At 70.0% G+C, this 54830-nt stretch carries 58 protein-coding genes and 1 pseudogene (2 of these 59 running past the window's edge); 31 read left to right on the top strand and 28 right to left on the bottom strand.

Features of this window, described 5'->3' with window-relative positions; translation table 11 throughout:
* From EIZ45_RS22860 to EIZ45_RS22835, 6 genes are all read left to right on the top strand, one after another.
* Positions 1-1264 carry the 3' end of a hypothetical protein gene (locus tag EIZ45_RS22860; protein WP_134663136.1) on the top strand. The gene continues 1277 nt to the left of window position 1, outside the view, so only the last 1264 of its 2541 coding nucleotides appear in the window; the start codon falls outside the window, past its left edge; its stop codon occupies positions 1262-1264.
* An 834-nt stretch (positions 1265-2098) separates the two neighbouring features.
* Positions 2099-7081, top strand: coding sequence for an NAD-glutamate dehydrogenase (locus EIZ45_RS22855; RefSeq protein ID WP_134663135.1), 4983 nt, complete (start codon positions 2099-2101; stop codon positions 7079-7081).
* Positions 7078-7500: a thioesterase family protein gene (locus EIZ45_RS22850; protein WP_037814068.1), complete on the top strand. Its 423-nt coding sequence runs from the start codon at positions 7078-7080 to the stop codon at positions 7498-7500. The genes EIZ45_RS22855 and EIZ45_RS22850 overlap by 4 nt, the downstream gene beginning before the upstream one ends.
* On the top strand, positions 7493-8128 hold the full coding sequence (locus EIZ45_RS22845) for a hypothetical protein (RefSeq protein WP_134663134.1): 636 nt from the start codon (positions 7493-7495) through the stop codon (positions 8126-8128). Before EIZ45_RS22850 ends, EIZ45_RS22845 begins: the two co-directional genes overlap by 8 nt.
* A 45-nt stretch (positions 8129-8173) precedes the next feature.
* Positions 8174-8431, top strand: a complete 258-nt coding sequence (locus EIZ45_RS22840) for a hypothetical protein (protein WP_037814249.1) — start codon at positions 8174-8176, stop codon at positions 8429-8431.
* A gap of 273 nt (positions 8432-8704) precedes the next feature.
* Positions 8705-9151 carry a DUF6292 family protein gene (locus tag EIZ45_RS22835; protein ID WP_199817689.1) on the top strand — a complete coding sequence of 149 codons (447 nt, stop codon included), beginning with the start codon at positions 8705-8707 and terminating at the stop codon, positions 9149-9151.
* A gap of 85 nt (positions 9152-9236) precedes the next feature.
* On the opposite strand, the gene EIZ45_RS22830 is transcribed toward EIZ45_RS22835, so the two are convergent.
* Together EIZ45_RS22830 and EIZ45_RS22825 are read right to left on the bottom strand one after the other, a co-directional pair.
* Positions 9237-10133 (bottom strand): fatty acid desaturase, encoded by an 897-nt coding sequence (locus EIZ45_RS22830; RefSeq protein WP_043829466.1) that lies wholly within the window; start codon positions 10131-10133, stop codon positions 9237-9239.
* Positions 10134-10523: 390 nt separating this feature from the next.
* Entirely contained in the window at positions 10524-10727 is a 204-nt protein-coding gene (locus EIZ45_RS22825; protein WP_037814060.1) for a cold-shock protein, read from the bottom strand.
* Positions 10728-11114: 387 nt separating this feature from the next.
* On the opposite strand from EIZ45_RS22825, the gene EIZ45_RS22820 reads away from it, so the two are divergent.
* Complete coding sequence (locus EIZ45_RS22820; RefSeq protein WP_009081303.1) at positions 11115-11303, top strand: hypothetical protein; 189 nt, start codon at positions 11115-11117, stop codon at positions 11301-11303.
* A 28-nt stretch (positions 11304-11331) separates the two neighbouring features.
* Here the strand turns inward: EIZ45_RS22820 and EIZ45_RS46175 are convergent, their stop codons facing one another.
* The 5 genes and pseudogenes from EIZ45_RS46175 to EIZ45_RS22805 all read right to left on the bottom strand — a co-directional run bounded on the left by EIZ45_RS46175 (position 11332) and on the right by EIZ45_RS22805 (position 14842).
* Complete coding sequence (locus EIZ45_RS46175) at positions 11332-11508, bottom strand: hypothetical protein (protein ID WP_167756528.1); 177 nt, start codon at positions 11506-11508, stop codon at positions 11332-11334.
* Positions 11509-11582: 74 nt separating this feature from the next.
* Positions 11583-11696 (bottom strand): annotated as a pseudogene (locus EIZ45_RS47640) (alpha-glucosidase); the annotation flags it as partial.
* Positions 11697-11833: 137 nt separating this feature from the next.
* Positions 11834-13423, bottom strand: coding sequence for a glycoside hydrolase family 13 protein (locus tag EIZ45_RS22815; RefSeq protein ID WP_051729015.1), 1590 nt, complete (start codon positions 13421-13423; stop codon positions 11834-11836).
* The gene (locus EIZ45_RS22810; protein WP_369806064.1) at positions 13423-13812 is read right to left on the bottom strand and encodes a globin; all 390 of its coding nucleotides are present in this window, start codon (positions 13810-13812) and stop codon (positions 13423-13425) included. The genes EIZ45_RS22815 and EIZ45_RS22810 overlap by 1 nt, the downstream gene beginning before the upstream one ends.
* Positions 13813-13840: 28 nt before the next feature.
* Positions 13841-14842: a mechanosensitive ion channel family protein gene (locus tag EIZ45_RS22805; RefSeq protein ID WP_051729014.1), complete on the bottom strand. Its 1002-nt coding sequence runs from the start codon at positions 14840-14842 to the stop codon at positions 13841-13843.
* A gap of 410 nt (positions 14843-15252) precedes the next feature.
* Here EIZ45_RS22805 and EIZ45_RS47635 point away from each other — a divergent pair, with 410 nt between their 5' ends.
* Entirely contained in the window at positions 15253-15705 is a 453-nt protein-coding gene (locus EIZ45_RS47635) for an HNH endonuclease (protein WP_050788293.1), read from the top strand.
* 100 nt (positions 15706-15805) lie between these two features.
* Here the strand turns inward: EIZ45_RS47635 and EIZ45_RS46885 are convergent, their stop codons facing one another.
* Entirely contained in the window at positions 15806-16051 is a 246-nt protein-coding gene (locus EIZ45_RS46885) for a hypothetical protein (protein WP_235146639.1), read from the bottom strand.
* A gap of 55 nt (positions 16052-16106) precedes the next feature.
* Here EIZ45_RS46885 and EIZ45_RS46880 point away from each other — a divergent pair, with 55 nt between their 5' ends.
* The 3 genes from EIZ45_RS46880 to EIZ45_RS22785 all read left to right on the top strand — a co-directional run bounded on the left by EIZ45_RS46880 (position 16107) and on the right by EIZ45_RS22785 (position 17313).
* Positions 16107-16280, top strand: coding sequence for a hypothetical protein (locus EIZ45_RS46880; RefSeq protein ID WP_235146640.1), 174 nt, complete (start codon positions 16107-16109; stop codon positions 16278-16280).
* Between the two features lie 309 nt (positions 16281-16589).
* Positions 16590-16844 carry a hypothetical protein gene (locus EIZ45_RS22790; protein WP_037814055.1) on the top strand — a complete coding sequence of 85 codons (255 nt, stop codon included), beginning with the start codon at positions 16590-16592 and terminating at the stop codon, positions 16842-16844.
* A complete protein-coding gene (locus EIZ45_RS22785) occupies positions 16831-17313 on the top strand; it encodes a DUF5130 family protein (RefSeq protein ID WP_043829473.1) in 483 nt (160 codons plus the stop codon). Before EIZ45_RS22790 ends, EIZ45_RS22785 begins: the two co-directional genes overlap by 14 nt.
* A gap of 716 nt (positions 17314-18029) precedes the next feature.
* Here EIZ45_RS22785 and pepN read toward each other — a convergent pair.
* Positions 18030-20597, bottom strand: coding sequence for an aminopeptidase N (pepN, locus tag EIZ45_RS22775; RefSeq protein ID WP_134663132.1), 2568 nt, complete (start codon positions 20595-20597; stop codon positions 18030-18032).
* Between the two features lie 176 nt (positions 20598-20773).
* Here pepN and EIZ45_RS22770 point away from each other — a divergent pair, with 176 nt between their 5' ends.
* Positions 20774-21394 carry a DsbA family protein gene (locus EIZ45_RS22770; RefSeq protein ID WP_043827917.1) on the top strand — a complete coding sequence of 207 codons (621 nt, stop codon included), beginning with the start codon at positions 20774-20776 and terminating at the stop codon, positions 21392-21394.
* Positions 21395-21432: 38 nt separating this feature from the next.
* Here EIZ45_RS22770 and EIZ45_RS22765 read toward each other — a convergent pair whose 3' ends face one another.
* Both EIZ45_RS22765 and EIZ45_RS22760 read right to left on the bottom strand, forming a co-directional pair.
* Positions 21433-22221: an MBL fold metallo-hydrolase gene (locus tag EIZ45_RS22765; protein WP_134663131.1), complete on the bottom strand. Its 789-nt coding sequence runs from the start codon at positions 22219-22221 to the stop codon at positions 21433-21435.
* Positions 22218-22955, bottom strand: a complete 738-nt coding sequence (locus tag EIZ45_RS22760; protein WP_134663130.1) for a 2-phosphosulfolactate phosphatase — start codon at positions 22953-22955, stop codon at positions 22218-22220. Before EIZ45_RS22760 ends, EIZ45_RS22765 begins: the two co-directional genes overlap by 4 nt.
* A 44-nt stretch (positions 22956-22999) precedes the next feature.
* Here EIZ45_RS22760 and EIZ45_RS22755 point away from each other — a divergent pair, with 44 nt between their 5' ends.
* Both EIZ45_RS22755 and EIZ45_RS22750 read left to right on the top strand, forming a co-directional pair.
* The gene (locus EIZ45_RS22755; RefSeq protein ID WP_134663129.1) at positions 23000-23473 is read left to right on the top strand and encodes a ribose-5-phosphate isomerase; all 474 of its coding nucleotides are present in this window, start codon (positions 23000-23002) and stop codon (positions 23471-23473) included.
* Positions 23473-24282: an Fpg/Nei family DNA glycosylase gene (locus EIZ45_RS22750; RefSeq protein ID WP_134663128.1), complete on the top strand. Its 810-nt coding sequence runs from the start codon at positions 23473-23475 to the stop codon at positions 24280-24282. Before EIZ45_RS22755 ends, EIZ45_RS22750 begins: the two co-directional genes overlap by 1 nt.
* A 54-nt stretch (positions 24283-24336) precedes the next feature.
* Here EIZ45_RS22750 and EIZ45_RS22745 read toward each other — a convergent pair whose 3' ends face one another.
* Positions 24337-24573: a hypothetical protein gene (locus tag EIZ45_RS22745; protein ID WP_051729013.1), complete on the bottom strand. Its 237-nt coding sequence runs from the start codon at positions 24571-24573 to the stop codon at positions 24337-24339.
* Positions 24574-24650: 77 nt separating this feature from the next.
* The gene (locus tag EIZ45_RS22740) at positions 24651-25463 is read right to left on the bottom strand and encodes a hypothetical protein (RefSeq protein WP_037814038.1); all 813 of its coding nucleotides are present in this window, start codon (positions 25461-25463) and stop codon (positions 24651-24653) included.
* Between the two features lie 142 nt (positions 25464-25605).
* Here EIZ45_RS22740 and EIZ45_RS22735 point away from each other — a divergent pair, with 142 nt between their 5' ends.
* Entirely contained in the window at positions 25606-26481 is an 876-nt protein-coding gene (locus tag EIZ45_RS22735; RefSeq protein ID WP_037814036.1) for a TIGR03619 family F420-dependent LLM class oxidoreductase, read from the top strand.
* Position 26482: 1 nt separating this feature from the next.
* Positions 26483-26923, top strand: a complete 441-nt coding sequence (locus EIZ45_RS22730; RefSeq protein WP_037814033.1) for a nuclear transport factor 2 family protein — start codon at positions 26483-26485, stop codon at positions 26921-26923.
* Between the two features lie 2 nt (positions 26924-26925).
* Here the strand turns inward: EIZ45_RS22730 and EIZ45_RS22725 are convergent, their stop codons facing one another.
* Both EIZ45_RS22725 and EIZ45_RS22720 read right to left on the bottom strand, forming a co-directional pair.
* A complete protein-coding gene (locus tag EIZ45_RS22725) occupies positions 26926-27786 on the bottom strand; it encodes an alpha/beta fold hydrolase (RefSeq protein WP_134663127.1) in 861 nt (286 codons plus the stop codon).
* Positions 27787-27841: 55 nt separating this feature from the next.
* Positions 27842-28309, bottom strand: coding sequence for a MarR family winged helix-turn-helix transcriptional regulator (locus EIZ45_RS22720; protein ID WP_037814027.1), 468 nt, complete (start codon positions 28307-28309; stop codon positions 27842-27844).
* 73 nt (positions 28310-28382) lie between these two features.
* Here EIZ45_RS22720 and EIZ45_RS22715 point away from each other — a divergent pair, with 73 nt between their 5' ends.
* Positions 28383-29390 carry a 4,5-dihydroxyphthalate decarboxylase gene (locus EIZ45_RS22715; RefSeq protein WP_037814025.1) on the top strand — a complete coding sequence of 336 codons (1008 nt, stop codon included), beginning with the start codon at positions 28383-28385 and terminating at the stop codon, positions 29388-29390.
* Between the two features lie 25 nt (positions 29391-29415).
* The gene (locus EIZ45_RS22710; RefSeq protein WP_134663126.1) at positions 29416-29976 is read left to right on the top strand and encodes a hypothetical protein; all 561 of its coding nucleotides are present in this window, start codon (positions 29416-29418) and stop codon (positions 29974-29976) included.
* A gap of 411 nt (positions 29977-30387) precedes the next feature.
* Here EIZ45_RS22710 and EIZ45_RS22700 read toward each other — a convergent pair whose 3' ends face one another.
* The 3 genes from EIZ45_RS22700 to EIZ45_RS22690 are packed head-to-tail and all read right to left on the bottom strand — an operon-like array spanning position 30388 to position 32945.
* Entirely contained in the window at positions 30388-31266 is an 879-nt protein-coding gene (locus tag EIZ45_RS22700) for a phosphotransferase (protein WP_134663125.1), read from the bottom strand.
* A 45-nt stretch (positions 31267-31311) separates the two neighbouring features.
* The gene (locus EIZ45_RS22695; RefSeq protein WP_037814020.1) at positions 31312-31974 is read right to left on the bottom strand and encodes an MSMEG_1061 family FMN-dependent PPOX-type flavoprotein; all 663 of its coding nucleotides are present in this window, start codon (positions 31972-31974) and stop codon (positions 31312-31314) included.
* Between the two features lie 11 nt (positions 31975-31985).
* Positions 31986-32945, bottom strand: coding sequence for a PDR/VanB family oxidoreductase (locus tag EIZ45_RS22690; protein ID WP_134663124.1), 960 nt, complete (start codon positions 32943-32945; stop codon positions 31986-31988).
* Positions 32946-33012: 67 nt separating this feature from the next.
* Between EIZ45_RS22690 and EIZ45_RS22685 the strand changes: the two genes are divergently transcribed.
* Positions 33013-33654: a TetR/AcrR family transcriptional regulator C-terminal domain-containing protein gene (locus EIZ45_RS22685; protein WP_134663123.1), complete on the top strand. Its 642-nt coding sequence runs from the start codon at positions 33013-33015 to the stop codon at positions 33652-33654.
* Here the strand turns inward: EIZ45_RS22685 and EIZ45_RS22680 are convergent, their stop codons facing one another.
* Positions 33655-34221, bottom strand: coding sequence for a TetR/AcrR family transcriptional regulator (locus tag EIZ45_RS22680; RefSeq protein WP_134663122.1), 567 nt, complete (start codon positions 34219-34221; stop codon positions 33655-33657). It lies immediately after the preceding gene.
* Positions 34222-34336: 115 nt separating this feature from the next.
* Here EIZ45_RS22680 and EIZ45_RS22675 point away from each other — a divergent pair, with 115 nt between their 5' ends.
* Positions 34337-35200, top strand: a complete 864-nt coding sequence (locus tag EIZ45_RS22675) for an NAD(P)H-binding protein (protein ID WP_134663121.1) — start codon at positions 34337-34339, stop codon at positions 35198-35200.
* Here the strand turns inward: EIZ45_RS22675 and EIZ45_RS22670 are convergent.
* Positions 35175-35744 carry a TetR/AcrR family transcriptional regulator gene (locus EIZ45_RS22670; RefSeq protein WP_037814012.1) on the bottom strand — a complete coding sequence of 190 codons (570 nt, stop codon included), beginning with the start codon at positions 35742-35744 and terminating at the stop codon, positions 35175-35177. The two genes, EIZ45_RS22675 and EIZ45_RS22670, sit on opposite strands and share 26 nt — an antisense overlap.
* 95 nt (positions 35745-35839) lie before the next feature.
* Here EIZ45_RS22670 and EIZ45_RS22665 point away from each other — a divergent pair, with 95 nt between their 5' ends.
* The gene (locus tag EIZ45_RS22665) at positions 35840-36742 is read left to right on the top strand and encodes an NmrA/HSCARG family protein (protein ID WP_134663120.1); all 903 of its coding nucleotides are present in this window, start codon (positions 35840-35842) and stop codon (positions 36740-36742) included.
* Positions 36743-36880: 138 nt separating this feature from the next.
* Positions 36881-39556 carry a hypothetical protein gene (locus EIZ45_RS22660; RefSeq protein ID WP_240690634.1) on the top strand — a complete coding sequence of 892 codons (2676 nt, stop codon included), beginning with the start codon at positions 36881-36883 and terminating at the stop codon, positions 39554-39556.
* Positions 39557-39571: 15 nt separating this feature from the next.
* Here EIZ45_RS22660 and EIZ45_RS22655 read toward each other — a convergent pair whose 3' ends face one another.
* From EIZ45_RS22655 to EIZ45_RS22645, 4 genes are all read right to left on the bottom strand, one after another.
* The gene (locus EIZ45_RS22655; protein WP_134663119.1) at positions 39572-40000 is read right to left on the bottom strand and encodes an N-acetyltransferase; all 429 of its coding nucleotides are present in this window, start codon (positions 39998-40000) and stop codon (positions 39572-39574) included.
* Positions 39997-40158 (bottom strand): hypothetical protein, encoded by a 162-nt coding sequence (locus EIZ45_RS46165; RefSeq protein ID WP_158691359.1) that lies wholly within the window; start codon positions 40156-40158, stop codon positions 39997-39999. The genes EIZ45_RS22655 and EIZ45_RS46165 overlap by 4 nt, the downstream gene beginning before the upstream one ends.
* 28 nt (positions 40159-40186) lie before the next feature.
* Entirely contained in the window at positions 40187-41284 is a 1098-nt protein-coding gene (locus EIZ45_RS22650) for a glycosyltransferase family 2 protein (protein WP_134663118.1), read from the bottom strand.
* 180 nt (positions 41285-41464) lie between these two features.
* Positions 41465-42733 (bottom strand): cation:proton antiporter, encoded by a 1269-nt coding sequence (locus EIZ45_RS22645; RefSeq protein WP_134663117.1) that lies wholly within the window; start codon positions 42731-42733, stop codon positions 41465-41467.
* Between the two features lie 213 nt (positions 42734-42946).
* Here EIZ45_RS22645 and EIZ45_RS22640 point away from each other — a divergent pair, with 213 nt between their 5' ends.
* Genes EIZ45_RS22640 through EIZ45_RS22630 form a run of 3 tightly spaced genes read left to right on the top strand, consistent with a single transcriptional unit; the run spans position 42947 to position 45228 of the window.
* Complete coding sequence (locus EIZ45_RS22640; protein WP_134663116.1) at positions 42947-43474, top strand: DUF1453 domain-containing protein; 528 nt, start codon at positions 42947-42949, stop codon at positions 43472-43474.
* A gap of 39 nt (positions 43475-43513) precedes the next feature.
* A complete protein-coding gene (locus EIZ45_RS22635) occupies positions 43514-44596 on the top strand; it encodes a sensor histidine kinase (RefSeq protein ID WP_134663115.1) in 1083 nt (360 codons plus the stop codon).
* Positions 44593-45228, top strand: coding sequence for a response regulator transcription factor (locus EIZ45_RS22630; RefSeq protein WP_167756527.1), 636 nt, complete (start codon positions 44593-44595; stop codon positions 45226-45228). The genes EIZ45_RS22635 and EIZ45_RS22630 overlap by 4 nt, the downstream gene beginning before the upstream one ends.
* A 24-nt stretch (positions 45229-45252) precedes the next feature.
* On the opposite strand, the gene EIZ45_RS22625 is transcribed toward EIZ45_RS22630, so the two are convergent.
* The 4 genes from EIZ45_RS22625 to EIZ45_RS22610 form a co-directional block, all read right to left on the bottom strand.
* Entirely contained in the window at positions 45253-45861 is a 609-nt protein-coding gene (locus EIZ45_RS22625; RefSeq protein WP_134663114.1) for a hypothetical protein, read from the bottom strand.
* 17 nt (positions 45862-45878) lie between these two features.
* Positions 45879-46454 carry a dihydrofolate reductase family protein gene (locus tag EIZ45_RS22620; protein ID WP_134663113.1) on the bottom strand — a complete coding sequence of 192 codons (576 nt, stop codon included), beginning with the start codon at positions 46452-46454 and terminating at the stop codon, positions 45879-45881.
* Between the two features lie 68 nt (positions 46455-46522).
* Entirely contained in the window at positions 46523-47425 is a 903-nt protein-coding gene (locus EIZ45_RS22615) for an RNA polymerase subunit sigma-70 (RefSeq protein WP_240690633.1), read from the bottom strand.
* A 7-nt stretch (positions 47426-47432) separates the two neighbouring features.
* A complete protein-coding gene (locus EIZ45_RS22610) occupies positions 47433-48311 on the bottom strand; it encodes a LysR family transcriptional regulator (protein ID WP_043828316.1) in 879 nt (292 codons plus the stop codon).
* Positions 48312-48423: 112 nt separating this feature from the next.
* Between EIZ45_RS22610 and EIZ45_RS22605 the strand changes: the two genes are divergently transcribed.
* The 6 genes in view from EIZ45_RS22605 to EIZ45_RS22580 are tightly spaced (each overlapping or abutting the next) and all read left to right on the top strand, a layout consistent with a single transcriptional unit that may run on beyond the window.
* Positions 48424-49884, top strand: a complete 1461-nt coding sequence (locus EIZ45_RS22605) for an aldehyde dehydrogenase family protein (protein WP_205669916.1) — start codon at positions 48424-48426, stop codon at positions 49882-49884.
* Positions 49881-51533 carry a hypothetical protein gene (locus EIZ45_RS22600; RefSeq protein WP_134663110.1) on the top strand — a complete coding sequence of 551 codons (1653 nt, stop codon included), beginning with the start codon at positions 49881-49883 and terminating at the stop codon, positions 51531-51533. The genes EIZ45_RS22605 and EIZ45_RS22600 overlap by 4 nt, the downstream gene beginning before the upstream one ends.
* Complete coding sequence (locus EIZ45_RS22595; RefSeq protein WP_037813984.1) at positions 51534-52523, top strand: membrane dipeptidase; 990 nt, start codon at positions 51534-51536, stop codon at positions 52521-52523. It begins immediately after the preceding gene.
* Positions 52520-53212, top strand: a complete 693-nt coding sequence (locus tag EIZ45_RS22590; RefSeq protein WP_134663109.1) for a hypothetical protein — start codon at positions 52520-52522, stop codon at positions 53210-53212. The genes EIZ45_RS22595 and EIZ45_RS22590 overlap by 4 nt, the downstream gene beginning before the upstream one ends.
* Positions 53209-53610 (top strand): RidA family protein, encoded by a 402-nt coding sequence (locus EIZ45_RS22585; protein ID WP_134663108.1) that lies wholly within the window; start codon positions 53209-53211, stop codon positions 53608-53610. Before EIZ45_RS22590 ends, EIZ45_RS22585 begins: the two co-directional genes overlap by 4 nt.
* Positions 53600-54830: the 5' portion of an MFS transporter gene (locus EIZ45_RS22580; protein WP_037813975.1), read on the top strand. The gene runs 110 nt beyond the window's last position; the window shows 1231 of its 1341 coding nt (coding positions 1-1231); the start codon lies at positions 53600-53602; the stop codon falls past the right edge of the window. The genes EIZ45_RS22585 and EIZ45_RS22580 overlap by 11 nt, the downstream gene beginning before the upstream one ends.

Raw genomic sequence — 54830 nt, 5'->3', positions numbered from 1 at the left:
GGTCGTTCCGGCGCAGGTCGAGGTGCCCGCGGCACCGGTTTCGGCGTCGGCGTGGGTCGAGGCGGCGGAGAAGAAGCCGGCGTGGTCGTTCCGGCGGGCCGCGGCGGAGACGGAGGTCGAGCAGACCTCGGTGCTCCCGGCGATCCGGGAAGAGGCCGAGGAGGCTCCGCGGACCGGCGGACGGCGGCGGGCCGAGGACCGCAAGTCGCCGGTGCTGCCGGGATGGGCGCGGCCGTTCGGGCGGAAGAGCGCCGACGCGCCCGCGCCGCGGAAGCGGGCGGCTGCGGAGCCGGTCAGCCGGACGGAGGCTTCGCGAGCGGCGTCGGGACGTCCGGCGCAGGTCGCCGAGAGCGCGGCGGAGAGCGCTGGGGCACGGGCTGCCGAGGTCGCTGAGGCCGCGCCGGGTCGTCGCCGGGCGGAGACGGCGCAGCCTGCCGAGGAAACGGCGGTGCGCTGGCCGGAGAAGCCGCCTGCCGCGCGTCGGTCGGCGGAGGACGCGCCCGCTCGTCGGGAAGAGAAGACGAAGTCCGAGGAGCCGGTGCGCGCGGCTGCTGAAACGCGGCCCGAGACTCCTCGTCGCGTGGCGGAAGCGCAGGCTCCGGCCGAGGAGGCACCGCGGTTCTCGCTGCGGATGCCGGATCTGTCGGACATCCTGCCGGAGCTACCGCTCGCCCCGGCTCCCGCGGACGAGCCGGCCGCGCCGTTGTGGGAAAGCGCCGAGTGGGCCAAGGAGGAAGCGGCCCGCCGCGACACCCGCGGCCGCAAGACCCGGCACGACGCCGAACACGGCTCGGTCGCCGCGAAGTCCGTGCTGGACCGGCTGGGCATCACCGCGAGCGGCGGAGGCGGCGGACGGCGCCGGGCCGACGAGCCCGGACGTCCCGAATCGGCCGCGGCGGAACCGGACACCGCGGCGAAGGACAAGCCGGAGCTGGCCCCCGCGCCGCGCCCGGAGGAGCCGGAGCCTGCCGAGGAGCCCTGGCTGCCGCGGCTGCGGATGCCGCCGGCGCTGGACCCGCTGTCCGACATCGACGCGTGGACGCCGTCGGAGCAGCCGTTCCCGGAGGGCTACGCGCGAGCCATCGCGGAGGACGAACCGCCGCCGGACGCCGGACTCGCCGAACTGCTCGCCCGCGCCCTCGCCGAACACCAGGCGGGCACCGCGAGCGCGGCCGCGCTGGTGAAACGCCTCGGCCCGAACGACGAGCCGAAGCCGATCAACGGCCGCGCGACCGCGGACCGCCACCGCAACAACGGCGACTGACGCGCGCCGAAAGTTCTTGCGCCGCAGGGAAATGCTGGTCCGGCCGGGCAGATTCCGCAGCGGGACAACGATTCACGCTGACGCGACCTCGAGTGGTCCGTGAAGGACTCCTTGAGGGAATCAGATTCCCCCCAAGGAGTCCTTCACGGACCGCTGTGGGGAGGGCGGCCTGCTGGCGGAAAACTTCGCCGACGCGGAGAATCCCGCGGCTTCGGCATCGAGNCGCGGAGAATCCCGCGGCTTCGGCATCGAGAGGTACGTGAGGGGAACCCTGAGGGAATCAGATTCCCTCAGGGTTCCCCTCACGTACCTCTGCGGGAGCGCACCGCGCCGGAGCGGAAGATCGTCCCGTTTTCCGCGCTGCGCCAAGCGGTTTTCCCACTCACTGGTTGAACGCGCCGCGATGATGCAGCACAAGCCGCCCCGTCCGCCGATCTGCGGACACCTCGCGGGCGCCCCATCCTGAAACCCCGGCTCCCTCTGCGGCAACGGAAGAATTAGCCCGTACGGGTGGGAATTCTCGCAGGGGAGGGACGCAACCTTTTCCGTTCCCGCCGCGGGCGATACGGGCACTGAACCGATCCCGAAGCGGCCGCCGCGCCCGCGAAACCGGCGCTCCGGCCTCGTGCCAAGCCTTTTGCCGGAAACCGCCCGTGCCGAACCCGCCGGTAGCTGAACCGATCCCGCGCGAGCGCGGCGCCGGGGACCCCTGAAACGAACCTTAAGTCTTTCCCTGCCGCGCACAGGGGCGTCTCCGGGCGGATTAGGGTGAGGGATGTCCGGCACGTTGTGGTGACGGACGCATCTCGGTCTCGCATACTGGAGAGTTGCTCAATGAGCTCGACGGGAGTTTCGTCCCCGCCCGATGTCGGCACCGAAGCCGGCGCCGCCCGCCGCACGACAGCCAGCCCGGAGCAGATCCGGGACGAGCTGATCGACACCGCCGCGGCGCAGGCGCCGGAGATCGCGGACCTGATCCGCTTGTACTACCGGCACATCCCGGCCGACGAGATCGTCGGCGACGATCCGGTAGCGCTCGTCGGCGCGGTGCGCTCGCACCTGCAGCTGGCGAAGCAGCGCATGCCCGGGCGCCCGGCGGTCCGGCTGCTGAACCCGACCACCGCCGAGGACGGCTGGACGCGCGACGCGACCGTCGTGCAGGTCGTCACCGACGACATGCCCTACCTCGTGGACAGCGTCACCGCGGAGTTCGCCCGCGACGGCGTACAGGTGCAGCGCATCGTGCACCCGATCGTCGTGGTGAGCCGCGGCCTGACCGGCGAGCTGGAGGGCCTGCACCTCGACGCCGACCCGGCCGATCCGCCGGCTGGCGCGTCCGCGGAATCGTGGATGCTGGTGGAGATCGACCTCGTCACCGACCCGCAGCGGGCGCGCGAGCTGGACAACCGGCTGACGTCGGTGCTCGGCGACGTGCGCGAGGTCGTCGAGGACGCCGAGAAGATGGCGCAGACGGCCTGCTCGCTCGCGGAAACGCTGGAGCAGCACCCGCCGAAGCTGCCCAGCGACGACGAGGTCACCGAGGGCGCGCGCCTGCTGCGCTGGCTCGCCGACGGCCACTTCACCTTCCTCGGCTACCGCAAGTACGAGCTGGTCGACAGCCCGCAGCCGGACAGCGACGAGCCCGCCCTGCGCGCGGTTCTCGCGTCCGGGCTGGGCGTGCTGCGCCAGGACAGCCTCGCCGCGCGCAGCCTCACCGCGGGCCCGGACAGCTCGGTCGACGCGCTCGCGCCGTCGCTGCTCGTGCTCACCCAGGCCAGCGCGCCGAGCACGGTGCATCGTCCGGTTTATCCGTATTACGTCGGCGTGAAGACGTTCGACGAGCACGGCAAGGTCACCGGCGAGCACCGGTTCCTCGGCATGTTCACCACGACCGCGCTGCACGAGAACGTGCTCGACATCCCGGTGGTCGGCCAGCGCGTGCGCGAGGTGATCCACCGCGCCGGGTTCCCGATGGAGTCGTTCTCCGGCCAGCGGATGCTGGAGGTCCTGCAGAACTGGCCGCGCGCGGACCTGTTCTCCGCGGACACCGATTCGCTCTTCTACACCACCACCGGCGCGATCACGCTGTCCGACCGCCGCCGGCTGCGGCTGTTCCTGCGCCGCGACCCGTACGGCCGCTTCTACTCCTGCCTCGTCTACCTCCCGCGCGACCGCTACACCACGCGCTCGCGGCTGGCGATGCAGGAAGTGCTGCTGGAAGAACTCGAAGGCACGCAGCTGGAGTACAGCGCGCGCGTCGGCGAAACGCTGCTGGCGCAGGTGCACTTCATGGTGCACACCGACCCGTCGAACGCCCTCGAGCCGGACACGCTGCGGATCCAGGAACGCCTGAACACCGTCGTCCGCAGCTGGGACGACCGGCTGGTCGAGGCGATCATCGCCGAACGCCGCGAGCGCGTCGGCGACGGTGGCCCGATCGGGATGATGGGCGAGGAGTCCGCGGTCGACCGGGGCCAGCGCTTCGGCGCGGTGTTCCCCGAGGCGTACAAGGAAGACTTCACTGCCGAGGACGCGCTGGCCGACCTGGCCAAGCTCGACACCCTCGCGGACGAGGGCGACCTCGCGCTGTCGTTCTACCTGCCCGCCGACGCCGAACCCGGCGAGCGGCGGTTCAAGCTCTACCTGCGCGGCGAGGGCGTCACCCTGTCCAAGGTGCTGCCGGTGCTGCAGGCGATGGGCGTCGAGGTGGTGGACGAGCGGCCGTACGAGCTGTTCCGCGAGGACGGCGGGGCCAGCTGGATCTACGACTTCGGCCTGCGCGTCGACAAGAAGGGCCTCGAAGAAGCCGACGAGGCGGCGGCGGTCGAGGTGCGCGAGCGGTTCCAGGACGCGTTCCACGCGGCGTGGCGCGGCGACGCCGAGGTCGACGGCCTCAACGGGCTCGTCCTGCGCGCCGGGCTCACCTGGCGCCAGGCCGCGGTGCTGCGGGCGTACTCGCGTTACCTGCAGCAGGCGCGCAGCCCGTTCTCCCAGTCCTACATCCAGAACACGGTCGTCAAGCACACCGAGGTCGCGACGAAACTGGTGCGGCTCTTCGAAACCCGCTGCGACCCGCAACTGTCCGATGTGGACCGGAAGACGCACGAGGAATCGCTGACCGCCGAGATCTCCTCGATGGTCGACGAGGTCACGAGTCTCGACGAGGACCGGATCCTGCGCCGGATGCTCGCGGTCATCAACGCGACCCTGCGCACGAACTACCACGTGCGCGACGCCGACGGGAACCCGCGGCCGTACCTGGCGCTCAAGCTCGACCCGAGCGGCGTGCCGGAGCTGCCCGAGCCGCACCCGAAGTACGAGATCTTCGTGTACTCGCCGCGCGTCGAGGGCGTGCACCTGCGGTTCGGCGAGGTCGCCCGCGGCGGCCTGCGCTGGTCGGACCGGCAGGAGGACTTCCGCACCGAGATCCTGGGCCTGGTGAAGGCGCAGGCGGTGAAGAACGCGGTGATCGTGCCGGTCGGCGCGAAGGGCGGCTTCGTGGTGAAGCGGCCGCCGCGGCCCACCGGCGACGCCGGGGTCGACCGCGACGCCCAGCTCGCCGAGGGCATCTCCTGCTACCGGATGTTCATCTCCGGCCTGCTGGACCTCACCGACAACCGCGTCGAGGGCGAGACTGTGCCGGCGCCGGACGTAGTGCGCCACGACGCCGACGACAGCTACCTGGTCGTCGCGGCGGACAAGGGCACCGCGAAGTTCTCCGACATCGCCAACGAAGTCTCGGCGCAGTACGGCTTCTGGCTGGGCGACGCGTTCGCCTCCGGCGGTTCGGTCGGTTACGACCACAAGGCCATGGGCATCACCGCCAAGGGCGCGTGGGAGAGCGTGAAGCGGCACTTCCGCGAGCTGGGCAAGGACACCCAGACCGAGGACTTCACCGTCGTCGGCATCGGCGACATGATGGGCGACGTCTTCGGCAACGGGATGCTGCTGTCCGAGCACATCCGGCTGGTCGCGGCGTTCAACCACATGCACGTCTTCCTCGACCCGAACCCGGACGCCGCGTCGTCGTACGCGGAGCGGCGGCGGCTGTTCGACCTGCCGCGCAGTTCGTGGGACGACTACGACCGTTCGCTGATCAGCGAGGGCGGCGGGATCTACCCGCGGTCGGCCAAGACCATCCCGATCACCCCGCAGGTCCGCGAGGCGCTCGGCCTCGACGAGGGCGTCACGAAGCTCGCGCCGATGGACCTGATCCAGGCGATCCTGCTGGCCCCGGTCGAACTGCTGTGGAACGGCGGCATCGGCACCTACGTCAAGGCCGAGAGCGAAAGCCAGGCCGCGGCGGGCGACAAGGCCAACGACGCGATCCGCGTCAACGGCAACCAGCTGCGCGTGAAGGTCGTCGGCGAGGGCGGCAACCTGGGCCTGACCCAGCTCGGCCGCATCGAATTCGCCCGCACCGGCGGCAAGATCAACACCGACGCGCTCGACAACTCGGCCGGCGTCGACTGCTCCGACCACGAAGTCAACATCAAGATCCTGCTGGACCACCTGGTGGCGGGCGGCGAGCTGGAGCACGCGCGGCGCAACGAGCTGCTCGGCGAGATGACCGACGAGGTCGGCTCGCTCGTGCTCGCGGACAACTACCGGCAGAACGCGGTGCTCGGCGTCAGCCGGGCGCACGCCGGGCCGATGGTGTCGGTGCACGCGCGGCAGGTGTCCGCGCTGGTCGCGAAGGGCGCGTTCGACCGCAAGCTGGAGGCGCTGCCGACCCCGTCGCAGTTCCGCGCGCTGGAGAAGGCGGGCGAGGGCCTGACCTCGCCGGAACTGGCGACGCTGCTCGCGCACGTGAAGCTCGACCTCAAGGACGAGCTGCTCGCCTCCGACCTGCCCGAGTCCGAGGTGTTCACTCGCAGGCTGCCGGAGTACTTCCCGGCCCCGCTGCGGGAGCGGTTCGCCGCGGCGATCGCGCAGCACCCGCTGCGCCGCCAGATCATCACCACGCTCATCACCAACGAGCTGGTCGACGGCGGCGGCATCTCGTTCGTCTACCGCCTGATGGAGGAGATGAACGCGACCGCCACCGACGCGGTGCGCGCGTACGCGGTGGTCACGCACGTCTACGACCTGCCGAAGCTGTGGGCCGAGATCGACGCGCTGGACAACGTGGTGCCGACCGAAGTCGCGGACGGGATGGTGCTGGAGACGCGGCGGCTGCTCGACCGGGCCGCGCGCTGGTTCCTCACCAACCGCCCGCAGCCGCTCGCGCCGCTGGCCGAGATCAACCGGTTCGGCCCGGTGCTCGCGGAACTCGGCCCGAAGCTGGGCGAGCTGCTGCGCGGGCGCGAGCTGGAGTCGGTGGAGCAGGACGCGGCCGCGCTGGTCGACCAGGGCGTGCCCGCCGATCTCGCCCGCCGGGTGGCGCTGCTGCTGCACAGCTACGGCCTGCTCGACGTGGTCGAGGTGGCGGAGCTGGCCGAGCAGCAGGTCGGGCTCGACGCGACGCACACCCCGGCGGACACCGCCGAGCTGTACTACGCGCTGTCGGACCACCTGGACATCGACAAGATGCTCACCGAGATCAGCGCGCTGGAACGCGGCAACCGCTGGCACGCCCTCGCCCGGCTCTCGCTGCGCGACGACGTGTACGGTTCCCTGCGCGCGATCGCGCTCGACGCACTGCGGCACAGCGACCAGGACCTGTCCGTCGACGAGCAGATCGAGCAATGGGAGAAGGCCAACGCGTCGCGGCTTTCGCGGGCGCGCGTGGCGCTGGACGAGATCACCCGTTCCGGGCGGCTCGACCTCGCGACGCTGTCCGTGGCCGCGCGCCAGATCCGGAGCACGGTGCGGTGACATTCGTTTCCCACGTCCAGCCGCGATGGTCGGACATGGACGTGTACGGGCACGTCAACCACGCGAACGTGGTGACGCTGCTCGAAGAGGCCCGGGTGCCCGTGCTGTTCGGCGAAGCCGAGCGCGCGGGGCTCACCGAACTGCCGAAGGGCGTCGTGGTCGTGAAGCTCGGGGTGCATTACCGCGCGCCGATCGTCGCGGCGCCCGGCCGCTCGGTGCGCGTGGAGATCACGCTCACCGAGCTGAAGGCCTCGACGGTGACGCTCGGGTACGTCGTGCGGACCGGTCCGGACGCGACCGATCCGGTCGCGGTCACCGCCGAGACCGTGCTGGCCCCGTACGACACGGCCAACCTCCGGCCGCGCCGGCTCAGCGACGAGGAATCCGAATTCCTCAAGCGGGTGCTGGCCGATGCCTGAGCTGCGGATTCCCGATCCGGGCGACCGGGAGACGCTCAGCGCGTTCGTGGCCCGCGCGGTGCGGCTGGACGGCACGACCGCCGTCCGGCTGCGCCGCCGGGGCGACGACGTCGTCGAGGCGTGGACGGCCACGCCGTTCGAGGTCCTCGCGACCCGCGCGGTGGCGGGGACGGTGACGCCCGCGGACGTCACGGTGTCCGGCAACGAACTGCTCGCGGCGCTCGCCGTCGCGGGCGGCGAGGTGATGGACCCGGGCCCGGCGCGCGACCTGCTGTGGCACGCGGAACTGCCGGTGTCCGACCGGTGGCAGAAGGTCGACGAGCTGCCGGTCGGCGTGGTGTCGGACCTGGCCGACCGCGGCGTCGCGCTCGCCCGCGACAACGCCGGGCCGCACGGCACGCCGCCCGCCTCGCTGATGGACCAGGCGGTGCTGACCGTCACCGGGGGAGACCTCGAGGTCAAGGTCCAGATGCGGTGCCTGTTCGCGCTGTCCGGGATGGGGTTGTTCGATTCGTCGATCGACGGCGACGTGGTCCGGGTGACCGCGACTGATTCGTGGCTGCGCCTCGACGCCCGTTACGGTGCGGTGCTGAAGCGGCGCCAAGCGTTGCTGCCGCTGCTGTTCTGACGATTCTGCTGGCGGGAGCCGTCCGGCGATGTCATCGTGAACCGCATGACCGAACCGGACGGCGACCCGACCGCGGACTTCCTCGCCGAGGTCCGGCCCGAGGAGACGCCGTGGCGCACCGACCGGCCCGCGGACGCCGATCCCGCGCCGGAAGCCGAACCCGCGCCAGGGCGTGCGCGGTCGGTGGTGCGCGCGGTCGGCGAGGCCGCGCCGTACGTCCAGGCGGGGTTGTTCGCCGCGTGGGTGGCGACGTCGATCGCGGAGTCGGCCGACGGCGGCGATTTCGGCGGCCAATCGGGCTGAACCCGGCTGTCCTCAGTGGACAGTGTGCCGGGCGGATCGCCACGTCGAGCAAGGATTTCGCCTGCGGACGCGGCCGATCGAGCGATTTCCGCGGCGGCCAGACGGGTTGATCTCGGCTGCGGGCTTGTCCCAGCGGGTAGAGTCGGAGTCCGGTCCAGCTGCCGGATGCCCGATCCGGTGCGACCCCGATCATCGCGACCGCCGGCCTTCGCGCGAGGCGAAACCCGGTTCGCTTGCTGCGCGAAGCGGAAGCGGCGGCGGAAGAGGAGACCCATGCTCCTGTCCGGTCCGGAACGCCCGATGTCCCTGCCCACCGCCGACGATCCGCAGGTCCTGCGGCAGGCGCTGGCCGCGTACGTGCGCGAGGTCGCCGCCGCGGTCGGAGTGTCGGTGGAGTGCACGTCGTGCGAGGTCACCGACACGATCACCGCGTACGTCGCGCTGAGCGGCCGGTCCCCGCGTTTCCCCGGCCGGGATCTGATGCTGTTGTGGACCATGCGGCAGGGCTGGTCGGTGGCGGTGGAGACGACGCCCGCCGAATCCCCGCAGCCGGTGGCCCAGCTGGGCGGCGACGTCACGCCCGCGCCGGAACGGGTGCGGCGGTTCGTCGCGGAGGTCGTGAGCTCGGCCGAAACGGCCGGGAAGCCGGGACCGGTGCTGGCGGTGTCCAGCCACGGCGACCTGCGGACCCGGCTCGAAGAGCGAGTCCGCAGGTCCTGACTGGCCCGCGACGCGAAGATCAGCGGTCCGTGAGGGAACCAGATTCCGTCCGGGTTCCCCTCACGGACCACAAGAGACCGGACGCTCAGGCGGCCTTGAGCTTGCGGGCGAGGCGTTCGGGCCGGGGCCAGCGCACGTGCGAGGCCCAGCGGAACTTCTCGAACATCCAGATCAGCCGCGCGGAGATGTCGAGCTGGCCGCGGCCGACGCCGTGCCGGGCCCCGGTCGGGTCGGCGTGGTGGGAGTTGTGCCAGGACTCGCCGAAGGACGCGATCGCCAGCGGCCAGAAGTTCGCCGACCGGTCGCGCGCCTCGAACGGGCGCTCGCCGATCAGGTGGCACAGCGAGTTGACCGACCAGGTCACGTGGTGCAGCGCGGCGACCCGGACCAGCCCGGCCCAGAAGAACGCCGTCAGCGCGCCCCACCAGGTCATCGTGATGAGCCCGCCCAGCAGCGCGGGACCCAGCAGCGTCGCGACGGTCAGCACCGGGAAGAGCCGGTCGATCCGCTTCAGGTCGGCGTCGTCGAGCAGGTCGGGGGCGAAGCGGCGCGGGTTGGTCCGGTCGCGGCCGAACAGCCAGCCCATGTGCGCGTGCCAGAAGCCCTTGGCGAGCGCGGCGGGCGACGTGCCGAAGCGCCACGGCGAATGCGGGTCGCCGTCGCGGTCGGAGTAGGCGTGGTGGCGGCGGTGGTCGGCGACCCAGTCGATCACCGGTCCCTGCATGGCCATGCTGCCCGCGACGGCGAGCGCGATCCGCAGCCCGCGGCGGGCGCGGAACGCGCCGTGGGTGAAGTACCGGTGGAAGCCGACGGTGATGCCGAGGCCGCTGACGCAGTAGAACGCGGCGGCGAGGCCGACGTCGAGCCAGCTCAGCCCCCAGCCCCAGGCGAGCGGGACCGCGACGGCGACGGCGAGAAGGGGGACGACCGCGAAGAGCTTCACCAGGAAGGCCTCGGTGCCGGTCTTGTGGCCGGCGAGCATGGGCTGCGGCGATTTCGGGGGACGCTGGACGGTGCTCTGGGTGTCGATGGGTAACGCTCCTACTCGAGCTGGTCCGGCCGCCGCGCTCTGCGGGGCCGAGGCCGATGCCGCGGCGCCGACCAGGCGGAAGGGGGCCGCCTCGGGGGTGCGCCGTGCGTTGCGTACTGGCCAGGCAGGGGAGGGCCTCGAGGCCAGTCGCGACCTGCCCTGGTCAACGGGTGATCTCGCGTCCGGGTTCCCGGAACGCGGAAGACCTTGTGCGGCCGGGAAAACTCACCGGGCCGCACCGGGGTGCCGAGCTGTTTCGGCTGCCGTGGGCGGAAAAGTCCGCTTCGGCGCGGGTCCCCTGGTGCGGAAAGCCTTCCGCACCAGGGGAAACACCGGGGAAACTCAGATGGCGCGAACGCCAGTGGCCTGCGGGCCCTTCTGGCCCTGGCCGACCTCGAACTCCACGCGCGCGTTCTCCTCAAGGCTGCGGAACCCGTTGCCCTGGATCTCGGAGTAGTGCACGAAGACGTCGGCGCTGCCGTCGTCCGGGCTGATGAACCCGAAGCCCTTTTCGGCGTTGAACCACTTCACGGTGCCTTGCGTCATAAAAACGATCTCCATCGGACTCACAACAGATGCCACCTCGGCATCCGGGCCTGGCAACCGACGGTGTGCCTTCCGAAAAGAGAAACACCACGCCCGCTACATCTTGCGAGCGTGGCTGCGGGACGTACCCACCGCACGAACACAAAACACGACCGTCTTCAGTAAAGCACGCCCGGGCCGGTCCCACCAGGGCCGTCGCCCGAAGGGTCCACTGTGGACGTCGCGACGCGCGCGGCGGGGACGGCTCGCGGGCAGGTCGGAGGCGGGGAGTAGCGTCAGCACCGTCGAGAAGTCTCATCGTGCGCCGGCGTTCGAGCCGGCGTCGTCCCCGGCGGGCCCGCCCCCGCGGTGCCGCCGGTGGCCCCTTCCACCTCGACGAGGAGCGACATGCGCTCGGAACGACGTCCGCTGTCCGCCGAAACCAGTGAATTCGCCCGTGCCCGGGTGTCCGCCGAACAGGACCTGCGCGTCCAGCAGGAGCACGCCGCCCGCACCGTCGCGGGGCACGCGCACGATGTCGATGACCTGCGGGGATTGCTCGCGATGCTCGGTCTGGAGGCGGGTGCTCGCGTCTGACCTGACCGGGGCGGCCGCCGGGCTCGGGCTACCCGAGCCAGGCGGCTGAATCCGGTGCGAGTCTGCCGTCGATCAGCGGGCTGCTGGTGAGCAGCACCTCTCCCGGCGGCAGGGCGATCGAGCTGGCCGAGGTGTTCAGCGCGCCGACCAGCCCGCCCCGCCTGAACAGGATCTGGGCGTCTAGCAGAAGAGTGTTGCCGAGCATGCGCACAATGCCGATGACCTGTGGGGATTTGCTCGACTTGCTCGGGCTGGAGGCGGGTGCGCGTCTGACCTGGGCTACCCGAGCCAGGCGGCTGAATCCGGTGCGAGTCTGCCGTCGATCAGCGGGCTGCTGGTGAGCAGCACCTCTCCCGGCGGCAGGGCGATCGAGCTGGCCGAGGTGTTCAGCGCGCCGACCAGCCCGCCCCGCCTGAACAGGATCTGGGCGTCTAGCAGAAGAGTGTTGCCGAGCATGCGCACAATGCCGATGACCTGTGGGGATTTGCTCGACTTGCTCGGGCTGGAGGCGGGTGCGCGTCTGACCTGGGCTACCCGAGCCAGGCGGCTGAATCCGGTGCGAGTCTGCCGTCGATCAGCGGGCTGCTGGTGAGCAGCACCTCTCCCGGCGGCAGGGCGATGGAACTGGCCGAGGTGTTCAGCGCGCAGATCAGCCCGCCCCGCCCGCGGCGGAAGGCGAAGCAGCCCGCGGGCGCGCCGAACCACTGCAGTTCGTCGCCGCCGCGGAACGCCGGGTGGTGTTTCCGCAGCTCCACCGCGCGCCGGTACAGCGACAGCGTCGATTCCGGATCCTCGAGCTGCCGTTCCACGGTCAGCGACGCCCAGTCCGCGGGCATCGGCAGCCAGGTTTGTGCGGTGCGCGAAAACCCGTACGGCGGGAGCGTGCCCTCCCAAGGCAGCGGCACGCGTTCGCCGTCGCGGCTGAATTCCGGGCCCTGTGAGCGGGCGCGCGGGTCGGTCATCGCTTCCAGCGGCAGGTCGGCGTTCGGCAGGCCCAGCTCTTCTCCCTGGTACAGGTAGACCGCGCCGGGCAGGGCGAGTTCTACCAGCGCCATCGCGCGCGCCCGGCGGACCCCGGCCGCGCCGCCGCCGTAACGGCTGGCCGCGCGCCAGACGTCGTGGTTGGACAGCGTCCAGGTCGCCGGTGCGCCCGCCGAACGCGGCACCGCCAGCGACCGCTCGATCGACGTGCGCACGGCGTCCGCGTCGAAGTGGGTGAGCACCAGGCGGAAGTTGAACGCCAGGTGAAGTTCGTCCGGCCGCAGGTAGCGGGCCAGCCGCTCCTCGTCCTGCACCCAGATCTCGCCGACCGCCATCGCGTCCGGGTACTCGTCGAGCACCTTGCGGATCAGCTGGTGCACCTCGTGCACGCCGTCGTCGTCGAAGCGCGGATCGCCCAGCACGCCGCCGCCGTGCGCGGGCGTGTCCGGGTCCATGTCGGGCAGCCCGGCGGGTTTGGCCATCCCGTGCGCGACGTCGATCCGGAAGCCGTCCACGCCCCGGTCGAGCCAGAACCGCAGGGTGCGCTCCAGATCGGCGCGGACGTCCGGATTGGCCCAGTTCAGGTCCGGCTGCTGCGGCGCGAACAGGTGCAGGTACCACTGCCCGTCCGGCACCCGCGTCCACGCCGGGCCGCCGAACACGCTGATCCAGTTGTTGGGCGGCTCCGCGCCGCCGGGACCGCGGCCGTCGCGGAAGTGGTAGCGCTCCCGCTCCGGGCTGCCCGGCCCGGCGGCCAGCGCGGACTTGAACCAGGCGTGCCGGTTGCTCGTGTGGTTCGGCACGACGTCCACGGTGACCCGGATGCCGCGCCGGTGCGCCTCGGTGAGCAGCACGTCGAAGTCGCCGAGGGTGCCGAACATCGGGTCGACGCCGCGCGGATCCGCGACGTCGTAGCCGTGGTCGGCCATCGGCGAGGGGTAGAACGGCGTCAGCCACAGCGCGTCGACGCCCAGCAGCTCCAGGTAGCCGAGCTTGCTGCGGATGCCCTCGAGGTCGCCGATGCCGTCCTCGCCCGAATCGGCGAACGACCGCACGTAGATCTCGTAGAACACCGCGTCCGACCACCACGACGGCCGCGGAAGGCGGTCCGGCCGCCGTCCCGCGACCTTGCGTCTCATCAGACGAAGCTGTTCATCATGCTGTGCGCGGCCATTTCCAGGTACGCCCACAGCTGGCTGAGGTACGGCTCGGGCAGGTTCTCCTCGTCGATCGCGATCCGGATGCAGCGCAGCCACGCGTCGCGCTCGATCGGGCCGATCTTGAACGGCGCGTGCCGCATCCGCAGCCGCGGGTGGCCGCGCTGGTCGGAGTAGGTGTGCGGACCGCCCCAGTACTGGATGAGGAACAGCCGGAACCGCTCCTCCGCCGGGCCGAGGTCCTCCTCCGGGTAGAGCGGGCGCAGCACCTCGTCGCGGGCCACTTCCTCGTAGAACCGCTTGATGATCCGGCGGAAGGTCGGTTCGCCGCCCACCGCCTCGTACAGGTTCGCCGGTTCCGGCTCGCTCACAGTCGACACACCTCCATCTTGCCCTGCCTCAGCTGCGCGGCGCGCCCGACTGCTTGTCCTGCATGGACGACAGCAACCGGCCGAGCGGCGGTTCGAAACCAGCCTCCTCCAGCGCGCCGAGCAACTGCCCGCGCAGCTTCCGCTGCACCGCCCACTGCTTGCCCGGTCGCACCTTGACCGTCAGGCGCAACACGATTCCCTCGGGCGTGACCTGTTCGACGCCGAGCATCTCCGGCGGCTCGAGCACGTTCGCCGAGAGCGCGTCGGATTCGACCGCCTTCGTGGCGGCGCCGCTGAGCACCTCGGTGGCCTTGTCGACGTCCGCGGAGTAGCTCAGCGGGACGTCCACCACGGCGTAGGCGAAGCCCTGGCTCGAGTTGCCGACGCGCAGCACCTCGCCGTTGCGGACGTACCAGACGGTGCCCTTCAGGTCGCGCAGCGTGGTGATGCGCAGGCCGACCGCCTCGACGGTCCCGGTCGCCTCGCCGATGTCCACGACGTCGCCGACGCCGTACTGGTCCTCGATCATCATGAACATCCCGGAAAGGAAGTCCTTGACCAGGTTCTGCGCGCCGAACCCGAGCGCGACGCCGACGATGCCGGCCGAGGCGATGATCGGGGCCAGGTCGATGCCCAGTTCGCCCAGCACGAGGATGAACGCGAGGCCGTAGATCAGGAACGTCGCCATCGACTTCAGCACCGAGCCGATGGTCTTGGCGCGCTGCCTGCGGCGTTCCACCACGGCGGTGCCGAGCATCTCCGGCGCCCGTTCGCGCAGCGGTCTCAACAGCGACGGGATCTTGCCGTTGCTGCCCGAGGCCGGGAGCGTGGTGACCCGTTCGATCAGCCGCTTGGTGAGATAGCGCACCACGAACGCGATGACGAGGATCATGATGATCTTCAGCGGCTTGGTGACGAGCCAGCCCGCCGACGCGGCGAGCCACTCGTTGTGCGTGACCGAATAGACCTGGGCGCACCACGACCCGGTCTCGGAGATGCAGCTGGGCGGAGCGCTGAGCACGGCATTCACTGGCTGAGCTAGTCCTTTCTCGTTGCTTGTCCCGGCGGCGCACAGGCGGCCGGCGAGTGGCCGCCGGGTCGCGGGTATGTGACACGTCACAGAACACGCGTGCGCCGGGGCCCTGATGTGTGGTCGACTATGCCTGCACCGGTGGAGGTGGTCGAGTGCCAGACCGACAACCCGTCCCCCTCGGCGGCGCCGGCCAAGCCATGGCCGAGCTGCCGCCGGAGGCGATCCTGCGTGCCTGCCCGGGAGGATCCGCATCCGGCGGCTCCGTCCCGTCCGGGCCGGGGACCCGTCCAGGGGGAGCATCCCGTCCGCCCGGACAGCGTAGAGCCCGCGATCCGGTCGCCCCGGCGTGGGGGCGGCGCCGGGTCCTCCTGCTCAACGCCACTTTCGAGCCGCTGACCGCGGTGCCCATGCGGCGCGCGGTGGTGCTCGTCATGTGCGGCAAGGCGGAGGTCGTCCACGGCGATCCGGGCGGCGTCGAACTGCACGCCGCGACGGTGTCGCTGCCCGTTCCCTCGGTGATCCGGCTCAGCACGTACGTGCGGGTGCCGTATCGGGCGCAGGTGCCGCTCACCCGGGCCGGGCTGATGCACCGCGACCGGCACCGCTGCGCCTACTGCGGCGGCCGCGCGGAGACTATCGACCACGTCGTCCCGCGCAGCAAGGGAGGTCCGCACAGCTGGACCAACTGCGTCGCCTGCTGCGCGAAGTGCAACCACCGCAAGGCCGACCGGCTCCTGTCGGAGATCGGCTGGCGGCTGCGCGTGGTGCCGCGCGCCCCGCACGGCCCGCACTGGCGGCTGCTGGCGCATTCCAAAGAGGCCGATCCGCTGTGGCGGCCGTATCTCGGGTCGGCGGCCTAGCCGCCCGTTCCCGGACACGCCGGCGCCCCGGCTGCCTGTGCGGCGGCCGGGGCGAGCCGATGGACCGTGCTCGACGTCCCTGTTCCGGTGCTGGCGGTGCTCAGGCGGCGAGGCTGTAGTCGGCCTGGCAGGTGACGCGCGTGCCCATCGTGACCCGGGTGCCGCGCGTGACGCGAGTGCCGCGGGTGACCCGCGTGCCCATGGTGACGCGGGTTCCGGCGGTGACCCGGGTGCCGCGGGTGACGCGCGTGCCCATCGTGACGCGCGTGCCGCAGGTGACGCGGGTGCCCGCCGTGACGCGAGTGCCCCGGGTGACGCGGGTCCCGCGCGTGACGCGGGTGCCCATCGTGACGCGAGTTCCGGCCGTGACTCGGGTCCCGCGCGTAACGCGGGTGCCCCTGGTGACTCGAGTTCCCATGGTGACCCGGGTACCCATTGTCACGCGAGTGCCCGCGGTGACCCGGGTTCCGCGGGTGACCCGAGTGCCGCGCGTAACCCTGGTGCCGGACGTGACCCGCGTTCCGGGCACGAATCCGGTCTCGCTGGGTGACGAAATGGTCTCGGTGATCGCCTGAGCGGGGGGCTGGACGCTCTGCATGAGGTGTCCTCCTGGGACCGGTGCGTGACGGGCTGGGGCTGGGGAGGCGGGCACAAGGCCCGTACAGGTGAAAAAGCTACGAGGATTTCAAGGTTCGGACAAGCCGCTATCGCCCGGTACGGCCGCCTGTACGGCGAGTTGCCATCTTTCGGCCCGCAGCCCTTCGCCCCAACGTTCCAGCGGACGCGGGCCAAGCGGCGGACGGCGCCTCGGCGGCGACGAACGGTCGCCCCCGGTCGCCGGTGTCGCGCGGTGGCTGCCGGAGGCATCCGATACGCTCACCGGCGTGAACGTTGTCGAGACGATCCTGGTCTACGCGGTCATCCCCGGGGCCATTTACTTCGTGGTCGGCGCCGCGACCTTGCGGAAGAAGTTCTCGGGGACGCCGCGGTACCGGCCGGGGCAGCCGTGGGAGTACCCCGCTATGTGGTGGACCGCCAACCCGGACGGCGTAGGAGCCGGCCACGGCCCGGCGGTTGACGTGAATGCGGCGCCCGCGGGCGCTTCGACGGCCGCAGGAGGCGCTCGTGGCAAGTGGTGAAGTGACCCAGACCGCGGTCGCGGAGAAGGACCTGGCCTTCGGCGAGGTCATCACCAACAGCGGCAGGCTGTCCGCGGCGAAAATGTACGAGCCCGCGGCCCCGACGAGCCCGTTCACGGTGCAGCAGCTCGCCCGCCTGGACGAGGCCCTCACCTTCGCGACGCGCGAAACGGGCCTCGACTTCAGCATCTACCTGGGAGACCTGGGCGAAGACACCCGGGCCGGCGCGGAAAAGCTGCACGCCGCCACCGACGACCCGACGAACGCGGTGCTGCTCGGCGTTTCCCCCGCCCAGCGCGCGATCGAAATCGTCACCGGCGAGCGCGCCCACTCCCGCCTGCCCGACCGAGGCGCGAACCTGGCCGTGGCGAGCATGGTGGCCTCCTTCAAGGAAGGCGACCTGACCGGCGGTCTGGTCAATGCCCTGCGCATGCTGAGCGACCAAGCTGGCCCCGCGCCGAAGCACTGATACATCCCACGCCAGAGCCGTCCCGCACTCAGCGGGACGGCTCTTTTACGTTCTGCCCCCGCCGCTGCCCGTTTCGTGAGGGCCACCCTCATTGACTCTGATTCCCTCAGGGTTCCCCTCACGACCCGCCCCCGTGTGTGAGGGGCTCCTTCACGGACTTGGATTCCCTCAAGGAGCCCTTCACGGCCCGCTCGCCCGCCTCGCAGCTGCCGGATGCCGCCCCAATGCGGCATTGGGTGCATGGGACGCAACGAACGCCACATTGGGTGCGTCAGACGCACCCAACGCCACTTTGGGGCGCAAGCCCCAATCCCCACCAGCTCAATCGCACCTGCCGCCGGAACGCACCCAACGCCACATTGGGCGCATCCCACGCACCGAACGCCACTTTGGGTGCATCTCACGCACCCAATGCCACATTGGGGCGCTAGCCGCACACCCCAAACCCCACCGCCACTAGCCCCAAACCGCGAACCCCAGCCGCACCGGTGCACCCAACCATCGACGCACCCAGCCCCTCTACCGCAGCCGATGCACCCAACGAGCGAGGCACCCAGCCCCTCCCGCGCACCCCGATACGAAGCCCATCTGCGGTTCGGGGGTGCTTGTCAAGGCATCTTTCCCGCCTTGACAAGCACCCCCGAACCGTCAGCACAATCAAGCTTCGGGGTGCCCCGCGCAACCAAAAGCCGATGTCGCCGCCAGGCGACGAGAAGTTAGACCTGACTGTCAAAATCCCGAGCAGCCAACGCCCGGACAATCCCAGCCCGCCCCTCGGAAACAAGCCGCCGCAACGCCGCCGGATGATCCCCTGCAAGCCACTCATCCGAAGCATTCACCGTCGCAGGCTCAACCGCCCAAGACGGATACAACCCAATCGCGGTCGGCTGAGCCCGCTCACTAGACCGCCGAGCCCAGACATCGTCAATAACCTCGAAATACCGCTCAATATAATCCCCGAGCAAATGCTTCTGCCCAGGATGCGAGAACCCGGAAATCAACGCGTCAGAAACCGCATTAGGAATCTCGTCGTCGTAAATAGCCCGCTGCCAAGTATCCGCCTTCGCCTCAGCAGTAGGCTGCAACGCCCGAGACCGCTCAGCATGCCGCCGCCCAGCCGCAGTGTCGTCCCGCGCCTGCTCGGCATTGATCTCGTCCGCACCAGCCTTGCCGTGCGCCACCAGCGCCTGCAGCAACCGCCACCGCAAATCGGTGTCGACAGTGAGACCCGGCAACGGCGCGGACCCGTCCAGCCACCCGGCGATCTCCGTCAGCATGTCCTCGCTCAACACCCCGCCGGCCAGCGAGTTCACAAACGCCAGCTGATGGTCCGACCCAGCCTCCGCGGTCCGGGCCAGCTCCAGCAACCGGCCGCTGAACGCAGGCCAGCCCTCCGCCGCGGCCCACTTCTGGTCCGCATAAGAGTTGAGCGCCGTCTGCGCCTGCAGCAGCAACCGCTGCACGACCCCGACCTCGCTCTCGGCGTGAATCCCGCGCGCCACGAGCGTCACGAAGTCGCGAGCCTTCAGTTCGGCCTCGCGCGTCATCTCCCACGCGGCCGACCAGCACAGCGTGCGCGGCAGCGATTCGGTGATGTCGCCGATCCGGTCGATCAGCGTGGTCAGCGACGCCGGGTCGAGCCGCATCCGGCAGTAGGTCAGGTCGTCGTCGTTGACCAGCACGAGCTTGCCCGCGGCCTGGCCGACCAGGTCCGGCACCTCGGTGCGCTCGCCGGTGACGTCCAGCTCGACGCGGCGGGTGCGGACGATCTTGCCGTCGCTGTCCTCGTCGTACACGCCGACTGCGACGCGGTGCGTGCGCAGTTCGCCGGCGCCCGGCTTCGCGCCGGTCTGCACGACGGCGAACGACGCGAAGGTGCCGTCGGGCGCGATCTCGTAGCGCGGGCTGAGCGAGTTGAGACCGGTGGTCTCCAGCCATTCCGCGCTCCACCACGACAGGTCGCGGCCGGACGCTTCCTCCAGCGCCGCCAGCAGGTCGGCGAGCGTGGCGTTGCCCCACGCGTGCTTGCCGAAGTACACCTTGAGGCCGTCGAGGAAGTGCTCGATGCCCACGTAGGACACCAGCTGCTTCAGCACGCTCGCGCCCTTGGCGTAGGTGATGCCGTCGAAGTTGACCTCGACCGCGTGCAGGTCGACGATGTCGGCCGCGATCGGGTGCGTCGAGGGCAGCTGGTCCTGGCGGTAGGCCCAGGACTTCTCGATGTTCGCGAAGCTGGTCCAGGCGTTCTTGTACTCGGTCGCCTCGGCCTGGGCGAACACGCTCGCGAAGGTCGCGAACGACTCGTTCAGCCACAGGTCGTCCCACCAGCGCATGGTGACCAGGTCGCCGAACCACATGTGCGCCATCTCGTGCAGCAGCGTCTCGGCGCGGCGCTCGTAGGCGTAGCGGGTGACGCGGCTGCGGAAGACGTAGTCCTCGAGGAAGGTGACCGCGCCGGCGTTTTCCATCGCGCCCGCGTTGAACTCCGGCACGAACAGCTGGTCGTACTTGGAGAACGGGTACGGGGTGCCGAATTTCTCGTGGTAGAAGGCGAAACCCTGTTTGGTTTCGACGAACAGCCGCTCGGCGTCCATGTGCTCGGCGAGCGACGCGCGGCAGTAGATGCCGAGCGGGATGGTGCGGTGCTCGTCGCGGAACTCGTCGGTCCACTCCGCGTACGGGCCGGCGACGAGCGCCACCAGATAGGTGGAAATGCGCTCGGATTCGGCGAACTGCGTGCGGCGCGCGCCGTCCTCGGTGTCCTCGGCGCTTTCGACGAGCGCGTTGGACACGACCTTCCAGTCGCGCGGGGCGTGCACCGCGAGCCGGTAGACGGACTTGAGGTCCGGCTGGTCGAAGCAGGCGAACATGCGCTTCGCGTCGGCGGTCTCGAACTGGGTGTAGAGGTAGACGCCGTCGTCGACCGGGTCGACGAACCGGTGCAGGCCCTCGCCGGTGTTCATGTAGCGGCAGTCCGCGGTGACGACGAGTTCGTTCTCCGCGGCAAGGCCGGGCAGCGCGATGCCCTTTTCCTCGGCGTAGCCGCTGACGTCGAGCTCAGTGCCGTTCAGCACGGCGGAGCGGACGCCTTCGGCGACGAGGTCGATCCACGACGCTTCGCCGGGACGGCTGCTGGAGAACCGCACCGTGGTGGTCGAGCGGAACGTCTTCTCCCCGGGACGGCCGCTGCCGTCAGTCAGGTCCAGCTCGATGTCGTAGGACGACACGTCCAGCAGGCCGGAGCGCTGCTTGGCTTCGTCACGCGTCAGGTTGGGGGCGGGCACGGGCACCTCTGGTCTTCGGATCCGGTGGGCACGACGTTCAGCATCCAATCATGACGGGCCAGGAAGGGGCGACCAGGGAACAATGCGGAGGGGCCGCCGCGTTGGCTCGCAGTGCGGGGGTTGGCCCCGTCCCCGGCGAGCGCCGGGGAGCAGCCTCGCCGAGGAGCCCGTGAAAAATGACTGACTCGTCCCAGCCCACCACGGTGGACTTCTACTTCGACCCGATCTGCCCGTTCGCGTGGATCTCGTCGCGGTGGATCCTGGAAGTCGAGAAGCACCGCGAGCTGGACCTGACCTTCCGGGTGATGAGCCTGTCGGTGCTGAACGAAGGCCGCGAAGACCTGCCCGAGCGGTACAAGGAGCTGCTGAGCGAGGGCTGGGCTCCGGTCCGCGTCGCGACCGCGCTGGCGCAGACCCAGGGTCAGGAAGCGGTGCGCAACTTCTACACCGAGTTCGGCACCCGCTACCACAATCAGCACAACGAGGACCGCAAGCTCGTCATCAAGGAGGCGCTCGCCGCGATCGGCGCGCCCGCCGAACTCGCCGAGGCGGGCGAATCGACCGAATACGACGAGGCGCTGCGCAAGAGCCACCACGAGGGCATGGACCCGGTCGGCATGGACGTCGGCACGCCGACCATCCACGTCAACGGGAGCGCGTTCTTCGGCCCGGTGCTGTCGTCGATCCCGCGCGGCGAGGACGCGCTGAAGGTGTTCGACGGCGCGGTCGCGCTGGCGAGCTACCCGGACTTCTTCGAGCTCAAGCGCACCCGGACCGGGGACCTGAACTTCGACTGACGCCCGTTCGCGGGTGCTGGTCGCGGTTTCTCACGCGATCAGCACCCCAGCGCGGCTCTGGTGACGTCTTCGGGATACGGCGAGGTTTTCACCGCTTCCTCGAGCGGCGTCTTGGCGGTCTTCAGCTCGTGCAGCCGCAGCAACCCGTCGCGATGCGTCCGGACGAACGCTTCGTCCACCGGGTCGCCGTGGCCGGGCACGACGACGCGCGGTTCGAGGGCGAGCAGCGCGTCCATTGCCGCGGCCCACGCGTCGAGGTGGTCGTCCGGGCCGAACGAGTACGCGGTGAAGCCGTGCGGACCGTGTTCCACGACGTCTCCGGCGAAGACGACATCCACGTCCGGCACGTGCACCAGCAGGTCGTGGTCGGTGTGCGCGACGCCGGGGTGCACGAGCGTGACGGTGCGGCCGCCGAGGTCGAGTTCGGCGCGGTCGGGAACCAGACGGTCCGGCGGCATGAGCCCGGTTCGCTCGATGGCGTCGGCGATCTCCGGCTTGCCCTCTTTGCGGTAGTGCGCGGCCCAGGTTTGCTTGTCAGCTTCGCCGTTTTTCAGCATGGCCTGCAGACAGCCGGGGTGGGCCCAGACGTCGCAGGGCAGGAACGGCGTGGTGCCGAAGGCGTGGTCGAAATGCGCGTGCGTGTAGACGACCGACCACGGCAGTTCGGTCAGCTCGCGGACCGCGGCGGCGAATTCGGCGCCCTGGTCGACGTCGCCGCGGGTGTCGATCACCAGGCACTTCTCCTGGCCGAGCACCAAGCCGGTCGTGAGGTCCAGTTCGTTGTACCGGCGGGCGAAAACCCGGTCGGCCACCTCGGTCCAGCTCATTGCCCCTCCAGGATTCCGCGCGACAGCCTCGCCACGCTAGCGCTGACGTCCTGCTGCGCGGCGAGAACGACGTCGTTTCCGTGGCCGGTCGCGGCGAGTTCCCGGCCGGAGGTGCAGGTGCGCAGCGCTGCCGGAACATCGGTGGCCGCGTAGGCAGCCGCGGCGAGCGCGGCTTCGGCGGACCACGAGCCGGGCAGCGCGCTGACGATCGCACCCGCGCCCAGCTGGTCCTCGACGCACGGCCGCAGCGGACCGAATTCCGCGCCTTCTCCGAACATGTCGACGCCCCAGCGTTCCCCGGCGGGAATGACGCCGATCGGCCGTCCGTCGGCGATTTCCCTGGCTTTCGCCGCGGTCGCCGACGCATTCCGCAGGCAACCGGCCAATACGTGCGCGCCGGTTTTCGCCGCGGCCGCGCAGAGCGTCGCACCATTGGGGGAGGGGAGGGCGAGCAGCGTGCCGGACGGGATCTCCGTCACAGAAGACGGCCGGAGCGTCCATTCCTCTTCGCCCGCGACCACCGCTCCCGCTCCGCGCGCCTCGGCGATCCCGCGTTCGTCGCGCCACCGCACCGGAAGCACGCGGCCGCCGCGGCCGACGACGAGATCCGTTGTGGTGCTGAAGGAAAGCACGTCGACGACGATCAGCACGGCGCATTCCGGGCCGAGGATTTCGACGCCTTCGCCGCCCCATTCGAGTCGCACGTCCGTGCCGTGCTGCGCTGCGATGTCCACCCCCGGAGCATGCCGGGTCGGCGGCGAGATGGCACACTCCCGCTGTGCGTGTCTACTTGGGATCCGACCATGCCGGTTTCGAGCTGAAGAACCACCTTGTCCGCCACCTCGGCGAACAGGGGCACGAGGTGACCGACATCGGTCCGTTCGTCTACGACGCGGCCGACGACTACCCGGCGTTCTGCGTCGAAACCGCGCGCCGCGTGGCCGCCGACGAGGGCAGCCTCGGGATCGTCATCGGCGGGTCCGGCAACGGCGAGCAGATCGCCGCGAACAAGGTGCCGGGCATCCGCGCCGGGCTCGGCTGGAGCGTCGAAACCGCGCAGCTGACCCGCCAGCACAACCACGCCCAGGTGCTGGGCGTCGGCGCCCGGATGCACACCGAGGAGCAGGCGACCGAGATCGTCGAGGCGTTCCTGGCCACGCCGGTGGACCCGGCCGAACGCCACGCGCGGCGCGTGCAGCAGCTGCTCGACTACGAGCGCACCGGCACCCCGCCCGCCCTGCCGGAGGCCTGATGCCCGAGGGGCACACGCTCCATCGGCTGGCCCGTCTCCACAAACGCCGCTACGCAGGCGGACCGGTCGCGGTCAGCAGTCCGCAGGGCCGGTTCGCCGCGGAGGCGGAGAAACTCGACGGGCAGGTGCTCGTTTCCGCTGAGGCGTACGGGAAACATCTGTTCCACGACTACGGTCCGGCGGGGACAGTCCATGTCCACTTAGGTCTGTACGGCACCTTCGGCGAAGCGCCGCTGCCGGAGACCGAGCCGGTTGGCCAGGTGCGGATGCGGCTCGCCGGCCGCACCCACTGGACCGATCTGCGCGGCCCGACCCGGTGCGAACTGCTGGATCCGGCGCAGGTCGACGCGATCAAGGCCCGCCTCGGCCCGGACCCGCTGCGCCGCGACGCGAAGCCGGATCGGGCGTGGGAACGGATTTCGCGCTCACGGACGACGATCGCCGCGTTGCTGATGGATCAGGCGGTGCTGGCCGGGGTCGGGAATGTTTATCGCGCGGAAGTGCTGTTCCGGCACGGGATTTCGCCGATGATCCCGGGCCGGTCGCTGGATCGCGCGCTGTGGGACGACATGTGGGCGGACCTGGTGACGCTGATGCGCGCCGGGGTCCGGGTCGGCCGGATCGACACGGTCGCGCCCGAGCATTTGCCCGCGGCGATGGGACGCGCTCCCCGCGAGGATCGGCACGGGGGCGAGGTTTACGTGTACCGGCGGGCCGGGATGCCGTGTTTGATTTGCGGGACGCCGGTGGCGCAGAAGGAATTGGCGGCGCGGAATCTTTATTGGTGTCCGACCTGTCAGCCTGCGTGAGTTCGGCGGTTCGAAGCGAGAGCAGCTCTCGTGTTTCTGCCCGCTTAGTGTTCGTCAACGCTCGATCGAGCGCAGGGCTTCCTGCGGTGTGCGGCCGGTCGCCTCTGCGAGGGCGGTGACCGCTCTCGCAGCCAGTGCGACCAGATACAGCGCCGCTCGCAACGCGTCCTGGCGGACGGCGGCGTCGGTGAGGTTGTAGGTATCCGCGTCCTCGTCGGCGAGGTAGGCCGCCACGGCGTCCACCGTGGTCCGGTGCAGGTTCGACTGCTTCTTCCGTTCGCTGTCGGGCATCCGGCCAGTTTCCTCCTGCGGGAACGACAAAGGCCCCGCGGCACGTCTGCCACGGGGCCTTTCACCGGAGTCACCGGTCAGAAGTCGAAGCCTCCGCCGTCAAACCCGCCGCCGTCGAAGCCGCCTCCGTCGAAACCTCCGCCGAAGTCCTGGCTTCCGTCGAATCCTCCGCCGTCGAATCCTCCGCCGTCGAAGCCGCCGTCCGCTCCGTCCATGCCGCCGGCGTCCAGGGCGTCCGCCTGGCCCGCGTCGTAGCCGGATTCCCAGGCCGACGCGCTGGCGATGCCGCTCATGCCGGAGAACATGGCGCTGAACAGGAACATCGAGCCGAGGCCCCACGCGCCCGCCACGAGCGCGGGCTTCCACCACGGCTCGCTGTACCAGCCTTGCGGCACCGGGCGTCCCGCGACGCGGCCGCCGGGGTAGTAGTACGGCGTGTCCTGGCCGGGGTCGGGCGAGGCGGCGTAGCGCTGGCCCTCGACGTCCACCTCGCGGTGTTCGGTGACCTTGCCCGCGCGTTCGCGTTCGGCCTCGTCCGGCAGCGCCGGGCCGGGGTCCATGCCCATCGCCACGCGCGCGGCGCGCACGTAATACAGGCCTTCGACGGCGGTTTCCTTCACCAGCCGGGCCTGTTCGACCGTCTTGGCCTGCTCCAGCTGCGAACCGGCGGCGTTGTAGCGCTCGCTCGCGTCGGCCATCGCCTGCTGGGAGGCGGTGTCGGTGCCGGTGATGTTGAGGACCTGGCCGCCGAGGCGTTCGACGAGGCGGCGCGCGTCGGCCTTGGCGTCCTCGAGCTGGCTCTGCTTGGCCGCGGCCTGCTTCCTGGCCAGGTACAACCCGCCTCCGACGATGACGACGACCAGCACGATCAGGAGGATCGCGGTGCCCATGGGTCACTCCGTGTCTCGATCTGACGCGACGGCCGGGCAGCCGTCTCTGAAACGGACAACGCGGACCGTGCGCGGAGAGTTCCCGGCGGCGCCGCCGATCGGGCGGTGGCCGACAAAACTAGAACACGTTATAGTCCGCGGCATGAAGTTCTCCTTGTCGATCGCGATGAGCCCGCTCGACCAGCTGACCGGGCTGGCCCGCGCCGCCGAGGAGGCCGGGTTCTCCTCGATCGTGCTGCCCGATTCGCTCTTCTACTCCGAGAAAGTGTCCGCCGACTATCCCTACACGCCCGACGGCAGCCGGTTCTGGGACGAGAACACGCCCTGGGCGGATCCGCTGGTCGCGACCGCCTCGATGGGCGCGGTGACCGAACGGATCCGGTTCTACACGTCGGTGCTGAAACTCGGCTCGCGCAATCCGGTGCTGCTCGCCCGGCAGGTCAACTCGGTCGCCGCGCTGACCGGCGGACGGTTCGGCCTCGGGCTGGGGATCGGCTGGTCGCCGGAGGAATTCGAATGGTGCGGCGCGCCGTATCAGCGGCGCGGCAAACGGTTCGACGAGGCCATCGAGGTGCTGCGGCTGATCCTCAGCGGCGACATGGTCGAGTTCCACGGCGAGTTCTTCGACTTCGACAAGCTCAAGATGAGCCCGGCGCCGCCGTCGCGCGTGCCGTTCTACATCGGCGGGCACACCGACGTCGCGCTGCGCCGGGCCGCGCGCGTGGCGGACGGCTGGTCGTCCGCGATGATGACGCTCGACCAGCTGCGCGACACCATCGGCAAGCTCAAGGGCCTGCTCGCCGAGCGCGGGCGCGCCGACGACCCGTTCGAGTTCCAGGCGGTGTGCGTCGACCGGTTCGGGCTCGACGGGTTCCGCGAACAGGCCGAGGCGGGCGTCACCGACGCGATCACCATGCCGTGGGTGTTCGAGGGCCACGGATTCGACGCGGACCTCGGCCCGAAGGTCGACGCGATCCGCAAGTTCGGCGACGAGATCATCGCGAAAATCGAGGAGTGACATGGGAGTCGAGGTCTGCTGGGACCCCGCGGCGAAGCAGCCGCCCGCGCGGGAAGCGGCGTTCAAGTCGATGACGGCGGCGACCGCCGGGGACAAGGACGGCTGGCTCGCGCTGTTCGCCCCGGACGCGGTCGTCGAGGACCCGGTCGGCCCGTCGATGTTCGACGAGGAGGGCAAGGGTCACCACGGCCCCGACGGTCTTTCCGCGTTCTGGGACAAGACGATCGGGAATGTCGAGAAGTTCGAGTTCGTGATCCGCGATTCGCACGCGGCGGGTTCGGAGGTCGCGAACGTCGGCACGATCACGACGTACCTGCCTGGCGGCTATCGCGTCGACACCGACGGGGTGTTCGTGTATCGGGTGAACGAGGACGGGTTGGTCGTTTCGATGCGGGCGTTCTGGGAGACGGAGCGGGCGATGGCGACGGCGCGGCAGGTTTGACGTCAGGCTGTGTCTGTTTCGGCGAAGTCGAGAACGTGTGTGGTGATGAGGTCGGGCTGCTGAAGCGTTAGCGCGTGCGTCGTTCTCGGCACGATTTCCGTGCTGATGCGGGGATTCAGCTTCGCGACCCGGGCGGCGACTTCGGACGCGCGGTGGATGTGGCTGCGTTCGCCGAGGACCAGGCGGACGGGGACTTCGATCGCGCGGAGTTCGTCGTCGGTGAAGACGTGCTGCGGCGGCAGGTGCGCCTTGTATTTCAGGCTGGCGAACAGCAGGGGCCGCAAGGTGCGCCGCACCGTCGGATCGCCGGCGACGATCCGGCGCTGGATCGCGGCGGGCAGCAGCCAGCGGAAGATCTCCCGGAAACTCCACAGGAGGAATTTCGGGACGCTGATCTCCGCGAAGCCGGCCGGTTCCAGGCCGATGACGCCCGCGATCCGGTCGGCGGAACGGGTCGCGAGGTTCAGCGCCAGGTACCCGCCGCGCGAAACCCCGGCCAGGCAAACCTTCTCGTGGCCGAGCGCGGCGAGGACCTCGGAAAGCCATGCGGCGAGGTCGTCGTCGGTGCTGACTGAGACGGTCTCGACCGAGTGACCCGGTTCGCCGATCGAATCGACGGCGTAGACCGGATGACGGGCGGCCAGTTCGGCGAGGTGCGGGTACCAGGACAGGGACGAGCCCATGATGCCGTGCAGCAGCACGATCGGCGTGCCGTGCCCGGGACCGCTGCGCCGGACGCGCGTGGGGCCGAACTTCGTCGGAATGTCCAGTTCCTCGGACGGAACCGGCCACTCTCGCAGGACTTGCGCGTAGACGGCGAAGTAGCGTTCTTGTGCTTTGCGGTCGGTGAAAGCTCCCGGCATCGTCCCTCCCCGAGACAGGTGCGCTTCCACCGTAGCAGCCCGGCAAGGGCCTCGGTCAGGAATTGTCCAGGCGCAGCAAGGTGTTCAGCAGGCTTCCGCCGGGCAGCCCCTCGTCGCCGAAGATCCGGTGCTGTACCTCGATCACGAGCGGCATCGCGGCGCGCAGGGCGGCTCCGCCGGAGTCGGTGACCTCGACGCGTTTGGCGCGGACGTCCTCGGCGCTGCGCGCGCGGGCGACGAATCCCTTGCGCTCCAGCGTTTTCAGGATCTGCGACACCTGCATCGGGTGGATGTCGCCGGACGTCGCGAGCCCGGACTGGGTCACCGGGCCGCCGGTGCGGTTGAGCCAGCCGGCGAGCGCGAGCGTCTGGAACTGCAGGTGCGTCAGGTCGAGCGGGGCGAGGGCCTGGTCGACCTCGCGGACGTAGCGGTGCACGACGCGCCACATGACGAATCCCACCGCGTTCTCGGGGGCGCCGAGCGAGGCGGTGGCGAAGAGTTCGGCGAGCGCGTCCTTGTCCATCGGGAGGCATCGTAGCGGTTGCCCGCAGATAGTAAACGCGTTTAGTATGAGACGGGACGGAGAGGAGCACGTGATGACCGACCTGCGGCTGGACTTCGGCCTGTACCGCTACGACAACACCCGCCCGCTGTTCGACGGCCGGGTCCGCTTCGAGGGCGTCGACGCGACCCTGCACACCGCCGATATCGTCTCGGACCTGTTCGAGCGGATGGTGCGGGGCAGGGAGTTCGCTGTCGCCGAACTGGGGCTCACGTTCTATCTGCGCACCCTGGACCTGCCGGATCCGCCGTTCGTTGCGCTGCCGGTGTTCCCGAACCGGCAGTTCCGGCATTCGGCGATCTACGTCAACGCGCGCAGCGGCATCCGGGAGCCGCGCGATTTGATCGGCAAGACGATCGGCGAGTTCGCGACGTACGGGCACGACGCGGGCGTCGTCGCGAAAGGCATGCTGTCCGACGAGTACGGCGTGCGGCCGGAACAGAGCCGGTGGGTGATCGGCGGATTCGACTGGCCGATGGAGTGGTTCGATTTCGTTCCGCGACTGCACCCCGCGGAAGTGGAGGTGCGGCAGGCTCCGGCGGGGAAAGCGCTCGGGCCGATGCTGGAGAGCGGGGAGATCGACGCGTTCATTACCGCGGATCCGCCGCGCGGCATCCGGGAGGATTCGCCGGAGGTGGCGCAGTTGTTCCCGGATTACGTGCCGGTGGAACGCGAGTATTACCGGCGGACCGGAATCCGGCCGATCATGCATGCGGTGGTCGTCCGGCGGGATCTGCTGGCGGAGAATCCGGGTCTGGCGGAGCGGCTGTATCGGGGGTTTGTCGACGCGAAGGAAGTCGCGATGGCGGATTACCGGCGGGGGCGCATTTTCAATCACATGGGCGATGCCGGGATGGTGCCGTGGTTCAGTGCGTTGTACGACGAGAACCGCCGGTTGTTCGGGGAGGATTGGTGGCCGTACGGAATTGAGAAGAACCGGCGGTCGGTGGAGGCTTTCCTGCGGTGGCACTTCGAACAGGGATTGTCGAAGAGGCTGATGAAGGTGGAGGAGATTTTCGTGCCGGAATTGCTGGATACCTAGTCGTTGCGCTGGCATGCTTCCGGATGTGGCGGACGAATGGTTCGAATACGACGGCGAGCTCGGCGAGACTGAGCGCCGCTTTGTCGAGGCGCTGCGGATTCGCGCGGCTCATTGGCGCGCGAGCCCGCTCGACAGCCGAGTGGATCCGCCCGACGCGGAGCTTCCGCTGATCGCTTCCCTGGACCTGTCCGATCCGGTCGCGCACTGCGTGCTCATGACCCTCGGGGTGCATCTGGACGGCCGGACCCTGCGCGGCGACGAGGTGCACAACCAGTTGTTCACCCTGCCGGACGAGCCGACCAAGCTGGCGTTCGCCGCGACCGGCGGGCCGGAAGACCTGGCGACGCGGGCGGCGAACTGGTTCGAAGCTGTCTTGCGTCGGCCGGTCGTGCGCTGCGAATGGACGCTCACGCGGCAGATCCACCTGTTCGCGGACACCGGGGAGATCGTCGGGGGCGGGGACGGCCGCAGGTTTTGCTCGCCCGGCCAGCTCGACCGGGTGGCCGCCACCGGTCGCCTCGACGGCGGACGCTGGGTCGACGCCGGAGGGTTCCGGCAGCCGGATCTCGTTGTCCGCGTCCGGTGATCAGGGCGGGTCGGTGAACGACGGCCGCTGGGTCAGGCGCCGCGGCGCTCCGCGGTCAGCAGGTCGACCGCGCCTGGCCGGATGCTCACTGTCCATCCGTCTAGGGGAAAGCCGCTCGCGACGTTCACCTTCCGCGGCGGGCGGGTGCCCGGCTACGACCGTGACCGGTGCGCAGACGCTGGCCGAAGCGCTCGCCGCGCATCCTGGCGATCATGCCCGGGCTTTTCAGGTCTACGAGGCGAAACACCGGCGGCAGGTGGACCCGAAGCATCGGCGCGTCAACCTTGTCGCCACGCTGCTCGTTCCGCGGACTCGGCACGGGCTGGCACTGCGCAATACCGTCGGCAGAGCGGTCGGCCTCATCACCCGAAACGCCGTGACTGCCAAGGAGAACAGCTGCCGGGACCTCGGTCAGGCGAGGCCCAGTTCCTCGCGCAATCCTTCCCACGCGATGACATCGTCCTCGTTCCCGGTGTGCGGCGCGGAAAACCAGTCCGCGTACTCGCGCAGTTCGGAGAGCCGCCAGTCGAGGGCGAACAGTTCCAGCATTTCCGGGTCCAGACCCGGGGTGCCGGGCAGGTCGGCGAAGTCGCGTTCGCGCGGGGCGACGGCGAGGGTTTCCCAGTCGACCAGGCGCAGGCCGTCGGGCGTGGCGACCTGGTTGTCGTGGTGGGGTTCGCCGTGGGTCGGGACCCAGGAGCCGCGCCGGGAGACGGCTAGCGCGGCCAGTTCGAGGTAGCGGTCGTTCCAGCGTTTGATCGCGTCGCCGCGGGAGGCGAGGGCGGTGCGGGCTTCTTCGGCCAGGGGGCCGGACGTCCAGGGTTCGGCCGTGCGGGCGCGCAGTTCGTCGGCGAAGCCGGGGCCGACCTTCGGTGCCCACTCGCGCAGTCCGGCGGGCGGCGGGGTGCGGTGCAGGGCGTCGAGCGCGGCGAGGATTGCCGGTTTGTCGACCTCGTCTTCCGCGGGACTGCGGCCGTCCAGCATCGGGGTGACGCTGAGCGCGCCGGCTCCGGTGTCGACGGTGAAGCGGCCGGACCGCGTCGGCGCCGGGGCGCAGACGAACTCAAGCCCGGCTGCGGCCAGTTCGGCGGCGCTCGCGTAGGTGCTTTCCAGCGACGCCGCGGTGTGCCGGGGTTCGAGCTGGTCCAGCGTGACGAACAGGGAGTCGGCGCGCCAGTGGTGCGCGCCGAAACCCCAAGGCAGGTAAGCGATCTCGGAGACGGGCTGCCACTGTTCGGCGAGTACGCGGGTGATGGTGTCGTCGGTGGGAAAGACCGGTCGGGATCGCACAAAACGGATACTAGGCAGCGCTTCGCGGTGGGAGCAACGGAGTTTCTAGAACAGCTCGGTCCGGTAGTTTTCGTCGACCACGTCGTACAGGCCGCCGTTCACGAGGTCGCCGAGGCTGTTGTTGATTTTCTGCGCCTGTTCGGCGATGGAGAGGGTGTAGAAATCGCCGCCGAGGGTCGCCGCCTCGGCGAGTCCGCGAGTGTCGCCCTCCCACAGTTTCGCCCGGATGACGGCTTTTCCGCACTGACCGAACACTTCGCGCACGCGGACGACCGTCGCGAGGACAGCGGGTTTGTTGTCCGCGCTGAGCATGCTCAGCAGTTCCGGATCGTCGGTGACGAAGGCGTCGCCGTTGACGCGGATCACCTCGCGCAGGCCCGGCACGAAGAACACGAGCCCGATCGACGAGGTGGCGGTGACGTTCTCGAAGGTGTCGGCGAGTTTGTTGCCGGGACGGTCGGGGATGGCGAGCGTCCACGGGTCGAGGACCCGCACGGAACCGGGCGGGTCGCCTTTCGGGCTGACGTCCATCAGGCCGTCCGCGCCGAAGGTGGCGGCGCAGAAGAACGGGCTGTGCGCGATGAACCGCATGGCGAATTCGCCGAGCTGCGGTTCCTTTTTCTCGGCGATGAACTGGTCCGGGAAACCGATGATCTCCCGGATGCGCGCCATGGTGATCGGCGCGTACGCGTCGGCTGCGGTGGTCATGGGCTCTCCCGTCACAGGTCGAGGACGAGGCGTGGGGTGCGGGCGCGGGACACGCAGACGAACATCCGGTCGCCTGCCGCTTGTTCGCTCGGGGAAAGGATGCCGTCGCGGTGGTCGGGGACGCCGTCGAGCACCTTGGTCTCGCACGAGCCGCAGATTCCGGACCGGCACGACGTCACCGGGCGGATGCCGGCCTTTTCCAGTGCGCTGACAATGCTTTCGTCAGCGGCGACGGACACGGTCTTCTTCGAGGCCGCGCATTCGACCTCGATCGGCTTGTTCTCCGCGGGAGGAGCCTGCGGGGCTTTGAAGCGTTCCAGGCGCAGTGCTTCGGCGGGCCAGTTCTCCGCCGCGGTGTCCAAATCGGACAGCAGCGAAGCCGGTCCGCAGGCGTAGACCTTCGCCCCGGCTTCGACGGGCTTTTCCAGCGCGGACAACGAAATCCGGCCGATGGTGTCCGACGGATGGCAGTGCACGCGCTCGCCGTAGCCGCGGAGTTCGTCGAGGAACGGCATCGACGTGCTGGTGCGGCCGCCGAAGTACAGCTGCCAGTCGGCGCCCTTGGCCGCCGCGGTGCGGACCATCGGCAGGATCGGGGTGATGCCGATGCCGCCCGCCACGAAGACGTACGACTGGGCGGCGTGGAAGCCGAAATTGTTCCGCGGGCCCTTGATCGCGACGCGCTGGCCGGGGCGGAGAAACGCGTGCACGTATTCCGATCCGCCGCGGCTCGCGCGTTCCCGGCGGACGCCGATCCGGTAGTACGCGCGTTCGCCGGGCGGACCGCAGAGCGAGTACTGCCGTTCGACGCCGTTCGGCAGCACGAGGTCGATGTGCGCGCCGGGCTCCCAGCTCGGCAGCGGTTTCCCGGTGGCGGCCGCCAGGTCCAGCGAGACGACGCCGTCGGCTTCCCAGCGCAGCTGCCGGACGAAGACGTCCAGCTGCCCGGCGGTTCCGGCGTTCGAGGTCATCGGCTTCCCTCCCTTTGTTAACGTTGTTACTCCGCGCCTCGCCGAGAGTATTGGTAACATCGTTAACATGTCAACTGACACGAAACGGGCGGGAATCGCCGCGACGCGCGCCGAGCGGGCGGTGGCCGAGGCGCTGGACCTGGTCGACGCGGGCGGGCTGGAGGCGCTCACCATGCGCCAGCTGGCCGACCGGATGGGGCTGCACCTGCCCGCGATCTACCGCCTGTTCGACGGCAAGGACGCGCTGATCGACGAGATGGCCGAGGCGATCCTCGCCGGCGCGGTGGCGAAGCTGCCCGCCGGCGACGGCGACTGGAAGAGCCGCGTGCGGAGCATGGCCGCCGGATTGCGCACGGCGCTGCTCGCGCATCGGGACGGGGCGCGGATCGTCGGCGGGAACTACGCGGCGAAGCGCAGCAATCTGACCTTTGTGGACAGTCTGCTCGGCGGCCTGCTGGCGTCCGGGCTGCCGCGCAAGCACGCGATCTGGGCGACGAGCGCGGTTTTCTGCTTCGTGCTCGGCGAAACGCTCGAGGAGCAGGGCGCGACCGGCGACGAGGTCGAGGTGCTGAAGAGCGTGCTGGGGGCGCGAAAGTACGTGCACCTGGAGGCGGGGCCGGTGGAATCGATGCTCGATTTCGAGGAGCGGTTCCAGTTCGGGCTGGAGCTGCTGCTCGCCGGGGTGGACGCGGTGGCGGGGCAGCCCTAGCTACCGGCGGATCCCGTCCAGCAGGTAAGCGGTGCGCCGGTCGTAGGAGTCCCGGGCAGGCCGTTCGCCGTGTTTGAGGGCGAGGGCGTTGTCGACGACGAGTGCGTGGAGATCGCCCGCGGTGAACTCCGGCCGCACCACGCCCGCGACCCGCGCCGCCGCGACCAGTTCTTCGTTCGCCTCGCTTCCGACCCGGCAGATCTCCATGAGCTGCGGCGAGTGCGGGTAGATCTGCAACAGGACGTCGTTGACGGCGGGCTGGCGGTACTGGAGGTCGCGCAGTTCGGTGAGGTAGGAGGCGATCCGCTCGCCGGCGTCGTCGATGGCCCGCGTGCGGTCGATGACGGCGAACAGTTCCGTCGCGACGACCTCTTCGATCACCGCCTCGATGAGCCCGATCCGGCCGCCGAACCGGTTGAAGATCGTGGCCTTGCTGACCCCCGCCGCTCGCGCGACCTCCTCCAGCGGGACCGTGAGGCCGCGGCCTTGGAAGGCGCCGATCGCGGCGGCGCGGATCTGCTCGGAATTGCGCCTGGCGTCGGCGCGCAGCCCGGACTCCGAAGGCACTTCGCCCTCCCTCTCGCTGTCGCCTCGCGGCGTAAGTTGACTCGCTTGGTCAGCTTACCTAAAGTCGGGAGAGGAGAAGTTGACCAGTGGGGTCAACTTAGATCTAGGGGCAGAAATGATCGTTGTCACCGGCGCTACCGGCGGGCTGGGCGGCACCACCGTCGAGCACCTCCTCAAGCGCGTACCCGCGGACCAGATCGTCGTCAGCGTCCGGGATCCCGCGAAAGCGCAGCACTTCGCTGACCGTGGGGTGCGCGTGCGACAGGGTTCCTACGAGGATCCGGCCGCGCTGCGTGACGCGTTCGCCGGTGCTGAGCAGGTCCTTCTGGTGTCCGGCAACGACCCAGCCGCCGACATGGTCAGCCTGCACCGAGGCGCCGTCGACGCGGCTGTGGCGGCCGGGGTCCGGCGGATCGTCTACACGAGCCAGCACGGAGCCGTCCCCGGAAACCCGTACAGGCCGTCGGACATCCACATCGCCACCGAAGCGATCCTCGCCGACTCCGGAGTCGCCTGGACCGCACTGCGCAACGGCGCCTACGGCCCGCTCGACCAGGTGCTTGGTCCGTGGCAGCGGACCGGGGAAATCGCGCAACCGGAAGACGGGCCCGTCCCGTACACCGACCGTGCCGACATCGCCGAGGCCACTGCGGTTGTCCTCGCTGGAGCCCGCGTCATCGACGGCCCCGTCACGCTCGCCGCTCCGGCCGCGGTCACCTTCGACGACTTCGCCGGGATCGCTTCGCGGCTCACCGGTCGTAGCGTCAAACGTGTTGTCGTGGAAGACGAACGGTGGGTCGCCGACCAGGTCGCGCTCGGCGTCCCGGAACAGCTAGCCCGGCTTATGCTGACCTGGTACCAGGCTTCCCGCGCTGGCTATTTCGCCGAGTCCGGCACCCTGCTGGCGGAGCTTCTCGGCCGCGAGCCGCGCACGGTCGCGGACCGGCTTTCCGTCAGCCTCGACCCGGCTGCGGGCTGATTCCGGCCACCGCGATCCGGAACAGCCGGCTGGCTTCGGCGGCCGGTTCCGGATGGCGTTCGGTCGTCAGCGTGATGCCGACGATCAGCGCGATCAGGTCGCCCACCGTCACCTCCGGCGAGACGGCCCCGTCGCGAGCGGCGCGGGCCACTAGCGGCGCCGCGGATTCCTCCAGCGTCATTGAGCAGGAGTTTCCGTGCGTCGGATCCGGCACGTCGTACGCGAGTGCGGCGGCGAGGCCGCGCGCGGTCACGCAGTAGCTGACCACGTCGTCCAGCCATTCCAGGAGTGCGCGGCGGCTGTCGGCTTCCCCGGCCAGTTCCTGAGCACGCGCGGCCAGCAGTGCGATCCGTTCCTGCGAAACGGCTTCCAGCAGCGCGTGCCGGGTGGGGAAGTGCCGTCGCACAGTCGCGGAGCCGACCCCGGCGGTGCGCGCGATCTGCTCCAGCGACGCGTTCGCCCCGTGTGCGGCGACCTCCGCCTCGGCCACCTCGAGAATCCGCGCGTAGTTGCGCCGCGCGTCCGCGCGCTGCTGGCCGGGCATGGCGTGACCTCCGGGTTTGCTAAGTGGCGGGCCCCGCCGTATCGTAGCGGACACGAAATGGCGGGCCCCGCCACTTAGCGTTCCCAGGGAGAATCATGAGAGAGGCAGCACCGGTACTGGTCGTCGGCGCGACGGGACGGCAGGGCGGCGCGACGGCGCGCGAGTTGCTGGCGGCGGGAGTTCCCGTCCGGGCGCTGGTCCGGGATCCGGCGGCGGACCGGGCGAAGGCGGTCGAGGCGGCGGGCGCGGATCTCGTCGTCGGGGATTTGCTCGATCGGGACGGGCTGGCCCGCGCAGTGAAGGGCGTGCGGGCGGTGTTCAGCGTGCAGATGCCGGACATGAGCGGGGCCGAGCCGGACTTCGCCGGGGAGGTGACCCAGGCGGTGAATCTTATCGAGGCGGCGAAAGACGCGGGCGTGCCGCAGTTCGTGCACACCTCGGTGAGCGGCGCGGGATCGCCGGAACTGGCCGACGAGCGCTGGGCGTTCCTGGCGCCGGCGATGGAGGCGAAGGCAGCGATCCAGGATCGGCTCCGGGCGGCGGAATTCCCTCGGTGGACGTTGCTCAAGCCGGGGTTCTTCATGGAGAACTTCCTGCCGTCCACGCAGTACGTCTTCCCGCGCGGCATCGAGGGCGGTCTGGTGACGATCCTGCGTCCGGAAACCCGGTTGTCGCTGGCCGCGACTCGCGACATCGGCCGGGCGGCCGCGGCGGCGATCGCGGAACCGGAGCGGTTCCACCGGGTCGAACTGGAACTGGCGAGCGACTACCGGTCGATGGCCGAGATCGCGCCGATCCTGTCCCGGGTGCTGGGCGTGCCGTTGTCGGTGCCGGACATGACCGTCGAGGAGGCGCTCGCCGCGGGGATGCCGCCGATGGGCTTCTCCCACGCGATGCTGAACGCGCTCGGGCAACCGGCGCGGCCCGAGTTCGCGCGGGAACTCGGGATTCCGCTGACCAGCTTCGAGGAATGGGCTGAGACGGCTATGCGGGCCTGAACGCTTGGTGCAGCAAGGCTTCCAGATCCGGACGGTGCACGGGTCGTCGGTGTTGAGTGCACAGGACCTCGTCGCCGTTCTGGCATGGCGGGCTGCTTTCCCGGTAGAAAGGAAAGATCATCGGGGAGGGAGTACCCAGTGAAGGTCCTTCTGCGTAAATTTGTCCCCATCGCGGCAGCCGCCGTCTTGGCAGTCACCTTGGCACCGTCAGCGGCGGCGAGTCCGGCAGCTTCGCCCGAATGGCGCGTCGCCGACGGCCAGCTTCTCTGGACCGCGCCGAAACCGCTGTTCGGCGACGGTGCGGTGGAGTTCTGGTCCGGCGGCAAGCTGCTCGGCCGCGCCCAGCCGCGGGCCGACCTGCGGACGTTTTCGCTGCCGGCCGGCGGGATCCGCGATCTGCGCGGGCTGGAGGTGCGCGTCGGCGGCCGTTCGCTGACCAATCCGCCTCGCGCGACGGCGAAGCAACCGGCCGCGGCGCCGTTGCCGGAGTTGCCCGCCAATGCGGTGGATCCCGGTAAACCCGGGCAGTTCTCGACGGTCAAGGGCGAGTACTCGCTCGACCCGGTGCGGCTGCCGGGGCTGGACGGGCCGATCGAGATGCAGGGCCTGGTCGTCGCGCCCCGGCACGCGCCGGGGAACCGGCCGCTGGTGGTGTTCCTGCACGGCCGTCACCAGCCCTGCTACAACCCGGCCGATCCGGGCGACTACTCGACGGCCTGGCCGTGCAAGACCGGGATGCTGCCGATCCCGAGCTACCGCGGCTACCTGCAGACCCAGGAATTGCTGGCGTCGCAGGGATTCGTGACAGTGTCCGTTTCGGCCGACGCGATCAACGCGCTCGACCACGCGGCGCAGGACGGCGGCGCGCAGGCCCGGTCGTCGCTGGTCCGGCTGCACCTGGCGCACTGGGCGGACTGGTCCGGCAGCGACCGGGCGACCGCACCGCAGATCGTCCGCGATTCGCCGGCCGCGGATCTGTCGAATGTGGTGCTGGTGGGGCATTCCCGCGGCGGCGAGGGCGTCAACCGAGCGGCGATGGACAGCCTGTATCCGCCGCCGGGCGACACCGGGTTCTCCGGGCCGGTCCGGTGGAAGATCCGCGGCGACGTGCTCATCGCGCCGACCGTGTTCGGGTTCAACCCAGTGCCGGACGTCCCGTCGGTCACCTTCCTGCCTTCCTGCGACGGCGACGTTTCGAGTCTTCAGGGGCAGCAATACGTCGACGGTACGCGCGGGGTCAGCCAGGGCACGGCTCTGCACAGCGCGCTATACATCTCGGGTGCCAACCACAACTACTTCAACTCGGAATGGACGCCCGGCGTCGCGGTGGCTCCGGCGCAGGACGATTTCTTTTCTCCGCAGCCGGATCCGTACTGCTCGCCCGGCATGCCCGCGCGGCTGACGGACGCGCAGCAGCGAGCGGTCGGCGCGACCTATGTCGCCGCTGCGGCGCACCTGTTCCAGAAGCACGATCTGCGCATGGAGCCGCTGCTGGACGGTTCCGGCGTGCGCGCGCCGTCCGCTGATCCGGCGCATGTGCTGGCGCACGCTCTCGGCGGTGCGCGGACCCCGGTGCTGGTCCCGGATTCGTCGACCAAGGTCACCGGGAGCGGCGACGTCTGCCAGCAAGTGGGTCCGGACCGGCGGTGCCTCGTCGACTCCGGCGCGTCCAAATCGCCGCACTTCGTCGGGCTGGACGACGCTCCCGATCCGTCGCGGACCGCCGTGCACGTGCGCTCCGCGGCGGCCGGGGTACCGGCGAAAATCCAGTTGCCGCAACCGGTTTCGCCGAACGGCGCGCGGGCGCTGGCGATGCGGCTCATCGCGCCGGAGAACGTCCCGGCCGAGTCGTTCGACGTCGCGGTCTTCGACACGCGGGGCAAACGCACGAAACTGGGTGCGGTGACGGTGGCCGGACTGGCCGGGAACGAACGCACGAAATCGTTCTGGGGCCAGGAAGTCCGGGTGCCGCTGCCGCCGCACCTGGAGGTGGCCAGCCTGGAGCTGACGCCGCGGACAGCGGGCGGCGAGGCGTGGCTGCTGGACGCGTACGCCTGGCGTCCCGGCCTGCCCGACCCGAATCCGGCCCCGCTGACCCGGATCGACCTCGGTGCGATGACGGTCAAGGAAGGCGATTCCGGCTCGAAGACGTACCAGATCCCGGTCACCGTGACCGGCGACGGCGGCGGTTCGCTGCGCGTCTTCCGGGCGGACACGGTCTCGCCGATGTCGGTGAAGTGGACCTATCAAGCGGTCGCGCTCGCGCCGGGACAGCACACGCTCGACCTGCCCGTGACGGTCGCCGGGAACACCCGGTGGAGCTGGCCGTACCGGATGCTGGCCGAGGTGCAGGCCACCCGCGGCACGGTGATCGGGTCGGCGGAGGGCTCGCTGAACGTCGAGAACGACGACCCGGCTCCGAAGATCAGCGTAGGGCAGTCCGAGGCGTCCGCGGTGGAGGGCAGTGCGCTGACGTGGCCGGTCCGGCTGTCCACAGTGGCCGATTCGGACGTCAGCGTGCTCGGGCAGGTGAAGGCGCCGAAGACCGGGCCGGAACTGATGACCTCGGACGTCGATCCGGAGTGGCTGATCGAGCACGGCCTCGATCCGGCGAAGAAGCAGCCGTTGTCGGAGACCGGATTGACGGCAGTAGTGCAGATCCCGGCGGGGAAGACGAGCGGTGAGCTGACGATCCCGACTGTGCGGCACGACGGGGCGGACCCGGCGAAGCACGTGCTGCTGCAGGTGACGGGCGAGCCGAAGGAATCCGGCCCGGACGTGGACGTCACGGGGACGGTGACGGACGCGGGCTGACGCCGGGCCGCTCGGTCAATCCTCCTGGTCCGGGCTTCGGGCCAGGAGGATTTTCGGTCCGCGCCTGCCGGTTTCGCGGAAACCGTGCCGCAGGTAGAACGCGAGTGCCCGGGGGTTGACCTCGAGGACTTCGAGCACCAGCGGCTGTTTCCGCTCCGCCGCGACGCCGATCAGCCAGCGGAGCAGCCGTCCGCCGATTCCTTGGCCTTGGTAGCGCGGGTCGAGTTCGATCCGGCCGAGCCAGATCTCCGTTGGCCGGTACTCGACCGCGAGCAGGCCCGCGTCTGCGCCGTCGACCGTGATCATCTGCCACGTGCGAGGAGAGAAGGCGCGGGCGTGGTGACGACGCAGGTTTTCGTCGTCCCAGCCCCAGATCGCGGCGACGTACTCGCCCAGCGCGGCCTGGTGCACGCGGAACAGAAATCGCTGTCCGCGGCCGGTCATCGGTCTTGGTTGCGGACCTTCGGCAGGATCCGCAGCATGGCTGTTCCCGCTGCCAGCAAAGCGAATCCCGCCAGCAGAAGCCACAGGACGTTCACTCCGGTGAAGGCGAGTCCGCCGGTCATTCCCGCGGCAGAGGCCGCGCCGATTTTCTGGTACATGAGGGTTCTCTCTCTTCCGTCCGGGTGTTCACCAGTTCTTGCGGGTGCGCAGGAGCGCGTCCGCGTATGCCTTGAGATGGCAGGCTTGCAGGAAATAGTCGAGCACCAGCTCGTACATCGACGCGGCGAGCAGCATCCGGCGCCAGCCGCGGTAGCGCACGGTCACTACCCGCTCCACCACGAAGATCGCCGAGATGCCGAGCCACCACGGGTTGAGGTGCAGGCCGCCGTGGAACAGGGCGATCGCGAGGGCGGTCAGGTAGATCCCGCTGACCAGCACGCCCGCGATCGTCATCAGCTGCCTGCCCCAGTACCGCCACGTGACGCGGGTCAGTCCATATTGGACACAGTTCTCCACCGCACCGCGCTTCCACCGCAGGCGTTGTGTCCACAGTGCACTCCAGCTGGTCATGACCTCGGTTTCCAGCGTGCACGCGCTGGGCGAGATCACCCGGTGGCCGAGGTGCAGCAGGGCGAAAGTGAGTTCGTTGTCCTCGGTGAGCACGGTGGTGTCGTAGATCCCGCCGCGGCCGTCGCCCGCGGGCAACCGTTCGGCGAGCCGGGCAGCGGAGACCTCGCGGAGGGTGCGGACCCGGAACATCGCCGCGGTTCCGGTCAGCACCAGGCATTTTCCGCGCAGCCGGTGCACGTCGCGGGCGTAGCGGGCGTATTCGTTGCGCTGGAGGTGGCCGACGAAACCGCCGCCTGGGCCGCCGCGGAAGACTCCGCCTACGCCGCCGTATCCGTGGTCGAGGTGGTGCAGTGCGGTGCTGACGAACTGCGGGTCCAAAGTGGAATCGGCGTCTTGGACGAGGATTACGTCGTCCTCGTCCAGGCGCGGCAGCAGCCAGGCGAGCAGCTGGTTGAGGGCACCGGCCTTCTTGTGCGTGTTGTTTGTGGACGGTCGCACCCGGGCGCCGGCGATCGAAGCCACTGCGGCGGTGTTGTCGGTGCAGTTGTCGGTGACGACGAAAACCTCGTCGACGCTCCGGTCCTGTCCGCGCAGTGCGGCGACGGTGTGCGCGATCTGGGCTTCTTCGTCGTGCGCGGGGATGACGGCGACGACGCGCACGCTGCCGGAACGGTGCCGTCCGGTTCGTGGTTCGGCGAGCGTGGGTGCGGACATGAGCGGGGGTCCTCTGCGCGGAACTGCGACGTGGTGCGTCGCGCTTGACCCTTACTCTGTCGGCGGTCACGGAACGCTACATGAATCGTCCAGAGACCACCCGCGCGGGGGAGAATTTCCGCGAAACCTGTGTATTGCCTAGGGATTCTCAGTCTGCCGACTGGTCACTGTGCGTACCTGCTACTGAGACTGACGGTGCGGCCGCGGGGTCATCAGGCGGGTGATGAGCGGCGTCGAGCCGAGCCCGTGCAGGGCCACGCTGCCGAGGACGCAGACCACCGTCAGGGTCAGGACGAGGTCGCTCTCCTCGCCGGTCAGGCCGTTGATCGCCAGCAGTCCGAACACGACCGACGTCGTGCCGCGCGGGCCGAGCGCGCCGACGAGGAACCGGTCCCGGTGCGGCATCCGGGTCCGGCTCAGCGACAGCATCACCGGGACGATCCGCAGGACGGTCAGCGCGAGCAGGCAGAACACGACCGGCTGCCACGCGATGCCGAAGGACACCACGACGACCGCAGCGCCGCCGACGACGAACCACATCGCCATGGTCAGGATCCCGGTGACCTCTTCGAGCAGTTGCAGGTCCTCCGACGGCCGGGCGAAGTGCTCGCGGGCGTGGCTGTCCGAAATGCGGAGGTGCCGCGCGGCGAAGGCGCGGTAGACGTAGCGGAAGGCGATCCCGCTGACGAAACAGGCGACGAATCCGTTGCCGTCGATGGCGACTGTCGCCGCGTAGGTCAGCAGGGGAGTCGTGAGGAGGGCGATGCGCCGTCCCTGTCCGGAAGTCCAGCCGGCGCGGACGGCGAGGAACAGCAGGATGCCGATCGCCGTGCCGACGACGGCTCCGGCGACAATGGCTTTGATCGCGAACGGCAAAGCGGTCGCGAGCGCTTTCCCGGCGGTATTGGCCGTATTGTCGCTGCGCGCGAGAATGAGCGCGAAAAGGAACAGCGGCGAGACCAATCCGTCGTTGTAACCGCTTTCGACATTCAGCACGCTGCGCACTTGCGGCGTGAGAGTTCGGTCCCGCACGACGCGTTCCGCGGCGGCGAAATCGCTCGGGATGACGATGCACGCGACGATCAGCAGCAACGGCCACGACAGACCCGGGAAGAACGCCCAGCCGGCCAGCATGGCCAGCCCGAGGCTCAGCGGCAGCGCGAAGAACAGCACCCGTGCGACGAGGCCCGGCGCGTGTCCCCACAGTCGTCCGCCGCGCACCTCGGTGGCATCGACGAAAAGCAGCATCGCGAGAATGAGTTCGGCGACGTGCTGCGCGATTTCGGTGTCGAAGACCTCGAGCAGTTTCGCCGGACTCGCGAACAACGCGGTCGCGGCCCCGCACAGCACCATCAGCACGGGCGCGGCGATGTTCCACCGGTCGAGTCGTTTGGCCGCGAGCGCGCGCAGCAGAACCGCGGTCGAGAGGACCAGCAGTGCGGTAATCATCGTTCGTGAGGCTCCACGGCTTTTGGTCGCGCCCAGCCGTCTTCGGCCGCTGACGCTCCACAGTGTACCGGCGGGGGCGGGCCGGGCCCGGCATTCCGGGTGTACGTCACGTCCACCCGGATTCGGTCGATGGTTGGACGATTCGGCGGGCTCCGCTCCCTAGCGTCGGGAACGCGGGTGTTCCGGCCCGCCTGACTCCGGAAGAAGGCCGTGATGACTGACGCTCTCATCATGGGCGGGATCCTGCTCGCCCTCGTTCTTTTCACCCAGGTGGGCCGCCATCGGCACAACCTGGTCATGGGCATCATGCCGTTCGTTTCGTGCACCGTCATCGGGGTCCTGTACTTCACCGGCGGGATCTCGCTCACCGCGCCGAACCTGACGGCCGGCCTGGCCGGGGCTGTCGTCGGCGGCGTCGCCGGCGCGGGGCTGATCGCGACCACGCTGGTGGAGCGCAGCCCGGACACCGGGCGCGTGCAGACCTGGGCGGGCTGGCCGTACCTGCTGATCTGGCTCGCCGTGCTGGGCGGGCGGCTGGTGTTCGTGTGGGCGGTGGAGAACGTGCGCCCGTTCGCGGTGAAGGTCGGCGAATTCCTGGTCAGCGCACATCTGGACAAGGACGGTGTTGGCCTGTTCTTCGTGCTGATGGCGCTGGCGATGGTCGCGGTGCGGGCCGGCGGGGTGCTGTGGCGGTCCCGGCAGCTCGAAGCCGTCCGCGATGGGCAGCCGGTGCGGGCCTGACTACGCTGAGCAGCGAAGAAGCCAAGGGGAGGGGACGCGATGACTCGGCTGCCGCTGGTTCTGATGCGGCTGCTCACGCCGGTCGCGTTCGTCGCGATTCTCGTCACCGCGCAGCCCCCGGCGGAGTGGGAGTGGGCGCCGCTGGCCGCTTCCGTCGCGAGCGGCCTGGCGTTCGGGGCGCTGGACCTTCGCTGGCCGCGGGCGGCGGTCGTGCTGCTTTCGCTGGCCGCGCTGTTCGGCACGGTCGTGGCGGTCGCGGACCCGAGTCTCACCGGACCGTCGCTGGTCTGCCTGTCCTTGCTCGTGTTGTCCTCGCTGGCGGCGATCACCCCGGCGGAGATCATCACGGTGGCTGCGGTCGTGGGGGTCGCAGCCGCCGTCGGCGGATACCTCGCCGGGCAGCCGGGCGAGCTCGTGGCGGGGAACGCGCTCGCGGTGGCCGTGGTGGTGCTGCTCGGTCTCAACCGGCGGCAGTACCGGGTGCAGGCTCGGCAGGCCAGGGACCTGCTGGACCAGACGCGGCTCACCCAGGAGGCCGTCGCCCGGGGTGCGACGCTGGAGGAACGCGCCCGGCTGGCCAGGGAGGTCCACGACATCCAGGCGCATTCGCTCTCGGCGCTTTCGCTGCATTTGCAGGCCGCGGCGCGGTTGGTGGCCGAGTTGCCGTCCCCGGACGAAAAACTCGCCGCGTGCGTGCGGAAGGCCGGGCAGCTGGCGCAGGAGGGACTGATCGAGACGCGGCGGGCGGTGCACGCGTTGCGCGGCGATCCGATGGCGTTGCCGGAGTTGTTCGGCTCGCTGCCGGACAACGCGTCGATCCAGGTGACCGGCGAACCGCGCGAACTCCCGGCGGACGTCACCCTGCTGCTGTACCGCACTGTCCAAGAAGGACTGTCCAATGCGCGCAAGCACGCGGCGGGTGCGCCGGTGTCGGTCGAACTGTCCTATCTGGACGGCGAGGTGACGATGACGGTGGTCAACCGGACAGGTTCCGGCAGCGGGCTGCCCGGTGCCGGGTATGGGCTGACCGGTCTGCGCGAGCGAGCGGAGCTGGTCGGCGGCGAGGTGACCGCGGGCCCGGATGGCGCGGGCTGGCGGTTGTCGGTGAGGATCCCGGCATGACGATCGTGCGCGTGCTCGTGGCCGAGGACCAGCCCGCGGTGCGGGAGGGTTTGGTGCTGCTGGTCGGGTTGCTGCCGGAGATCGAGGTCGTCGGACAGGCGGGCGACGGGATCGCGGCGATCGAGGAGACCCTGCGGCTGCAGCCGGACGTCGTGCTGATGGACCTGGACCTCCCGCGCTGCGACGGGGCGGCGGCGACCCGGCGGATCGTCGCGGACCTGCCGGGCACCCGGGTCGTGGTGCTCACGACCTACGCGGACAGCGCGTCGATCGTGCGCGCACTGGACGCGGGCGCGGTCGGCTACGTGACGAAGGCGGCGAACGGCGACGAGATCGGCCGCGCGATCCACGCGGCGGCGGCCGGGCAGACCGTGATGGACCTGTCGGTGCAGCGGACGTTGCTGGCCGCGGCCCGGCACCCGGCCGCACCGCCGGAGGACGGGCTGACGGCGCGCGAGGTGGACGTGCTGAAACTGGTCGCGGCGGGCCGGGGGAACCGGGAGATCGCGCGGGAACTGCAGGTCAGCGAGGCGACGGTGAAGACACATGTGAACCGGATCTTCGCGAAGACCGGCTGCGGGACCCGGGCGCAGGCGGTGCGTTACGCGCATCAGCACGGCTACGCGGACTGAGCGACGACCTGGGTTCGCGGACAGTCAGCGGGCGAACCAGCCGGAGCGAAAGACCGGAGCCTCGCCCGCCACGGCGCGGCGGCACCAGTCCGCGACCGCCTCGCCGACCTCCGCCGGGCCGAGGGAGGACGTGTCGATCACGGTCATCGCCCAGTCCGGACCCGGAACGCGCCCGACCCAGCGGTCCCAGCGCATCTCCGGCCAAGCGTCCGTCGTGACAGCTTCCGGGAGATGACCCGGGTTGTGAGCGTGCGCGCGCAGCCACGCCGCGAATGCTTGGTTCGCGGGGCTCGGCTCGCCGCGGCGGGCGAGCCGAGCCAGGTGGGCCTCGTCGCTGAGGTCGAGCAGGCAGCCGGCGATGTCGATCCGGTCCGCGCTCGGCGCCGCCAGTGCTTCGCCGACCGGTATCGGATCGCCGGCCAGCAGCAGGTGCCTGCCTTCGGCTTCGAGCGCGATCGCGCGCTGCACCGCGATTTCCACCTGCTCCTGCCGCCACGCGACGGTCGGCACGGCCGGGATCGGGCCCAGCGTGCTCAGTTCGGCGGTCTCGTACGTTTCGCCGAGCAGAGGCCGCGCGTGCACGCGAGCGGTGGTTTTGCCGACGCAGGACGCGCCCGAGACAACCAGCAACATTGCCCTGACGCTAGGGCCTACTGCTCGGAACCTTCCACCGAATTTTCGCGCACGTACCGCGAAAGCGTCGCAGCGCCAACGCGTTCCACCGACACGCATTCCAGGTGCGCGGGTCCGGTGCCGTCCGGGAAAAGGCGGGTGCCGTGACCCAAAATGGTCGGGAAGGTCAGCAGCCGGTACTCGTCGACGAGGTCCGCCGCCATCAGCGTGTGCACCACGCTCAGGCTGCCGGTGACGACGACGTCCCGCTCTTCCCGTTTCACCGCGTCGACCAGGTCGCCGTCGAGGACCGACGAGTTCTGCCACGCGCTGGTGTCGGCCAGCGTGCTGGTGGCGACCAGCTTGGGCACGGCGTTCATCCGCTGCGAGAACGGGTCGTCGCGGTGCGGCCACAGGTGCGAGAACAGCTCCCAGGTCTTGCGCCCGAGCAGCAGGACCCCGTCGTCCAGCGTGGCGCCGAGGCGGAATTTGTCGCCCGCGACGGACTCCGGGCCGTGCCGGAAAGCCCAGCCGGCGTCCGGGGCGCCGGAGGAGGCGTCCGGGTCGGACGAGATGCCGTCGAGGGTGGTGAAGGCGATGACGATGACGCTCATGGCGGAGATCCCTTCAATCGGTGTCGCCAGTACTTACCGGCGGCCCCGGCCGAACTCATCGGCGAATCTCAAAAAATCTTCGCCGGCAGGTCGAATGCCTGGAAAACGCGCGGATCGGCGAACACGGCGTTGTGCGAAATCCGCCCGCCGGCCACGGTGAAGACCTGGAGAGTGTGCAACTGGCCGTCGGGGGTGTAGGCGGCGAGCGCGGGCTGCCCGTTGGCGGTGAGGCCGCGGACGGTCCAGCCGACGCCGCGCATTTCGAAGACCCGGTGCATGAACCGGCCGTAGTCGCCGCTGCCTCGGAACCAGAGCGGGACCGGCGGCATTTCCAGGATCGCGTCGTCGGTGAGCAGCCGGACGAGCGCCTCGACGTCGGCGGCCTCGAAAGCTCGCGCGTACCGGTCGATCACGGCCTGGGTTTCCGCGTCGTCCGGTTCGGCGATCTCGTCCATCGCGCCCGCGTCGGCGAGCGCGGCGCGGGCTCGTTGCAGTGCGCTGTTGACCGCCGGAACGGTTGTCTCCAGCTGGGTGGCGACCTCGGCGGCGCTGAACTCGAGCACCGACCGGAGCACGACGACCGCCCGTTGCCGCGCCGGGAGGACCTGGGTCGCGGCGACCCACGCCAGCCGCAGTCCGGCGCGGGTGTCGGCATCGCAGCGGGCGTCGGGGAACGGCTGCAGCCACGGGATGTCCGTCGCCGGTTGCAGCGGCGCGCCCGGATCGTCGCTGGCGGCGCCGAGACCGGACGGCAACGGGCGCCGGGCCCGGCCTTCCAACGCGGTCAGGCAGACGTTCGTCGCGATCCGGTACAGCCAGGTCCGGACCGAGGCGCGGGCCGGGTCGTACCGGTCGCGGGCTTTCCACGCGCGCAGCAGCGTTTCCTGCACCAGATCCTCGGCCTCGTGGAACGAGCCGGCCATCCGGTAGCAGTAGGCGGTCAGTTCGCCGCGGTGCGATTCGAAGTCCACCGCGTCATCATCCGGCACGTGCGACGCTGAGGAAACGGTCGACCACGGGGTTGTTCTCGTGGTCGGTGCGCGAGATCGCTGAGACGGTGGAGAACGCGCCGGGGTCGGTGAGGGTGAGGTAGCGCAGTCCGGGCAGTTGCAAGGCGCGCAAGGCGTTCGGCACGATCGCGATGCCGGTGTCGGCGGCGACGAGGCCGAGCATGGTCGGGAATTGGACGGCTTCCTGGACCACGCGCATCCGGAATCCGGCGCGCAGGCACAGCGTCTCGATGTGGTCGTGCAGCCGTGAGACGCGCGTGCGCGGGAAGGCGAGGAAAGGCTCGTCGGCCAGTTCCGCCATCTCGACGGTTTCCTTGTCCGCCAACGGATGCGTCTCGGACACGGCCACGATCAGCCGTTCGCGGCCCAGTGGGTGCACGGTCAGTCCGGCGGCTTCGCCGACCTCGCGGGCGATGCCGACGTCGAGCTGACCGTCCCCGAGCGCGGCGATTTGCGCGTCCGTAGTCGATTCGGTCAGTTCAAATCGGACGTTCGGCCATTGCCGGCGCATTTCCAGCACCGTGGCGGGCACGATTTCGAGCGCCGCTGAGCTGACGAACCCGATCCGCAGCAGTCCGAGTTCGCCTCGCGCGGCATGCGCGACCGCGGTGAGGGCGTGCTGGCTGTCCGCGAGCACCCGACGGCCTTCGGTCAGCAGCACGCGGCCGGGTTCGGTCAGCTCGACGCTGCGGGTCGTCCGCAGGAGCAGCCGCACGGACAGCTCCTTCTCCAGCTTCGCGATCTGCTGGCTGAGCGCGGGCTGGGCGAGGTGCAGCCGTTCGGCGGCGCGGCGGAAGCTGCGTTCCTCGGCGACCGCGACGAAGTAGCGAAGCTGGCGGAGTTCCACGCCGCTGATAATGGTTCCTTATCAGTGAGTAGGCAATAGATACTTCACTCTGTGTTCCGCGCGACTTAGCGTCATGGACGACAAGCACCGTCGCGAACGTCGAGGAGCACCCGTGGATCACGCATTGTCGTTGCAGCACTTCGTAGCGGGACGGTGGGTTCCCGGCGACGGACCGGTCGCGCGGAGTATCGACCCGGCGGATCCCGCGCAGATCGTGGCCGAGTACCGGACGGCCGGTCCGGAACTGCTGGACGAGGCGGTGCGCGCGGCGGTGGCGGCGCAGCCGGAGTGGGATCACCAGGGCACCATCGCGCGCGGTCTCGTGCTGCGGCGGGCGGCGGAACTGCTCGCCCAGCGCGCCGAATCGGTGGCCGCGTTGATGACCCGCGAACAGGGCAAGACGCTGGCGGAATCGCGCGGCGAGGTGGCTGCCTCGGTCGAGACGCTGCACTATCACGCGGGCCGGGCGCGCAGTGCCGACGGCGTGCTCTACCCCTCCGGCAACCCGGACGAGGTCGTGCGGACCGTACGCCGTCCGCTGGGTGTCGTCGGCGTGATCACGCCGTGGAACTTCCCGGTGCAGATCCCGGCGTGGAAGCTCGCGCCCGCGCTGCTGTGGGGCAACTCCGTGGTGTGGAAGCCGGCCAGCGACACGGTCGCGCTGGCGGTCGCGTTCGCCGAGATCCTGATCGAGGCCGGGGTGCCGGACGGCGTGCTCAACCTGCTGCTCGCGCCCGGATCGCTCGGCGCTGAGCTGGTGGAACGGCCGGAGCTGTCCGGCGTCACCTTCACCGGGTCGGTGCCGGTGGGCCGGGCGATCCAGGCCGCGGTCGTGCCGCGCGGGGCGAAGGTGCAGCTCGAACTCGGCGGGCACAGCGCGGCGATCGTCCTGCCCGACGCCGACCCGGCCCAGGCCGCCGCGGCGCTGGTCACCGCGTCGATGAGCGGGACCGGGCAGAAGTGCACGGCCGCCCGCCGGATCATCGCGGTCGGGGACGCCTACGACCGGCTGGTCGCCGAGCTGTCCGCGCGGGTCAAGGGGCTCGTTGTCGGCAAGGGCACGACGCCGGGAGTCGAGATCGGGCCGTTGGTGTCCGCCCGGGCGGCGGAAGAGGTCGAGGGCGCGATCCAGCAGGCGGTCGACGAGGGCGCGACGGTGCTGGCCCGCGCGGACTGTCCGCAGGGCGGGGCGTTCGTCGCGCCGACGCTGCTGGCCGGGACGCCCGAACTGACGATCAGCCAAGAGGAAGTGTTCGGCCCGGTCGCCACCGTGCTGCGCGCCGCCGACCTGGACGAGGCGATCCGGCTCGCGAACGGCACCCGGTTCGGGCTCACCGCGGCGGTGTTCACCGACGACGAGCGCGCGGTGCGGCAGTGCCTGCGCGACCTGGACGCGGGCATCGTGAAGGTCAACGCGCCGAACACCGGGTCCGAGGTGCACGCGCCGTTCGGCGGTCTCAAGGACTCGTCGTTCCCCGCGCCCCGCGAGCAGAACGGCGAATCCGCCGCGGAGTTCTTCACCTGGACCAAAACCGCGTACCTGCGGACGTCCGCGCCCCGGGAACAATCGTGACCCGGCCCGCGGACACCGCGCTCGCCCCGGCGGAACTGGGCGCTGCCCGTTACACCCGGCACAGCTTCGCGCGGTCGTTCCTGCGTCAGGCGGCTCGGGAACGCTGGGCAGTGTCCCGCACGCGGTGGGAGTTCGACGACAGCGGTCACGGCGAGGCGGTGTACCGGATCGATGCGGGCGACACTCTGCTGCACTTCACGGTGTTTTCCACGGTACTGCAGGAAAACGAGCGCACTGACCGCGTGATCGCGAAGCGGTGGGATGTCACTGCCGCACTGGTGGAAGGCCCAGTTTCGGACACGCGGATGGCAGAGCTGCGCCGTGAAGTACCACGGCAGGAAGCTGGCCGAGCCGACGCCGCGACGCTGGTGTGGACTCGGGCGAACCGGAGCGAACGGTTCTTCGAGTACGTCGCAGCTCAACTGGCCGCCGGTGAACAGCCAGACTGCGCCACGATGGGCGACAACTGCTACATCCTGCGCAGCACCGCCTTCTACAGCAACGGAAAGTTCGGTCTCGCCGACTTCGACCGGCTTGCCGAAATCCCGCCGCTGCAGGTGCCGTACCGCGCGCAAATGCTGGCCGCGTGGCTGCTGCGCGAGTTCAGCTACGACCTGGTCGAGCATTGCGCCGTCCGGCGAAACCCTGCCGCGGCAAAGCTTTCCGGCGACTGGCGGCGGTATCTCGGCCTCGGGAACGCGACCGGACTCGGCATGGTCCCGTTCGTGGTGAACCATCCGCACATCCTCGACGCCTGGTGCTCGGCGAGGGAACTCCCGCTGGCCCATGCCCTCGACGCCGAGGCGGACGCCAGTGCGGTCCGGCGGGCGAGCGAACTGCTCGACCGCGCCCGCCGGTACTTCGCCGAACGCGACACCCTGACGACCGCGCCGTACCTGACCGGCCCCGAACTGGCTGAACGACTCGCCGGAATCGCCTCGCTGCTCGGCGAATTCCCCGCGGGCGGCTTCCGGTGGCGGGACCTCGACGACCGAGCCGCGGAGTTCGGCGCCGAGGCCCGGGCCGTGCTGCACACCGTCCTGGTCGAACTGGACGACTCGCTCGACTCGGAGATCGAGCACCTGCTGACCTGCGACCAACGGCGGCGCGTCGACCTCGCCCAGTCCTGCGGCGAGCTGCGCGACCTGCTCGCCGACCGGTACGACTGGACCCGCGAGTTCGACTTCACCGACCCGGACGAACAGGCGAGGTTCTGGTTCTCCGCCGAGGACAACGAGGAACCCCGGCGCGGCAACCGCGGCCAGGACCCGGGCGAATCGATGGAACACCCGATCGACATCGCCCGCGCCGTGCACGCCCTCCGGCACGACCTGGCCGGTGCCGACGCGGGCCGTTCGGTCGCGGAGTTCCTGCTGGAATTCCCGTGGCACCGGGGCATCGTCGCGCGCGTGCAGTCGGTCGCCGGGCTCCGCTACGGCGAGGTCCGCGCGAACCTGCTCGCCGACGATTTCCTCCCGCTGCACCTGCAGCGATTCCAGCTCGCCCTCTACGGCATGGAGAACTACAGCCCGCAGTCGACCGACTGGTTGCGCGTCACGCTGTTCTCCGGCGCGCCCCGGGCGCGCGACGTCGAGTCCGGAGTGGACGACGACTGGCTGTTCACCCGCAAGCCCGGAAAGGAGTCCTGAGTGGACCCCCTGGAGCACGGCGACCTCACTGTCGTCGACGGACTGCAGATCAACAACTGGGACCGCAAAGTCCTGGAGGAACTGAAAGCCGGCGGCGTCACCGGGGTGAACGCGACCTGCGCGGTCTGGGAAGGCCCGCAGGAAACGCTGCGCGCGGTCGCGGACTGGTACGAACTCGCGCGGGACAACGCCGATCTGGTCGTCCTCGCCGGGAACGCCGACGACATCCGGCAGGCGAAGCGCGACGGCAGGCTCGCCGTGCTGCTCGGCTTCCAGAACACCTCGCCGTTCGGCGACGACTACCGGATGGTCGAGGTCTTCCACCGGCTCGGCGTGCGCATCGCGCAGCTGACCTACAACATCCAGAACCTCGTCGGCGGCGCCTGCTACGACGAGCACGATTCCGGGCTCACCGCGTACGGCCGGTTCATCGTCGCGGAAATGAACCGCGTCGGGATGCTGGTCGACCTGTCGCACGTCGGGAACCGCACGAGCCGCGACGCGATCGACGCCTCGGCCGGGCCGGTCGCGATCACGCACGCGAACCCGCTGTCCTTCGCGGATTCGCCGCGCAACAAGCCGGACGACGTCATCGACGCGCTCGCCGCGCGCGGCGGAGTGCTCGGCTGTTGCCTGTACCCCAACGTGATCGGCGGCGAGAAGACGACCCGGCGGCAGTTCTGCGAGATGGTCGCGGGGCTGGTCGAGCGGATCGGGCCGGACCACGTCGCGCTCGGCAGCGACTGCACGCGGAACTGGTCGCAGGACTACGTCGCCTGGCTGCGCAACGGCCGGTGGCGGCCCGCGTCCGCGGTGCCGGTGGAGCCGCAGTGGCCGGTGTGGCCGAACTGGTTCGGCGGACCGGCCGATTTCCCGGTCCTCACCGAAGGATTGCTGGAAGTGGGCCTGGACGAAACCGTCGTGGCGCAGGTGCTGGGCGGCAACTGGCTCCGGCTGTTCGACACGGTCTTCCCCGGAGCCGGGCAATGACCGCGGCGAAGGCCGAGCGCGTCTCGGCGGCCGAAACCGTGCAGACCAGGGTTTCGGTCCGGGAGATCCACGAGGTTTCGCTGCGTGCCTTGCGGGCTTCGGGGCTGAGCAGCGGCGAGGCGGAGCACCTGGCCGAGGTCATCGCGACCGCGGAAATCCACGAGGCCGCCGGGCTCGACGCCTTGACCATCGAGACGGCCCGGATCCCGGCCGGACGGGTCGGTCTCCGGCTGGAACATTGCGACGGGTACGCCGTGGCGCACGACCCGGCTTCGCGCGGTCCGCTACAGGCTTTCGTGCCCGCCTGCGAAACGGCCGCCGTGGTGGGCACGTTGGTCGTGCCGGGAATGGCGAGCAGTCCGGTACTGGACTGGGCTGCTTTGGACATCGCCGAACGCGCCGGGCGGATACTGTCCCTTTCGGACGGTGGGCACCGCACAGTCGTTACGCCGGGCGGGGATCTGCTGCGGCTTCCCGCCGCTGCCGAACCACGTCCGCCGGTCGCGGGATTGGTGATCCGCCCGCTGTCCGATGTGCCGGACGCGCAGGTGATTTCCACTGCGGCGGAACGGAAACAGCGGCATCGCGAAGCGGTCACCCATGGCGTGTCCGTGAAAACTCCATTGTGGACTCTCGCGTACTCGATCGCGCGCGGGTTCCTGATTCCGGACCACCGGGAGGGCCGATGACCTCGCGCGAGCTAGTGGCGCATCCGCACGGACCGCGGCCCTACGCCGGCGCCGCCGTGTTCGGCGGAGTGATCTGGGCGTGCGGGCAGGTCCCGGCACGGCGGGACGGCAGCGTCCCGGAAGGAATCGACGAGCAGGTGCGGGTCGCCCTCGACAACCTCGAGGACACCCTGCGGGCCGCGGGAGGGAGCCTGCGCACGCTGCTCAAACTGACGGTGTTCCTCGCCGACCTCGGCGAGTTCGACGCCTACCACCAGGCCTACCTCGACCGTTTCGCCGGCATCGACCTGCCGCCGCGGACCACGGTCCAGGTCGCCGGGTTCCGGGGGACGAAACGCATCGAGATCGACGCCGTGGCGGCGGTCGGCAGCGAGGAGACCAACCGACATGAAGACTGACCGCGCACCGGACAACGCTGTTCGGGCGACCCTGGATTCGGCCCGGCTCAACGGGTTCCACCGCAAGCTCGCGCTGTACTCGTCCGGCGGGCCGTTCCTGGACGGCTACATCCTCAGCATCATCGGCATCGCGCTGGTGCAGATCGGCCCGCAGTGGCAGATGGACTCGCTGTGGTCCGGCCTGATCGGCGCGTCCGCGCTGGTCGGCGTGTTCATCGGGGGAGCGGTGTTCGGCCCGCTCACCGACCGGATCGGCCGGAAGCTGATGTACACGATCGACCTGATCGCGATCATCGTGTGCTCGGTCCTGCAGTTCTTCGTCGCCGACGCCGCGCAACTGTTCGTGCTGCGGCTGCTGATCGGCATCGCGGTGGGCGCGGACTATCCGATCGCGACCGCGCTGGTCACCGAATTCGCGCCGAAAGCGTGGCGGGCGCGGCTGGTCGGCGGGCTGAACGCGATGTGGTTCGTCGGGGCCACCGTCGCCGCGTTCGTCGGGTTCTTCCTGCTGAACGTGGACCAGGGCTGGAAGTGGATGCTGCTGTCGTCGGCGGTGCCCGCGCTGCTGATCGTGATCGCCCGCACCAGCATTCCGGAATCGCCGCGCTGGCTGCACAGCAAGGGCCGCGACGCGGAAGCGCTGGAGGTGCTGCGCACGACGATCGGCGAGCACGCGACGCTGGACGATCTCCCGGAAGCCGAAACGAAAACCCCGATGTCCGCGTTGTGGCGCGGCGGATATCTCAAGCGGGTCGTGTTCATCTCGATTTTCTGGACGTGCACGGTCGTCCCGTTGTTCGCGATCTACGCCTTCGGGCCGCAGATCCTCGAACTGTTCAACCTCGGCGGCGGCAACCTGTCGCACCTCGGCTACGGCCTGATCAATTTCTTCTTCTTCGTCGGCAATATCGCCGCGCTGCTGCTGGTGGACCGGCTCGGCCGCCGTCCCGTCCTGATCTGGGGCTTCGCGATTTCCGCGGCCGGACTGTTCTACCTCGGTCTGCAACCGGGCGCCGCGCTGTGGCTGATCGCGCTCGCCTTCGCGGTGTACGCGGTGTTCAACGGCGGACCGTCCATTTTGGAATGGATCTATCCGAACGAGCTGTTCCCGACCGAGGTCCGCGCGTCGGCGGTGGGACTGTGCACCGGGATCAGCCGGATCGGCGCGGCAGTCGGCACCTTCGCGACGCCGTGGGCGCTCACCAATCTCGGATTGTCGG

It is taken from the genome of Amycolatopsis sp. CFH S0740 (genome assembly GCF_004522315.1).
GTDB lineage: Bacteria > Actinomycetota > Actinomycetes > Mycobacteriales > Pseudonocardiaceae > Amycolatopsis > Amycolatopsis nivea.
This window is presented reverse-complemented; position numbering and strand designations above follow the sequence as displayed.

Coding starts and splice junctions, on each gene's coding strand:
- EIZ45_RS22855 (WP_134663135.1), top strand. CDS start 2,099: ATGAGCTCGACGGGAGTTTCGTCCCCGCCCGATGTCGGCACCGAAGCC.
- EIZ45_RS22845 (WP_134663134.1), top strand. CDS start 7,493: ATGCCTGAGCTGCGGATTCCCGATCCGGGCGACCGGGAGACGCTCAGC.
- EIZ45_RS22840 (WP_037814249.1), top strand. CDS start 8,174: ATGACCGAACCGGACGGCGACCCGACCGCGGACTTCCTCGCCGAGGTC.
- EIZ45_RS22835 (WP_199817689.1), top strand. CDS start 8,705: ATGCTCCTGTCCGGTCCGGAACGCCCGATGTCCCTGCCCACCGCCGAC.
- EIZ45_RS22830 (WP_043829466.1), bottom strand. CDS start 10,133: ATGCTCGCCGGCCACAAGACCGGCACCGAGGCCTTCCTGGTGAAGCTC.
- EIZ45_RS22825 (WP_037814060.1), bottom strand. CDS start 10,727: ATGACGCAAGGCACCGTGAAGTGGTTCAACGCCGAAAAGGGCTTCGGG.
- EIZ45_RS22820 (WP_009081303.1), top strand. CDS start 11,115: ATGCGCTCGGAACGACGTCCGCTGTCCGCCGAAACCAGTGAATTCGCC.
- EIZ45_RS46175 (WP_167756528.1), bottom strand. CDS start 11,508: ATGCTCGGCAACACTCTTCTGCTAGACGCCCAGATCCTGTTCAGGCGG.
- EIZ45_RS22815 (WP_051729015.1), bottom strand. CDS start 13,423: ATGAGACGCAAGGTCGCGGGACGGCGGCCGGACCGCCTTCCGCGGCCG.
- EIZ45_RS47635 (WP_050788293.1), top strand. CDS start 15,253: ATGCGGCGCGCGGTGGTGCTCGTCATGTGCGGCAAGGCGGAGGTCGTC.
- EIZ45_RS46885 (WP_235146639.1), bottom strand. CDS start 16,051: ATGGGCACCCGCGTCACGCGCGGGACCCGCGTCACCCGGGGCACTCGC.
- EIZ45_RS22770 (WP_043827917.1), top strand. CDS start 20,774: ATGACTGACTCGTCCCAGCCCACCACGGTGGACTTCTACTTCGACCCG.
- EIZ45_RS22765 (WP_134663131.1), bottom strand. CDS start 22,221: ATGAGCTGGACCGAGGTGGCCGACCGGGTTTTCGCCCGCCGGTACAAC.
- EIZ45_RS22750 (WP_134663128.1), top strand. CDS start 23,473: ATGCCCGAGGGGCACACGCTCCATCGGCTGGCCCGTCTCCACAAACGC.
- EIZ45_RS22745 (WP_051729013.1), bottom strand. CDS start 24,573: ATGCCCGACAGCGAACGGAAGAAGCAGTCGAACCTGCACCGGACCACG.
- EIZ45_RS22740 (WP_037814038.1), bottom strand. CDS start 25,463: ATGGGCACCGCGATCCTCCTGATCGTGCTGGTCGTCGTCATCGTCGGA.
- EIZ45_RS22735 (WP_037814036.1), top strand. CDS start 25,606: ATGAAGTTCTCCTTGTCGATCGCGATGAGCCCGCTCGACCAGCTGACC.
- EIZ45_RS22730 (WP_037814033.1), top strand. CDS start 26,483: ATGGGAGTCGAGGTCTGCTGGGACCCCGCGGCGAAGCAGCCGCCCGCG.
- EIZ45_RS22725 (WP_134663127.1), bottom strand. CDS start 27,786: ATGCCGGGAGCTTTCACCGACCGCAAAGCACAAGAACGCTACTTCGCC.
- EIZ45_RS22720 (WP_037814027.1), bottom strand. CDS start 28,309: ATGGACAAGGACGCGCTCGCCGAACTCTTCGCCACCGCCTCGCTCGGC.
- EIZ45_RS22715 (WP_037814025.1), top strand. CDS start 28,383: ATGACCGACCTGCGGCTGGACTTCGGCCTGTACCGCTACGACAACACC.
- EIZ45_RS22695 (WP_037814020.1), bottom strand. CDS start 31,974: ATGACCACCGCAGCCGACGCGTACGCGCCGATCACCATGGCGCGCATC.
- EIZ45_RS22690 (WP_134663124.1), bottom strand. CDS start 32,945: ATGACCTCGAACGCCGGAACCGCCGGGCAGCTGGACGTCTTCGTCCGG.
- EIZ45_RS22685 (WP_134663123.1), top strand. CDS start 33,013: ATGTCAACTGACACGAAACGGGCGGGAATCGCCGCGACGCGCGCCGAG.
- EIZ45_RS22675 (WP_134663121.1), top strand. CDS start 34,337: ATGATCGTTGTCACCGGCGCTACCGGCGGGCTGGGCGGCACCACCGTC.
- EIZ45_RS22670 (WP_037814012.1), bottom strand. CDS start 35,744: ATGCCCGGCCAGCAGCGCGCGGACGCGCGGCGCAACTACGCGCGGATT.
- EIZ45_RS22665 (WP_134663120.1), top strand. CDS start 35,840: ATGAGAGAGGCAGCACCGGTACTGGTCGTCGGCGCGACGGGACGGCAG.
- EIZ45_RS22655 (WP_134663119.1), bottom strand. CDS start 40,000: ATGACCGGCCGCGGACAGCGATTTCTGTTCCGCGTGCACCAGGCCGCG.
- EIZ45_RS46165 (WP_158691359.1), bottom strand. CDS start 40,158: ATGTACCAGAAAATCGGCGCGGCCTCTGCCGCGGGAATGACCGGCGGA.
- EIZ45_RS22650 (WP_134663118.1), bottom strand. CDS start 41,284: ATGTCCGCACCCACGCTCGCCGAACCACGAACCGGACGGCACCGTTCC.
- EIZ45_RS22645 (WP_134663117.1), bottom strand. CDS start 42,733: ATGATTACCGCACTGCTGGTCCTCTCGACCGCGGTTCTGCTGCGCGCG.
- EIZ45_RS22640 (WP_134663116.1), top strand. CDS start 42,947: ATGACTGACGCTCTCATCATGGGCGGGATCCTGCTCGCCCTCGTTCTT.
- EIZ45_RS22635 (WP_134663115.1), top strand. CDS start 43,514: ATGACTCGGCTGCCGCTGGTTCTGATGCGGCTGCTCACGCCGGTCGCG.
- EIZ45_RS22630 (WP_167756527.1), top strand. CDS start 44,593: ATGACGATCGTGCGCGTGCTCGTGGCCGAGGACCAGCCCGCGGTGCGG.
- EIZ45_RS22625 (WP_134663114.1), bottom strand. CDS start 45,861: ATGTTGCTGGTTGTCTCGGGCGCGTCCTGCGTCGGCAAAACCACCGCT.
- EIZ45_RS22620 (WP_134663113.1), bottom strand. CDS start 46,454: ATGAGCGTCATCGTCATCGCCTTCACCACCCTCGACGGCATCTCGTCC.
- EIZ45_RS22590 (WP_134663109.1), top strand. CDS start 52,520: ATGACCGCGGCGAAGGCCGAGCGCGTCTCGGCGGCCGAAACCGTGCAG.
- EIZ45_RS22585 (WP_134663108.1), top strand. CDS start 53,209: ATGACCTCGCGCGAGCTAGTGGCGCATCCGCACGGACCGCGGCCCTAC.